This is a genomic window from Brucella intermedia LMG 3301 (assembly GCF_000182645.1).
Taxonomy (GTDB): domain Bacteria; phylum Pseudomonadota; class Alphaproteobacteria; order Rhizobiales; family Rhizobiaceae; genus Brucella; species Brucella intermedia.
Map to the genome: position 1 here is coordinate 2,163,725 of NZ_ACQA01000001.1, position 57,131 is coordinate 2,220,855.

Genomic DNA, 57,131 nt, shown 5'->3' on the forward strand with positions numbered 1-57,131 from the left:
CTTTGCCAAAGGCGCCAAGGCAGAAGGTTTCAAGGTCGTCATCGCGGGCGCAGGCGGCGCAGCCCATCTGCCGGGCATGGCGGCAGCCATGACGCCGCTTCCCGTCTTCGGCGTTCCGGTCCAGTCCAAGGCGCTTTCAGGCCAGGACTCGCTTCTCTCCATCGTCCAGATGCCGGCCGGCATCCCTGTCGGTACGCTGGCGATCGGCCGCGCCGGTGCGGTCAATGCCGCACTGCTCGCAGCAGCCGTCCTGGCGCTTTACGATGAGGCGCTCGCAGCCCGTCTTGACGAGTGGCGCGCGGCGCAGACGGAAAGCGTGGCGGAACGTCCTTCAAACGAGGCCTGATATGAACACTTCTGTACTGAAGCCCGGTGCAACCATCGGCATCATCGGCGGCGGGCAGCTCGGCAGGATGCTTGCCATGGCCGCAGCGCGGCTCGGCTTCCAAACCGTGATACTGGAGCCGCAGGCCGATTGCCCGGCAGCACAGGTCGCCAATCGCCAGATCGTCGCGGCCTATGACGATCCGAAGGCGCTTGCGGAACTTGCCGCAGCTTCCGATGTCATTACCTACGAATTCGAGAACGTGCCGGTGAGCGCCGCCGACCGGCTGGCAGAAACCGCTCTGGTCCTGCCGCCGCCCGCAGCGCTTGAAGTCTCGCAGGATCGCTTTGCCGAAAAGCAGTTCCTCAATGAAAGCGATATCGAGACGGCTCCCTGGCGCCTCGTGGACGATGAAGAATCCCTGATCGCGGCCCTGGGAGCGCTTGGCGAGCGCGGCATCCTCAAGACGCGACGTCTGGGCTATGACGGCAAGGGACAGGTCCGCCTGACCTCGCTCGACGAGAGCGAAGCCCACAAGGCGATTCTTGCCATCAATCGCGCCCCGGCGATCCTCGAAGGCTTCGTCGATTTCGAACGCGAAGTCTCGGTGATTGCAGCGCGCGACCGGTCTGGAAACGTCGCAATCTTCGATATTGCCGACAACGTGCACAAGGACGGCATCCTTGCCACCTCGACCGTTCCGGCTGCGATTTCCGAGAACACAGCGGAAGCTGCCCGCAAAGCCGCTACAAAGCTTTTGAATGCGCTTGATTACATCGGCGTGCTGGGGCTCGAATTCTTCGTCCTGAAGGACGGAACGCTGCTGGCAAACGAGTTTGCCCCGCGTGTCCATAATTCCGGCCACTGGACGGAAGCAGCCTGTGCCATTTCGCAGTTCGAACAGCATATCCGCGCCGTTGCCGGATTGCCTCTCGGCAGCACCGAACGCCATTCCGATTGCGTAATGGAAAACCTGATCGGCGACGACGTCGACAAGGTTCCAGCGATTCTCTCCGAAAACGATGCCGTGCTGCACCTTTACGGTAAAAAGGAAGCACGTCCGGGCCGCAAAATGGGCCATGTGACGCGCATCCAGCCTCGCAGGAAATGATGTTCATCGGGAATCCCGTCGATTCCCGATGAATCTTTTGCCGCCTGCCAAGAATTTCAGCTCCTGCACCCTGAATCTGCGGCTCAGGAGTTGACATTTGCCTGAAACCTTGTGTATTTCGGCCAACCCTTCGGGCATCTAACAGTGCCTGTAACCAATTGGCGCCTCGGGCGCCTGTTTTTATGAAGCCCCGCGGCATCTGCACGTCAACGGGCCAACAAGACCGGTGATTGACATGAAGATCAAGAACTCGCTTAAAGCGCTTAAGGCCCGTCATCGGGACTGCCAGCTGGTCCGCCGCAAGGGCCGCGTATACATCATCAATAAGACCGCCCCGCGCTACAAGGCTCGCCAGGGCTAATCTTATTTCTGATTTTGCATTTGACGTTTCGCTGCGCATGATAAAATCTATGCGTATGCGGAACGTTTTTGCTTGTCTGGTTTCTTTTTCTGTGCTCGCATCGCTGGGTGCAACGGTGCTGTCGGCTTATGCCGAAGTCGCGCCCGGCAAGGTGCCGCTTACCGCACCGCTGACGCCCGTTCAGACCGGCCCCGACAGCGAACAGAAACCGACCCCGGAAAAACCTGCGCCGGATGCAGCCCAAACGCCTGAAGAGCGCCTCGACAAGCTCTTTGCTGATCTTCGCCGTACAACCGATGAAGCCAGGGCGCGGCGCATTGCTTCGCAGATCAATACGCTGTGGTCGCAATCGGGCAGCGCAACAGTCGATCTCCTCATGCAATGGGCGAACGCGGCGATGCTGGAGCAGCGCTATCCTTCGGCCATCGACTTCCTGAACGAAGCGATCGCGCTCGACCCGGAATATGCGGAAGCATGGAATCGCCGCGCGACGGTCTATTTCCTTAAAAAAGATTATGCCCATGCCATGTACGACATCAATCGTACGCTGGAACTGGAACCGCGCCATTATGGCGCCCTGACCGGCATGGCGACCATATTGCGCCTGCGCGGCCTCAAGGAACAGGCGCTGAAAGCCTATGAACAGGCCCTGATCGTTTATCCGATGATGCGCGACGCACAGAAGAACTTCAATGATCTGGCTGACGAACTGACCGACACTCGGACTTAGAGCGTCCCTGCCTCCTCCAATTCATCTCTGCTCAAAGAAAAACGCGCTCTCAAAGAGCGCGTTTCTTTGGATGGCGTCTGCCACGACTGGATGAGATTCCGGCTGTGGCGAGCCGAAAATGGTGGAGTTTGAGAACCGGTGCGGAATGTACTTCCACGCATAGTCCCGAAAAGTTGCAGACTTTTCGGATTAGACTTTGCGTCAAAGAACGCACATGAGCACCGGAAGCGCAAAACGACGCCATTTGCAGGCCGTCACGGCCGGAATATCGCCAGTCTAGATGCCCGATTTTCCATCTGGCCCTATATAGGCGATGCGCAGCATGTTGGTCGCGCCCGGGGTTCCGAACGGGACACCGGCGGTGATGATGACGCGGTCGCCTGCCTTGCCGAACTCTTCGTGGAAGACGATTTCGCAAGCATGGTTGACCATGTCTTCAAGGTCGTGCGCATCATCGGTAACAACGCAATGCAGGCCCCAGACGAGCGACAGCTTGCGGGCGGTATCGACAACCGGCGACAGAGCGATAATCGGCGTGCGCGGCCGCTCGCGGGCAGCGCGCAGGCCGGTCGTGCCGGACGCGGTATAGGTGACAATGGCCGAAAGCTTCAGCGTTTCCGCGATCTGGCGTGCAGCGAGCGAGATTGCGTCGGCACCAGTCGGCTCCGGTGCTGCGCGCTGCGCATCGATGATGGTCGAATAGGTCGGTTCCTTTTCCACCTGCTCCGCAATGCGGTTCATGGTGGCGACAGCTTCGACCGGATACTGGCCGGAGGCGGATTCAGCCGAAAGCATGATCGCATCCGCACCTTCAAACACCGCGGTCGCAACGTCGGAAACTTCGGCGCGGGTCGGGACCGGAGCAGTGATCATCGATTCCAACATCTGCGTGGCGACCACGACCGGCTTGCCGGCGCGGCGTGCCTTGCGGGTGATCTGCTTCTGGATGCCCGGAACGCTTTCAAGCGGCATTTCAACACCGAGATCGCCACGCGCAACCATCAATGCGTCAGAAAGCTCGATGATTTCATCAAGACGCGTCACGGCCTGCGGCTTCTCGATCTTCGACATCAGGCCGACCTTGCCGCGCGAAACCTTGCGCACCTCGGCTAGGTCTTCCGGACGCTGGATGAAGGAAAGCGCAACCCAGTCGATTTCTTCCTTCAGAACGGCATCGAGGTCCTTGCGGTCCTTTTCCGTCAGCGCGCCGACGCCCAGCGTCGTATCCGGGAGGCTGACGCCCTTGCGATCCGAAATGCGCGTTCCGGAGATCACCTTGCAGCGGATCGACTTGCCGTCGCTTGCCTCGGCAACGAGGTGTAGCTTGCCATCGTCGATCAGCAGGCGATGACCCGGCTCGACAGCTTCAAGAATTTCCGGGTGCGGAAGATAGACGCGGGTTTCATCGCCGGGCGCTTCGTTATTGTCGAGGGTGAAGGTCTGGCCGGGAACGAGATCGACCTTACCGTCCTTGAACTTGCCGACGCGCAGCTTCGGACCCTGAAGATCGGCCAGAATGCCGATCGGACGGCCCAGTTCCTTTTCCACATTGCGAATGCGCTTGACGAGGGTGCGCATCAGATCATGGTCGGCGTGACTCATGTTGATGCGGAACACATCCGCGCCTGCCTCAAACAGCTTGCGGATGACGGCTTCCTCGCCTGACGCCGGACCTAGCGTGGCGAGAATCTTGACCTTGCGGTTGCGCTTCATTGACTATTCGTTCCTGTAACAGTGGGGTTTTCTGTCGGCGTTTCATCGGTGAGCTGAACCATCCAGCTCGATTGTTCCCCGGTGTCGTATTCCTGGAAGCCGTTGCGCTGGAAACCGCGCGCGAAGCAATCCTGGACGCCAGTAATACGGAATTCTTTTTCGGCCACGCACATGTTGACCTTGCCCTCCCAGCGCCCGCCGCCCTGGGCGTCTTCGGCGTAGAGGTAGTAGTAGCGGGATGAAAGCGGGCCTTCGAGCAGCGTCTTGCAGGCAGCGCCTTCAATATGCCACCAGCCTTCGGTCACCCAGCCGGTCTTGGCGCGGTAGCCGATGGCGACGCCGACCAGGTTCTGGGTTGCGTTACATACGCGGAAATCCGCCCTGGCCTCTATGGATGTCATGCCCAGCGCAGTTATCAGCACACCGGCAAACAAAACTAGAGATCGTGGAAGTCGCATACGCAGAACCCCTTCAGCCCGCTATCGGTTTTATCGAACAATTTATATTGCACAAGGAGATCCATCTCGGGGACATCCCGTTTCGGGTCGCTCTCTTTTCGGCAGTTTCGCCTTTGATGTCAACGCAATCCCATTGATTACAGGTACTCTCGATCGAAGAATGATCGTTGCAATCCCGGCTTTCTCATGACAGACCTGAAACAGCTTCCCGCACAACACAGAAATAATCTCAAAGTTCAGCCTCGGATTCCGCCCTATGCCGCTTCAATCCGGATCAATCGCTTCGACGCAATTCTCACCGGTATACAGTGTCGACGGAGATTTCAGCCTCGGCCTGCTCCTGACCGCCGACCATGCACGGCGCGATGTTCCAGCCGAATATGGCACACTTGGTTTGCAGAAAAGTGAATTCGACCGTCATATCGCCTATGATATCGGCGTCGAGAACTTGACGCGCAGGCTCGCCAGCCGCCTGAACGCGCCGGCGGTCCTCGGTGGTTTTTCGCGCCTCCTGATCGATCCCAATCGCGGGGAGGACGATCCGACGCTGATCATGCAGCTGTCCGACGGGGCGGTCATCTCCGGCAACTATCCGATGTCCGCAGGCGAGCGTGAGGAACGCCTCCAACGCTTCTACCGCCCCTATCACGACGCGGTTGCCCGGGCGAGCGAACACGTGGCGGCCGAAAGCCGGGCTGCGCCATTCATCGTTTCGATCCATTCCTTTACACCGCGCTGGAAGCACAAGGCCCGTCCCTGGCAGATCGGCCTTCTCTGGGACAAGGACGACCGCGCCGTAAAGCCGCTTCTGTCGCTGCTGCGTGAAAACCCTGACCTTACGGTCGGCGATAACGAACCTTATGACGGCGCGCTCAAGAACGACGCCATGTACCGGCATGCGACCGCGAAGGGCTTCGCCCATGTCCTGATCGAAGTGCGGCAGGACCTGATTGCCGATGACAAGGGAGCGGCTGAATGGGCCGACCGGCTTGCCCCCATGATCGCGCATATCAATACACTTCCCGACATCCACACTGTCCGGCATTTCGGCTCGCGCGCTGATCGCATCGGATAACGGACCTGTCAGGAGAGGCTTTGCCCGCTATCCACAGGGCTTGACCCGCCAAATCGGGTCGTGCATCGAAAAAGGCTCTTAATTTTGCCTGCGACTCGCGGGAAAAACGGTCCAGACTTTCGAGAAGCGGTTTCGCGCCATGCGCGACCGCATCATCATTGAATTTGAATTGGAGAACTCCTCGTGAGCGACGACATTACCAGCGAAGCCCAAACGATTGCTGTCGGCCAGTTGCGTGCTTTCATCGAGCGCATCGAGCGGCTTGAAGAAGAAAAAAAGACAATCGGCGACGATATCAAGGAAGTTTACGCGGAATTGAAGGGTTCGGGGTTTGACAGCAAGGTCGTGAGGACCATTATTCGTCTGCGTAAAAAAGAAGACCATGAACGTCAGGAAGAAGAAGCCATGCTGCAGCTCTATATGGATGCACTTGGCATGAGCTGATTTCGGCTCTTCCCGGAGCCTCTCCTCTTCCTGAAATCGAAACCCGACGGATCATTCGCGATCCGTATTCAGTGTCTGAGAAAAAGCGCCATTGCAGCAAGGCATGGCGGTTTTTGAATCGGACGCCCAGAGGAAGGGGACAGGATCTATGGAGTTCAGAAAGCTCGGACGTACCGAACTTAATGTTTCGCCGCTCTGCTTCGGTGGCAATGTATTTGGATGGACGGTCGACGAAGCGACATCGTTCTCGCTTCTCGACCGTTTTGTCGATGCCGGTTTCAATTTCATCGACACAGCCGATGTCTATTCCGCCTGGGCGCCCGGCAATGTGGGCGGCGAATCCGAAACCATTATCGGCAACTGGCTGAAATCCCGCGGCCTGCGCGACAAGGTGGTCATCGCCACCAAGGTCGGTGGCGAATTGGGCCCTGACGAAAAGGGCCTTTCCCCGGCCTATATCCGCAAGGCGGTCGATGCTTCCCTCAAGCGACTGCAGACGGATTACATCGATCTCTATCAATCGCACTGGGATGACCCGGAAACACCGTTCGAAGATGTGCTCGGCACCTATAAGGAGCTGATTGAGGCCGGCAAGGTGCGGGCCATCGGTGCGTCCAATCTTACGCCGGAGCGACTGACCGAGGCGCTGAACGTCGCCCATTCACATGACCTGCCGCGCTACGAAAGCCTGCAACCGCTTTATAATCTTTATGATCGCGGGGATTTCGAAAACGGGCTGGCAAAAATCTGTCGTGACAACGAGATCGGCGTGATTTCCTATTATTCGCTGGCTGCGGGATTCCTGACCGGAAAATACCGTTCCGCTGACGATCTCGGGCAAAGCGCGCGTGGAAAATCAGTCGAAAAATATCTGACGGATCGCGGGTCGCGGATCATTGCGGCACTTGATGACGTGGCCCGCAATCTCGATGTCACGCCTGCTCAGGTTGCGATCGCCTGGCTCATCGCCCAGCCGTCAGTCACAGCCCCCATTGCCAGCGCCACACGCTCGGCCCAGCTGGGCGAACTGATCGCCGCAGCCGAACTGAAACTCAGCGAGGATGAAATCGCCTTGCTGAACGAAGCAAGCCGTTAAACTTCAGAGCATCCATCGAAGGGTAGTCCTACCCTTCGATTTCCTCTCGCAGCATTTCCAGCTCCAGCCATTCTTCCTCCATGGCTGCATTTTCGGAGCGCTTCTTCTCAAGCAAATCGGCGGTCTTGGCGAAAAGCGTCGGGTCCTTGGCATAAAGCTGCGGATCGGCGAGCTTGCCTTCCAGCACGGCGATTTCCTTTGCAAGAGCGTCCATCTTGCCCGGCAGCGTTTCCAGCGCAAATTTCTGCTTGTAGGAAAGCTTGCGCTTTTCCTCACGCTTGGGTTGCGGTGCGTCCTCTTCCGGCTTCTCGTCACTTTTGCCGCCAGACGCCTTGACCGAGCGCCGGTTCAAGGCCTGCTCCTTGCGCTGCGCCATCATGTCCGCATAGCCGCCCGCATATTCGAGCCAGCGCCCGTCACCTTCCGGTGCAATGACCGATGTAACGGTGCGATCCAGAAAATCGCGGTCGTGGCTGACCAGAATGACCGTGCCGGGAAAACCTGCAACCAGCTCCTGCAGCAGATCGAGTGTTTCCATGTCGAGATCGTTGGTCGGCTCATCAAGGATCAGCAGGTTGGCGGGACGCGCCAGAACGCGGGCCAGCATGAGGCGCGCGCGTTCGCCGCCGGACAGCTCGCGAATGGGTGTGCGTGCCTGTTCCGGCTGGAACAGAAAGTCCTTCATATAGGACACAACATGCCGCTGCTCGCCGTTGACAACGAGGCTTTCGCCGCGCCCGTCCGTCAGATAATGGGCCAGCGTCTCGTCCAGATTGAGGCTTTCGCGCTTCTGGTCCAGTTCCGCCATTTCGAGATTGACGCCAAGCCGCAAGGTTCCCGAATCCGGTTCAAGCTTGCCGGTCAGAAGCGACAGAAGCGTCGTCTTTCCCGCACCATTGGGACCAACAAGACCGATGCGGTCGCCGCGCTGCACGCGGATCGAAAAATCCTTGACCAGCACGCGCTCGCCATAGGCCTTGCCCAGCCCCTTGGCTTCGATCACCAGCTTGCCGGATTCCTTCGCGTCGCTTGCGGCCAGAACTGCCGTCCCTTGCGCCTTGCGATGATTGCGAAAATCGGCGCGCATGGAATGCAATTCACCCAGACGGCGCATGTTGCGCTTGCGGCGCGCCGTGACGCCGTAACGCAGCCAGTGTTCCTCACGCGCGATCTGGCGCCCGAGCTTGTGATGATCGCGCTCTTCTTCTTCGAGCACCTTGTCACGCCATTCCTCGAAATGGCCAAAACCCTGCTCCAGACGGCGCGTTATGCCGCGATCGAGCCAGACGGTCGCCCGGCTGACATTTTCCAAAAAGCGCCGGTCATGCGAGATCAGGACTATGGCCGAGCGTATCTGGCGCAACTCGCCTTCCAGCCATTCGATGGTGGTCAGATCCAGATGGTTGGTCGGCTCGTCGAGCAGAAGCACATCGGGCTGCGGCGCGATCACACGCGCAAGGGCAGCACGCCGCGCCTCGCCGCCGGAAAGATGATCCGGCTTCTCTTCGCCGGTTAGCCCCAGATGTTCGAGAAGATAGGTGACGCGATGCGGGTCGTCGGTAGGCCCCAGCCCTGCTTCCACATAGGCGCGCACATTGGCGAAGCCGTCCATGTCCGGCACCTGTGGCAGATAGCGAACAGTTGCACCGGGATGTTTGAAAACCTCGCCCGATGTCGCTTCCACCATACCGGCAGCAATCTTGAGCAGGGTCGATTTACCCGAACCATTACGCCCGACCAGCGCGATGCGGTCGCCCTCGCTCACCGAAAGGCTTGCATCCTCCAGAAGCGGCGTGCCCCCGAAGGTGAGCTTGATCTGGTCGAGGCGAAGGAGTGGTGGTGCCATGGTTCTCTACGATAAACAGGATTGAAAATTCCGCCCTGCTTGTCCGCGACAAAAGCCGTTCTGTCAAATGGAACGGCACCAAAAGACCCGTGAAAAACAAACAGGCCGGGTTTCCCCGGCCTGTCCGCAAAACTTATTTATCCAGCAATTACTGGCAAGGCGCTTCGTACACGCGGCCATACGGATCGCGGTAACGGCAATACTGCACGCCATTGCGGGTCTGGGCTGCACCAAGCAGCGTACCGGCAACCGCACCGATCGCAGCACCCGTGAGTGCACCGCGGCCATTGCCGCCGATTGCGCCACCGGCGAGAGCACCGATTGCCGCGCCACCAACACCGTAGCCGGCCGTGCGCTGTTCATTCGTCGTGCATGCAGCCGTCGAGAACGCGAGCACGCCAGCAACAGCAATCATCGTAAGACGTGACTTCATTGAAACATCTCCTACAAGAGTTGAACTAATCACCGACTTTGCGTCCCCAATTTCGGCGTAAAGCAGATGACACCCGCTTGACCCATTTACAATACGTTTCAATTGTCAGCGTCAAGCTCTTTCGATTGATAAGGTTAGCAGCCTCAGTGCGGTTGATCCTCCATCGCCAGATTGGCGATAAGTATCGCTAGTCCAGAATGCGCAGTAACGCGAAGCGTTCCACGAACGACGTTGGAAACTGTCCAGGAAGAGCCGAACGGCAGTGTAACATTATCTAACGGCCACTCCGCATTTGTGATCGAAAGACCTTCTACAGTGTTGAAATTGATAACACTGAACGGCGTCCCGTCCGGAAAATCATAAACATAATCACCGGGTGGCAGAGGCCAGGCCTCCTCCGACCCGCTGGACAGAAGCACGTCGCGCCCTTTTGCAGCCTGCGCTGTCGCCATGGTCAGGTGCAGGAGCGTGTGGTCGGTACGCTGCCCGCCGAACGCGCCGCAAAGGATCACGCGATCCGCGCCCCGCGCATAAGCCTCCTCGACGGCCAGTTCACCATCCGTCATATCCTTGGCGGACGGAAACGTCTTCTGCGGCACGTGACCATATTGCGCGCGCAGCTCGGCAGAGGTCGAATCGAAATCGCCAAGCCAGAGTTCCGGTTCAAAACCGAGAGCGGCAGCGTGGCGAATCCCGCTATCGGCAGCGAGAATACGCGCACCTGCAATTTGGCGTTTCAGGCGATCGGTCACGACCAGATCGCCGCCAAGAAGAATGACGAATGTGCTCATAAGCCGCTCATAACACGGGTAAATCCGGGCCGGAAGCCTGCATTCGCTGCCGTTGCCATTCCTCGCCTGAAAGATTATTGTCGCAATCGCTCTAACGGGGTGCCATCTGCTTTCGCGGACGGCTGAGAGGTCCAAAGAGCATTTCCAGCAAAAGTGTAAAACGGTTTTGCGCCCGGAAATGCTGAATAAAACGGCCAACCCGCTGAACCTGATCCGGTTTGCACCGGCGGAGGGATTAGATGCTCCATAAACGGCGCTCAATCCTCTTGTATAGAAAGAAAGGAAGTGCCGTGATGCGGCTTTTGTCTTTGCTGGCTTTTTCATTTTCCGCAGCCGTCGCCTTTGCGCCTTCGGCTGAGGCGAAAGACAAGCTCACCGTCTATACTTATGACAGCTTCGTTTCCGAATGGGGTCCGGGGCCGAAGGTCAAGGAAAACTTCGAAAAGGAATGCGATTGCGAAGTCGACTGGATTGCTTCCGCCGACGGCGTTGCCCTGCTCAATCGCCTCAAGCTTGAGGGCAGCAATACCAAAGCCGACATCGTGCTTGGTCTCGATACCAACCTGACGACCGAAGCGCGAGCCACCGGTTTTTTTGCTCCAAGCGGCATCGACCAGAGCAATGTAAACGTTCCGGGCGGCTTCAGGGACGATATCTTCGTTCCCTATGATTATGGCTATTTCGCCGTGGTCTACGATTCCGAAAAGCTGCCCAATCCTCCCAAGAGCCTGAAGGAACTGGTCGAAGGCGATCCTTCCCAGAAGATCGTGCTGCAGGACCCGCGTACCTCGACGCCGGGGCTTGGCATGCTGCTCTGGATGAAATCGGTCTATGGAGACGAAGCGGAAGCGGCCTGGCAGAAACTGCAAAAGCGCATTCTCACCGTCACGCCCGGCTGGTCGGAGGCCTATGGTCTCTTCACCAAGGGCGAGGCCCCGATGGTGCTGTCCTATACGACGTCTCCCGCCTATCACATGATCGCGGAAAAGACGGATCGCTATAAGGCCCTCGCCTATCCAGAGGGCAATTATCTCCAGATCGAACTGGCCGCCCAGACCACCACCGGCGCGAAGAATCCTCTGGCGCAAAAGTTTCTGGCTTTCATGACCGGTCCCGGCTTTCAGGACGCCATCCCCGAAACCAACTGGATGTACCCGGCAGGCAAGACCTCCGCTCGGCTTCCAGCGGCTTTCGATGCGATGCCGAAGCCGGAAAAAACGCTTCTCATTCCGTCGGACGAAGTGGCCAGGAACCGCAAGGCGTGGGTCGATGAATGGCTGGCCGCGACCAGCAAATGACGGCATTTCCGGCACAGCAGCGCTCGAAAGACATATTCGCCGCCAGACCGGTCGCGGGCATGGTGGCGCTTTGCCTTCTGGTGGTGCTTGCCGGTGGCGCGCTTGTGGCGCTTGCATTCGAAGCGGGCCGCGGCGGCTTCGATGCCGCGGCCAATTTCGACGCCTATCTGTGGCGGGTTGCGCGCTTCACGATCCTGCAGGCAATCGCTTCGAGCTTGCTATCCGTGCTGTTTGCTGTGCCCGTCGCCCGTGCACTTTATGCCGAAGCAAGTTTTCCGGGGCGCGGGCTGATCCTGCGCCTGTTTGCCCTGCCGCTTGCTCTGCCAGCCCTTGTCGCCGTGCTGGGCGTCACCAGCATCTATGGCCGCAACGGGTTCATTGCCCATCTGTCAGAAGCTGCGGGTCATCCGTTCCAGCCGGACATCTACGGCATCACCGGTATCCTCATCGCCCATATTTTCTTCAACATGCCGCTCGCAGTCCGTCTCATTCTGGCTGGTTACGAATCGATACCAACCGATTACTGGAAGCTTGCCGCGCAGCTTGGCATGGGCAATCGGGCCCGCTTCCGGCTCATCGAATGGCCGGTGATCCGCCGCAACCTGCCGGGCATGATCGGCCTCATCTTCATGCTCTGCGTGACGAGCTTCACGACCGTGCTGACGCTCGGCGGCGGCCCCCGCGCCACCACGCTGGAAGTTGCGATCTATCAAAGCCTGCATTTCGATTTCGATCCGAGCCGCGCCGTCGCGCTCACCTTCACGCAGCTTGCGCTGACATTGCTCGTGCTTCTGGCCCTCCGCTTCACCGGAAGCCCGTCCGAAGAAGGCTTTACCCATGCGGCAACGCCGCGACGCTACGGTATGGCCCTTCCGGCTGAACGCGCCGTCAACATCATCGTCATCGGGATAGGCTTTCTCTATGTCACGCTGCCGATCACGGGCGTTGTCGTCTCCGGCCTCGCCGCCGATCTGGTGCGGCTCTTGACCGAGAAAACGGTCTGGCGCGCCATCGGCACCAGCCTTGCCCTCGGTTTTTCAGCGGCACTGCTATCGGTCATTCTGTCGCTCGCGCTCGTGTCGGCACGGGAAGCGGTGAAGAAACGTAAACTCGCCAACATCTTCGATACCGGCGCGAGCCTGATCCTCGTCATGCCGCCCATCGTGATCGGCGCGGGCTGGTTCATCCTGCTTCGCCATTTCACCAATCCTTTCGCAATGGCGCCTTTCATGGTCGTCACCGTCAATGCCGCCATGGCCATGCCCTTCGCCGTGCGTCTCCTGCGCCCGGCATGGGACACGGCAGCAAGCCGCCACAACCGTCTTTGTGCACAGTTGGGCATTCATGGCCTCAATCGTTTCCGGCTCATCGACTGGCCTTCGATCCGCAAGCCCCTCGGCATGGCCTTTGCTTTCGCCATGGCGCTTTCCCTTGGCGACCTTGGCACGATTGCCCTGTTCGGCAGCGACGCGCTTTTGACCCTCCCCTATCTTCTCTTGCAGCGCATGGGCAGCTATCGCACATTCGATGCGGCGGGCCTGGCGCTCATTCTCGGCTTGCTGTGCCTCGCACTGATGATGATCGCGGATCGCGCATCCCGAAAGGAAACGCCTTCTCTATGAATGCCCCGATGAACCCGGCTACCGAAATCCGCCTCGATAACGTTCGGTTCAGCTATGGCGAAACCGCCATGCATTTCGATGCGACGATAAAAGGCGGCGTCATTGCCGCGATTGTCGGGCCAAGCGGTTCGGGCAAATCGACGCTTCTCAACCTGATTGCCGGCTTTGAATTTCCGCAATCCGGCCGCATTCTGATCGGTGGCAACGACGTCAGCGAATTCTCACCGGCGGATCGGCCCGTTTCGATGGTGTTTCAGGAAAACAACCTGTTCGCCCATCTAAGCGTCGAGCAGAATGTCGGCCTCGGGCGCTCGCCGAACCTGAAACTCTCCGCAAAGGATCGTGCCGACATCGCGGAATCTCTGTCGCGCGTCGGCCTTGCGGGCAAGGAACAGCGCAAGCCCGAAGCGCTTTCCGGCGGCGAACGGCAGCGCGTGGCGATTGCCCGCGCCCTCATACGCCAGCGCCCTGTTCTGCTCCTTGACGAAGCCTTTGCCTCGCTTGGCCCCGCGCTGCGGCATCAGATGCTGGATCTGGTCAGGGAGCTTCAGCTCGAAACGGGCATGACGGTGCTGATGGTCACCCACACGCCGGAAGATGCAATCTACCTCGACGCAGTGTTGCTTTTTCTCGACACTGGCCGCATTTCCGCGATGGGGCCTGCTGTTGAACTGCTTTCCCCGACTGGACCGGAGGCCCTGCGGCGCTATATCGGCGAAAAGCGGAATTCGGGCTGAACCTCAAATAGAGTTACGGTTGCGGACATATTTTGTTCGCAATCTGCCGGAAGAACCGCTGCAGATTTCTTGTACTGCTTGTATGCGTTCTGGTCTGTGACTAGATTTGGCCACGGATCAAGCAATCTGATTCAGAAGCGAGGATAAAATACTGTTCCGTCAATCGACCCGTTCCCGGGCCTTCCTGTGTCTACCCATCTCCCTGCCAGAATGGACGCAGCAAAATTGGCGGAAACCAGCCATCGGTCTTGGCTTGCTTGCGGTCGCCCTGATTTCCGGTTGCCAGTCGATCAATTCCAGCAAGGATCTGGGACTGCAGCCGTCCGACAATCCCGTGACGGTCGACAATGTGACGCGCAACGATCGGCTCGCGCAGCTCGGCGCCCAGCAGCATCCGCGCATTCTCGCGACCTACGGCGGTGAGTACAAGGACCAGAAGCTTGAGCGCATGGTGGCCAAGATCGTCGGCAAGCTGACGACGGTTACCGACAAGCCGGACCAGACCTATCGCATCACCATTCTCGATAGCCCCAACATCAACGCCTTCGCATTGCCGGGCGGCTATCTCTATGTCACGCGCGGCCTGCTCGCGCTCGCCAACGACTCCTCCGAAGTTGCGGCCGTGATCGCCCATGAAATGGGCCATGTCATCGCCAATCATGGCATTTTGCGCCAGGAGAAGGAGGCGGAGACGGCCATTGCCGGTCGTGTTGCCAGCGAAGTGCTGCATAATGAATCCGCCAGCCGTGAAGAAGAGCTGCGCGGCAAGCTGCGGCTTGCCCAGTTCTCACGTAATCAGGAATTGCAGGCGGATGCCATCGGGATCAAGATGATCGGTGAAGCCGGTTACGATCCGTTCGCTTCGGCCCGTTTCCTGCAGTCGATGGAAGCCTATCAGAGCTTCCGTTCGGTTTCCGGCGCGACCGATGCAAGCCTCGACTTTCTCGCAAGCCACCCGGCAACGCCACAACGCATCCAGCTTGCGCTTGGCCATGCACGTCGCATCGGCGCACCGGGCGTCGGCACGACCGATCGCGATTCCTTCCTCGACGGCATTGATGGTCTTCTTTACGGCGACTCGCCCAGTGAGGGTTATGTCCGCGAACAGACCTTCATCCACCCGAAGCTCGGCGTCACCTTCCGCGCGCCGGATGGTTTCAGCATCGACAATTCGGCCAATGCGGTCATGGCCAGCGGCCCCGGCGAAGTGGCCATCCGTTTCGATGGCGCATCTCTTCCAGCGGGATCGAACCTAGCCGATTATATTCGCTCCGGCTGGGTGACCGGTCTCGACGACAGTTCGATCCAGACCACCACCATCAATGGTTTGCCCGCCGCGACCGCGCGTGCCAGCGCCGACCGTTGGCAATTCGACATTGTGGTCATCGGCGCCAACAACAAGGTCTATCGCTTCCTGACAGCGGCACCGAAAGGCAGCAATGCCCTTCTGCCCGCCTCACAAACTGTCACGCAATCGTTCCGCCTGCTGTCGCCTGCCGAACAGAACTCCATCAAGCCGCTTCGCATCCGCGTCGTAACGGTGAAGCCCGGCGACACGCTGGCCAGTCTGTCGGCCCGCATGCAGGGTACGACACGCAAGCTGGAACTATTCCGCCTTCTCAATGCCATGTCTGCGGGGGCGACGGTCTCGGTCGGCGACCGCGTGAAGCTGATAAGCGAGTAAGACAGAATGACGGAAACACTTGTCCACTCAGTGCTGGCCGGAAAAGTCGCCCCTCTCGGGAGCCGTGGCGTCCCAAGCGGCATCGACAAGCAGCCGGTATCCGGCAAGGTTCGTGTGACATTCGAAGGGCTGGACTGCGACGCGCAGGGTGACCGAAAGGTGCATGGCGGGCCGGAAAAGGCGCTCCACCATTATCCGCATGACCATTACGCCCTCTGGCGCGAAGAAATCGGTGACAATGCGCGTCTCGGCGCAAGGGGCGCCTTTGGCGAGAACATCTCGACCTCCGGTCTCGATGAGCGCAATGTCGCCGTGGGAGACCGGTTTCGCCTTGGCAGTGCGCTTGTGGAAGTATCGCAGGGACGCCAGCCTTGCTGGAAACTGAACGAGCGTTTTGCAACAGCGGATATGGCGGTCCGCGTCCAGAAGACGGGACGGACGGGCTGGTACTATCGCGTTCTGGAAGAAGGTCATGTGGAAGCCGGCGATTCGCTGACGCTTGTCGACCGCCCTTCACCGGAATGGACGCTGCATCGCGTCTGGCATCTGCTTTATGTCGATACGCTGAACTATGACGAACTGGCCTTGATGGCCGGGCTTTCGCACCTCGCCGACAGCTGGAAGCGCTATGCCGTGCGCCGTCTTGAAAATCGCAAGGTCGAGGACTGGTCCTCCAGGCTCGAAGGCAGGACAACCGAACCACAAAACTAAGGAGGAGCCGCCTGGCCCCTCTTCTTGATTTCCCGACCTTCGCAAACTATGCCTGATAGGCCGCCAGTTCGTGCTGGCTCAACAAGGCGATCTTCAGCTTCTCCATCGCACGGCTTTCGATCTGCCGTACACGCTCCTTGGAAATGCCGAGCTTTTCACCCAGAGCCTCCAGCGTCACCCCGTCGTCATCGAGGCGGCGTTCACGGATAATGTGCAGTTCGCGCTCGTTCAGCGTGTCGAGCGCCACATTGAGCCACTGGTTACGGCGCTCCATATCGATGGAGCTTTCGGCGATTTCGTCCTGCAAGGGATGGTCGTCCACCAGAAAATCCATGCGGCGCGACGCGCCCGATTCTTCACTGTTCACAGGTGCCGAAAGCGAACTATCCGGCCCGGACAGCCGGCTGTCCATGATCTCGACGTCGCTCGTCGAAACACCCAGTTGATCGGAAATTTCCCGGTAAATCTCGGCCTTGCTCATGGTATCGTCGGATTGGGCCAATTTCGAACGTAGACGGCGCAGGTTGAAGAACAGCGCCTTCTGTGCCGAACTGGTGCCTCCGCGCACAATGGACCAGTTGCGCAGGATATAATCCTGCATGGAGGCGCGAATCCACCAGGACGCATATGTGGAGAAACGCACTTCCCGCTCGGGGTCGAAGCGGGCTGCAGCTTCCAGAAGGCCGACATAACCCTCCTGGATGAGATCGTTCATTGGCAGCTTGAACTTGCGAAAGCGGCCCGCCATCGAAATAACCAGACGCATATGTGCGGATGTGATGCGGTGAAGGGCTTCCTGATCCTTCAGTTCCCGCCAGCGAATGGCGAGATCGCGTTCCTCTTCGCGCTCCAGATAGGGAGCCGACATCGCGCTGCGGATCATGGATTGGGAAGAGGCTGCTGTCGCCGGGAGACTGCGTGCAACCATAGGCATGCGATTGGCCGGAACTGTGGAAGAACTGCTCATGGATGACTGCTTCATCTGGTTCTCCTGTTCTGAACTCACGCCCGTCGGGCGTTCAGTGGAAGGATATGCCAGTCCCACAAAGACTCATTGGACGAGCTAGCGAATTCGCCCAAAACTCCCCGCCAGGCCCATTCTTTGGCCAACATGATTACGCCGCAAAACAAACCCGTTTACGAACTGGTGTCTGGGAGAACGCACCAGCGGCGATCAGGTTCCCTATCGATCAGGATAATTCTCGGACCAAGCGGGATAATGTCCGGAAAGGTTAAGGAGCGGTTGCAAAGATCGATAGAACTTTAACCAGAACGATATTGCGGGCAGCCTCATGGGGAACGAGGCCGACCCGGCTTTTCTTGACTGAGGCAAATAAAAAGCCCGGCTAAAGCCGGGCCTTTTAAAAAAGAAGGGAAGTGAAGCTTATGCGGCTTCAACTTCATCGTCGTCAAGATCGGCCTCGGCATCGGCCTTGCCGCGCTTCGGTCCCTTGGCGAGATTGGCTTCGATAAGACGAACAGCTTCGGTTTCCGAAAGCTTGTTCACGGCAGCAATTTCGCGCGCCATGCGATCGAGGGCAGCTTCGTAAAGCTGGCGTTCCGAATAGGACTGTTCCGGCTGGTTTTCAGCACGGAAAAGATCGCGAACGACTTCCGAGATTGAGATCAGATCGCCGGAATTGATCTTTGCATCATATTCCTGCGCGCGGCGCGACCACATGGTGCGCTTCACACGTGCGCGGCCCTGAACGACCTTCAATGCACGTTCAACATAATCGGTCTCCGACAGCTTGCGCATGCCGATGGAGGCGGCCTTGGCGACCGGCACCTTCAGGCGCATCTTGTCTTTTTCGAAATCGATCACGAAGAGTTCGAGCTTGTGACCTGCCACTTCCTGCTCTTCGATCGTTACGATCTGGCCGACGCCATGAGCCGGATATACGATGGCCTCACCGGCCTTGAAACCGCCACGCGCTACTGGAGACTTTTTCTGCTGGGATGACATACGCTTCATTACTCCCTGTTGTGCCCGGCGCGACCCGCCGGTTGACACATGATGGTCGACCGCGCTCCGGAGAAATGAAGCACGGACGTTGCTTGTCGGTTTGCAACTGAAAACGTGTCTGACGGCAAATCTAACCGACCGGGTGTACGGTGAGGGGGACGACGCCAGATCGCAATCATCTTCCCCGGTGCCATTCAGCCCGGTACTAAAGATCAGCCCTTTCAGAGATTAACGCATAGCGCCACGACTTGACGTCCAGTCACCGAAATTATTGTGACAACCTAACACAATTTCGCGCAAGAATCAACAAATTGCCGGATATGCCGTATCCGGCAACGCAACACACCTAAAAGATGGGCGTTTTCCCGTGATTTCATTCGTCTTTTGCCGGTGCATCGCAGAAAATGCAAGTGATAAATCCTGCTTTTCCGTAATGCCGGTTACCCTGTCAGTCTTAACAGGATAACCTATGGTGTTCCAGAAGTGCGAAGTCTTCGGAAACAACGGGATACTTATATAATACCGTCATGCTTGCAGCAGCCTGAAAGCCGGGACTGCAATACCATGCCGGTATTAGTCACCGCTGCCCGGCTCGGCAGAGAAATACTTCTCCAGCTTGCCAGCCACGCCATCCATCTCCTTGGCTTCGGGAAGGGCGTCCTTCTTCGCGGTAATATTGGGCCATTTTGCCGCATATTCCGTATTCAGTTCCAGCCACTTGTCGAGGCCCGGCTCGGTGTCGGGGCTGATCGCCTCGGCAGGGCATTCCGGTTCACATACGCCGCAGTCGATGCACTCATCAGGATTGATGACGAGCATGTTTTCGCCTTCGTAGAAGCAATCGACCGGGCAGACCTCGACGCAGTCCGTATATTTGCAGCGAATGCAATTATCGGTCACGACATACGTCATCGTCGAACTCCTGTTGCCGCCCGAATTACTGAACAGGCAGCTTATCTATCCTAAAGCTTTGCGCCGATACTCCGACAAGCCGACAATCGGCCAGCGACCGGCCAGCGACCGGCCAGCAACCGGCTTGAGGCTTTGGAATATCTCGCCACGAAGTCACTGTGCACGGAAATGGTTGCGGGTATCAGCCCATGCCCTTTTATGACAATGCGTGAGGTAACGATTTTATCCCGTCATGACAAGGGTGCAAACGCCGCAATGTCACGAAGTCACTCACGTCTGAAACAGCATTTCGTTTGAGAGCTTTTGCTTGGAAAAGGCTTTCGCCAGAACGGTTCGGTGAGCAATTTCCATCACCGCCGCAAGAGGCCTGCGGCAACGCGTCCATGTCAGTTTCCGCGCAAACGATCCGTTTCGCGCCGCTCCTTCTTGGTCGGCCTTCCCGCGCCGCTCTCGCGCTGCGGCGTTGCGGCCTCCGGCACGACCGCCGAAGCTGGCGCCGACGGCGGCGAAAGATCTTCATAGAGAAGCTGGGCTTCCGGCGCCGGGCCGCGACGCTCTCCGGGAGCCAGTATCTTGTAGACGAGGATGCGCCGGTCCAGCGTAATGGTCAGTACGTCGCCAACCTTCACCTGATGGGCAGCCTGCTCGATCTTGTCGCGATTGACCCGGACCTTGCCGCCGACGGCGAGTTTCGCCGCCAGCGATCTTGATTTGACCACGCGCGCGAAGAACAGCCACTTGTCGATTCGCTGTCTTGCGCCCGCTTCTGCCGTCATCTCACTTCTTCATCTGCTCTTTCAGAGCCAGAAGCTTGGCGAAAGGCGAGTCGGGGTCGATGCGTGCAGGACGCTCCTGCTCCACGCGCTTTCCAGCCGGATGACCGTGATCGCGCTTCTGCTGACGCTGATTGCCGCCGCGGAAGTCACCCTTGTTGGAACCTTCGCGCTTGCCCTCGCCGTCATGACGCTTTGGCTTATCGAAGCGCTTGCCGCCGCGATCGTTGCGAGCCTGCTGCTCTGCGCCGTCGGACTTGCGTGCCTCGCCACCCTGGTCGCGGTTCTGATGACCGCGATTCTGGTTGCCGCGATTTTGGCGCTGACGGTTCTGGTCCTGGTTACGGTTACGACCCTCGAAGCGACCCTGACGCCAGAGAAGGACAGGCTTTGGCTCTTCAGCCGCAGCTTCTGCCGTTTCAGCGGCGGGGGCCGATTCTTCCGCCGCAGGAGCCGCTTCGTCCGCCTTCGCTTCGACCTCTTCCTCGGCAACCACGACCGGTGCTGGCACGGGTTCAGCCGCCGGGACAGCAGGCTTTTCGGCTTCCGCGACCGGAGAAACGCCAGCTTCCTTGGCGGCGGCTTCAGCTGCAAAAGCGTCAAGCTCGGCAAGCTTCGCCGTCACGGCAGCAGCTTCCATCGCCTCGTGGCGATAACCAAGGCTGCGCAGAATTTCTTCCATGTCCTCGGTTGTCGCACCCAGAATGGACATCATGGCAGGCGTGACGATGAAGCGTCCGCCGTCATAAGCGCCATCCGGACGCGCACCGGAACCCGGACGCCAGGCAAGCGCCGGGCGAATGAGATCGGCAAGGCGTTCCAGAATATCGATGCGCACGGCACGACGGCCCAGCACGCGATAGCCTGCCAGACGATAGAACTGATGGTCAAAAGCCGGATCGACCACGACCGAGGTGCGGCCAGCGGCCAGCACATTCACGACATCGCCGTAACCGGCGCGTTCGCGGCCATCATTCTTAAGCGCCCACAGCAGCGTGATGAGGCCAGCCGGGGCTGGCTTCAGCAGCATGGGCATGAAGACGTGATAGGCGCCGAAACGCACACCGAGACGGCGAAGCGCCGCGCGCGAATCCTGATCGAGACCGCGCACTTCCTCCGCCACATCGCGGCGTGGAAGAATGCCCAGGTTCTCGACGATCTGGAATGCGAGGCCGCGTGTCATGCCGGTCAGGGCATCGGCGGCGGCCAGATCGGTAAGCGGCTTCAGAACGGTTTCGATATGATGCGCGACGAAACGGTCGATGCGCGCGGCAACCTTGTCACGCGCTGCTCCCGTAAGCTGTTCGTCGGCGAGGATCACCGCACGCGGCTTCAGCAGGTCATCGCCCGCAACCAGCGTTGCGACCGTTGCGCCAACCCAGCGCATGACGCCATCCGAGCCCAGCGCGAAATCGCCGTTCGGCGCAGCAGCAAAGCGCTCCGCGCGACGTTCGAACTCGGCGGCCAGCGCCTTTTGTGCAGCCGACTTCACCGCCTTGGCGTCAGGCCCCTCGGCCTGAACGTCAGCGGTAAAACGGAATCCTTCCAGTTGCCCGACATTGTGGCCTTCGACAATCACGTCTCCGGCAGGGCTGATTTCTGCTTCAAGCATGGCATTCTCTCTCAGGCGCCTCATAAGCACGCTTGTCCTGCGGTCTACAAAGCGTTTCGTCAACCTTTCATGCAGCGCGTCGGACAATCTGTCCTCAATTTCGCGCGTCTTTTCCTGCCAGTGTGTCGGATCGGCAAGCCATCCCGGCCTGTGCGACACGAAAGTCCAGGTGCGGATTTGCGCCACGCGATGCGACAGGGTGTCGATTTCCCCCTCTGTGCTGTCGGCGCGGCGCACCTGTTCGCTCATATAATCTTCATCGACGCTCCCTCGGCGGACAAGATCCTGGTAGATGGTTGCAATGATATCGGCATGCTGCGCCGGCGCGATCTTGCGATAGTCGGGCAGCGCGCAGGCGTCCCATAAAAGCTCGATCCGCGCCGGTGTCGTCGCAAGCCGCACAATCTCTTCGTCTTTCGACAAATTTTCAAGCGCTTGTTGATCGACCGCGGGCAAAGCCTTGGCGAGCCCCTCGACGGGCGCGGGTGTTTCCAGAGAATATCGCAGGGAATCGAGCGACGAAAAGTCGAAACGCGCCGTGCGCCATTGCAGGACTTTCACCGGATCGAAATTATGCGCCTCCACCCGTTCGACCAGTTCCTCGTCGAAAGGATGCACCTGCCCCGTCACACCGAATGTGCCGTCACGCAGATGCCGGCCCGCGCGTCCTGCGATCTGACCCACTTCGGCCGGGGTCAGGTCGCGGAACTGATAGCCATCGAACTTGCGGTTCTGCGCGAAGGCGACATGATCCACATCCAGGTTGAGCCCCATGCCGATGGCATCGGTCGCCACCAGGAAATCCACGTCGCCGGACTGGTAAAGCTCCACCTGCGCATTGCGCGTGCGCGGGCTGAGCGCGCCCATGACCACTGCCGCCCCGCCGCGCTGACGGCGGATCAGTTCGGCAATCGCGTAAACCTCGTCGGCGGAAAAGGCGACGATGGCGGAACGGTTCGGCAGGCGGGTAATCTTCTTGGAACCGGCATAGGCCAGATGCGACAGGCGCGGACGCGTAACCACATTGATGCCGCGCAGAAGCTTTTCCAGAATCCCGCGCATGGTTCCGGCACCGAGCAGCAGCGTCTCCTGCCGCCCCCGCAAATGCAGGATGCGGTCGGTGAAGATATGGCCGCGCTCAAGATCGCCAGCAAGTTGCACTTCATCGATGGCCACGAAAGCGGCATCGGTACGGCGCGGCATGGCCTCGACCGTGCAGACGGAATAGCGTGCGCCGGGCGGCACGATCTTTTCCTCGCCCGTCACCAGCGCAACATTGGCCGCACCAACCCGTTCCACGACGCGGTTATAGACCTCGCGCGCCAGAAGGCGCAGCGGCAGGCCGATCATGCCGCTTCCATGCGACAGCATGCGTTCAATGGCGAGATGCGTCTTGCCGGTGTTGGTCGGCCCAAGCACGGCTGTCACATCGCGGCCACTCAGGGTCAGCGGCAAATCATGGGCAGGGAGTTGGTTCATGCCAATAATCGGATTCCCGGTACAAGCGCCCTTCACGGGCTGGATGCTGGTTCTGCGATAGCACTATACGACCCGCACCGAAAGCGCTCCTGTTAAGTTTAAGTATGGGCCAATTGCCGATATGTCGACGACCGATGTAAAGCCGGTCAATAACTTGTCGATTAACAATTGGAACGACTCTGGAACGAATCGGCGACGAATCGCTGACTCCGACAGCTTCGCTATTTGTTCACGGCAACATATAGTAAGCCTAGCACAAATGCCCACAACATGATGAATCAAATGTTCCGCTTGTTGCTGCTCTCCGGACGCAAGACGGCGGTGATCGTTAACCTTTGGCAAAACCTGTCAACCGACTGATCCACGGCAACGCTGTTTCTCAGGAAATCTTAATGATTACTGATACTTCGTTAACGTCGGAACGCGTAAAAGCCCGTTTTTCATTAACCTTCAGGCCAAAGCCGGAACGAATCGGCGACGAATCGCTGATCCTCAAAGTTTCCTTGTTTGTTCTCACAACATCTGGTGGTCGATGCTCCCGGCAGGCGCTAGAAAACCCGACATGAACCGGCATCGATGCCACTTCCACCGGCTTTCCGTTAACTTTTACGGCAAATCCATCAATACGACGCACCGATTTCAAACGTCTCATTGCGGAAACAAAAAGGCGGCCGGAGCTAATTCTCCGCCCGCCCCTGTTTCAATGACGCAGAAAGTCAGTCGCGCTCGACGCACAAGGCAACGCCCATGCCCCCACCGATGCAAAGCGTCGCCAGACCGCGCCTGACGTTGCGGCGCTGCATTTCATAGAGCAGCGTTGTGAGCACGCGCGCGCCCGAAGCACCGATCGGATGGCCGATCGCGATTGCCCCGCCATTGACGTTGACGATATCCGGATCAAGACCGAGATCGCGCACGACGGCGCATGACTGCGCTGCAAAGGCTTCATTGGCCTCGACCAGATCGAGATCGCCGACGCTCCAGCCTGCCTTTTCCAGCGCCTTCTTCGTGGCCGGAATTGGACCTGTTCCCATGATCGCCGGATCGACACCGGCCGTTGCCCATGAAACGATGCGCGCCAGCGGCTTCACACCGCGTTTGGCTGCTTCGTCCGCGTCCATCAGAACAACCGCTGCCGCGCCATCGTTGATGCCGGATGCGTTGCCAGCGGTAACCGTTCCTTCCTTGTCGAAGGCCGGCTTCAGCTTGGCCAAGGCCTCCATCGTCGTGCCGGGGCGGATGTATTCATCCGCTGAGACAACCACATCGCCTTTGCGGCCTTTCACGGTCACCGGAACGATTTCATCCTCGAACCTTCCGGCGTTCTGTGCGGCTTCCGCCTTCTGCTGCGAGGCCAAAGCGAATTCATCCTGATCGGCACGGGTCAATTGCCACTGGCGGGCGATGTTTTCAGCGGTGATCCCCATGGGATAGCCATTGAACGCATCGGTCAGGCCGTCTTTCAGCATGGTGTCGACCATCTTGAAGTCGCCCATCTTCACGCCCGAACGCAGATGCGCGCAATGCGGCGCCATCGACATGGACTCCTGACCGCCCGCCACGATGATTTTCGCATCGCCCGAAAGAATCTGCTGCATGCCGAGCGCAACCGCCCGCAAGCCGGAGCCGCAAAGCTGATTGATGGAAAACGCTGTCGTTTCCTTCGGGCAACCGGCATCCATCGCCGCCTGTCGTGCGGGGTTCTGCCCCTCGCCCGCCGTCAGCACCTGTCCGAGAATAACCTCGTCCACATCCGTCGCGTCGACACCGGCGCGTTCCAGCGCGCCCTTGATGACTGTCGCGCCCAGTTCATGCGCCGGGATAGTGGCAAACGCACCGTTGAAAGCGCCCACCGCGGTACGGGCCGCGCTGGCGATGACGATGGCTTTCGGTTCGGACATTCTTTCCTCCATAAAATGTTGCGCAACACAAAGACCAAATTTTTGCCCTTGGCAAGCTTTGCTGCATCGCTCCAGCCGTCTTCATGAAAATCGATAAAGTGTTTTGCCCGCCGATGGCAGCATTGGAGTGTGCATCAGCAGTCATGATCGCTAGACTACATTCAGCTATATATCAGGAGATACCCATGCCTTCACTGTCGCTCGAACGAGCCAATACGATCATCGCCGGTGCCTTTGCCAAGGCAGCAGAACTGAAACTGAAGCCGCTGGCCGTCTCGGTCTTTGACGCAGGCGGAAACCTGAAAGCGTTCCAGCGGCAGGACGGAACCTCGATCCTGCGCTTCGAGATTGCCTCGGGCAAGGCTTTCGGTGCGCTGGCGGTCGGGACAGGTTCGCGCTGGCTGCATAATCAGGCGAAGGACCGTCCGCATTTCCTGGAAGGACTGTCAGGCGTGTCGGGCGGCAAGATCGTGCCCGTTCCGGGCGGTGTCCTGATCAAGGACGCAGCCGGCGAGATTCTCGGCGCAGTCGGCATTTCCGGCGACACATCGGACAATGACGAAATTGCAGCCATCGCCGGCATCGAAGGTGCTGGCTTTGCCTCGGACGCAGGCTGACCTTGAACCAACCACGCGATCAAGGCTGCTTCATGCAGCCTTTTTCATGTGCCTTACACAAGACCCACAAAGAAAACGCCGCTCCCGACAGGCGGAAACGGCGTTTTTGAAAACCATCTTTCGGCTGCAATGCAGCGTCAGACTTATTCCTTGGCTTCGAGGACCTGACGGCCGCGATACATACCGCTCTTCAGATCGATATGATGCGGACGACGAAGTTCGCCCGAGTTCTTGTCCTCGACATAGGTCGGGGCCTTGAGAGCGTCAGCCGAACGGCGCATGCCGCGCTTCGACGGAGACGTTTTTCGTTTTGGTACTGCCATGGATCCAGCTCCACTGATCGGTCAATAAACGTCCGGCACGGCCCCGAAGAGCCTGTCACATCGGACAAAATTCCGGAAAGTCACGTGCCTATACACGCTCTCACGGCGTTTGACCAGCGGGAGTCTTATCTTTTTTTCGTATCATCGATTTATTGCACGCAAACCACATAGGGCCCCGACCGCGCCGCGCGTCCGGCCACGATGCGGGCAATGCGCTGCATGTTGCGTGTCGGTTTGGCGGGATTGCGCAGTGCCGGGTTGGGCAGAGCGACGGCAAGCAACGCGGCTTGCTGGGCGTTGAGCTTTGCCGCCGGGCGATTGAAATAATGCTGGGCGGCGGCCTCGATCCCGTAAATGCCCGGCCCCCACTCGGCGATGTTGAGATAGATCTCCATTATGCGCTTTTTGGACAGAAGCCCATCGGCTGCCAGCGCCAGCGGGAATTCAAGCCCCTTGCGAACATAGGAACGCCCGTTCCAGAGGAAGAGGTTCTTCATCGTCTGCATGGTTATGGTGGAGGCCCCACGGCTCGGACCGCCCTCGCCCGCATCGTCCAGGACCAGCCCCAGCTGGTGCCAGTCCACGCCGCCATGGCTGCAGAACTGGCCGTCCTCGGCCATCATCACGGAATTGACCAGAACCGGCGCGATATCATCGATACTGACCCACCGGCGATCGACGTCCTGCAGCAGAACATAGTCCTTGACCATCAAGGTCGAGATCGGGCGGACGAACGGCAGTGAATAGACCAGCAGCAGGAAAATCGGCAGAACAGCCAGAATCACCAGAATCTTGAGCGCCAGAGCAACCCGGGCACCCCAGACGGGATCTGCCAGATAATTGCGTCCATCCTTGCTCTTGATGATGATTTTTGCCACTGCCACCGCCTGCTACCTTCCTCAAGCGACATAAACCATTCCTTAATAAGTTTGAACCGGATTCCATAATCGGACCGGGGAAACAAGTCGAAACGCGCCGTTTCATGACGTTCAAATGAAAAAGCCTGTGCTGATCGACGTGGCCAGTTGACCAATCCGGCGCTTTCGTCCATCCCCTTTGCCATGGAAAAGCTGTCGACCGATTTCACCGCCGCTCTCAACCTTCGCGCCATGGAAGTGGAAATGGCACTGACGGGCCTTCTGGACCAGCGCCTGCGGACGGGAGAAATCGCCCGGCCGGAAAGGCTGCTCGCCGCCATGCGCCATGGTGTCCTGAACGGCGGAAAGCGCCTCCGGCCATTTCTGGTCGTCGAAAGTGCTGCCCTCTTCGGCAAGGGCGGGGATGCCGTTCTGCGCGTTGCCGCCGCACTCGAATGCATTCACTGCTATTCGCTTGTCCATGACGACCTGCCGGCCATGGACGACGACGACCTGCGGCGCGGCCAGCCGACCGTGCACAAGGCATTCGATGAAGCAGCCGCCATTCTGGCTGGCGATAGCCTGCTGACCTACGCTTTCGATATCGTCTCGTCGGATGAAACCGATCTCGATCCGGCAATCCGCGTGCGGCTGGTTTCTGCACTTGCCCGCGCATCGGGCCTCGGTGGCATGGCAGGCGGACAGGCGCTCGATCTGATGGCCGAAACCAGCAAGCCCGACGAAGCCGGTATCATCACGCTGCAGGCGATGAAGACCGGAGCGCTGATCCGCTTTGCCTGCGAGGCGGGAGCCATCATCGCCAACGCCTCCACCGAAGATCGCGAACGCATGGCCGAATTCGGCTCGGCCATCGGCCTCGCCTTCCAGTTGGCGGACGATCTTCTGGACGTGACCGCAGATGCTGAAGCAATGGGCAAGGCGACCGGCAAGGATGCCGCTGCCGGAAAAGCCACGCTTGTTTCACTTCATGGCGTCGACTGGACGCGCAAGCAACTGTCCGGCCTCGTTGCCCAAGCAGAAAGCCTGCTGGCGCCTTTCGGCAAGGACGCCGATATTCTGAAGCAGGCCGCCCGCTTCATTGCCGAACGCCAGAGCTAGAGGAAGTCGCCCGAAAAGCGGAAACCGGTTCGGGATAAGACATGCGGAAAACAATCCGCTAAAGATCGTCCTCGCGAACCTTGATGATGACGACATCATCCGAGGAAAGCCTGCGCCCATCCCGGGCGCGCACCTCAAGCAGAGCCACATCCTCGCCCGAAACGCTATCGACGAGGCGTGAATGCGTCTCGCCCGGCGCAAAAAGATGCTTTTCGCCCCATTGCCGGAGCGACACGACGACAGGCAGCAGATCGCGTCCCTTTGCCGTCAGCCGATATTCCTGATGCGCGCCTCCGTTGGGGTCCGGCACGGATTCCATGATTTCCTCGCCTGTCAGCTTGCGCAGACGGTCCGAAAGAATATTGCGGGCGATCCCCAGATTCTTCTGAAAGGCGCTGAAACGGGTCACGCCATCAAAAGCCTCGCGAACGATCAGCAGCGACCACCAGTCGCCGATGACGTCAAGCGCCCGGGCACTGGGGCAATAGTCGCCTTTCAGGCTTTTCTTTCGAACCATGTTCACTCCACAAATTGCAATCTGGTTGCAATATAAAACCTTTTTCGCTACAAGCAAAATGGTTTCATTTTAAAACCATTTTGTAGGAGCACAACCATGCACCCCTCAACCGACGCGGCAGCAGCGCTGTCCGCGAACCCTGATGCACGTCCGCTTTCTTCGGCTACCCTTCTTTTGTTCGCCACCGCAAGCGGGCTGGCGGTGGCCAATGTCTATTTCGCTCACCCGCTTCTCGATGTGATGGCAGACGATCTCGGCCTCAAGCGATCGACAGCGGGCCTTATCGTCGCCGCCAGCCAGATCGGTTATGCGCTTGGCCTGATCTTCCTGGTTCCGCTCGGCGACCTGTTCAACCGGCGCAAGCTCATCATCGCCCATTTCCTGCTCTCGGTCCTGTCGCTGATCGCAATCGGCTTTGCAGCCGATGCCACAGTGCTTCTGGTTGCCATGGCCATCATGGGCCTGCTCGCCGTCGTCACACAGGCGCTCGTCGCCTATGCAGCCAGCCTGGCGGAACCAGCGCGGCGCGGCCATGTGGTCGGCATCGTGACGAGCGGCATCGTGCTGGGCATTTTGCTGGCGCGCGCCATCGCGGGCGCCCTTACCGATATTGGCGGCTGGCGCAGCGTCTATTTCGTTTCCGCCGTTCTCACCCTTTCGATCGCGCTCCTGCTCTGGCGCAGCCTGCCCGACCAGAAGCGGCAGCCGACCAGCGTCCGCTATCCCGCACTCATTCTGTCGCTCGTAACGCTGTTTCGCTCCGAGCCGGTGCTGCGCATTCGCGCCATCATCGCCATGCTGATCTTCGCCAATATCACCACTTTGCTCGCACCACTGGTCATGCCGCTCAGCGCCCCGCCGTTTGAACTGAGCCATGCCCAGATCGGGCTGTTCGGTCTTGCGGGCGCAGCAGGAGCCCTCGCCGCCTCCCGCGCCGGAAGCGCCGCCGATCGCGGCCATGCCCAGCGCATGACGGGCTTCGCCCTGATGCTGATGCTCGTCTCGTGGGGATTGATAGCCCTGCTTGGACACTCGCTGCTCTGGCTGATCGCGGGCGTGCTTGTAATCGACTTCGGCCTTCAGGCCGTGCACGTGACCAATCAGGCGATGATCTACCGCGTGCGCCCGGATGCGCAGAACAGGCTCACCGCCGCCTATATGGTCTTCTATTCCATCGGCAGCGCCAGCGGTTCGGCGATTTCAACCTGGATCTATGCGCATTCGGGCTGGAACGGTGTCTGCCTGCTTGGCGCAGGCATCAGCCTCGTCACGCTCGTCTTCTGGGCGGCGACACTGAAAACCACGCCGGAAGCCGCGACACGCGCGGTCATCCGTACGGCTTAGTTCTGGCCGGATGCCACCTTCTGCTCAAGCCCAAAGCGGTTTTCGATGTAATCGGCAACCATCTTCTGGAATTCTTCGGCGATGGCAGGACCGCGTAGCGTCGTGACCTTCTTGCCATCGACAAAGACCGGTGCGGACGGCGTTTCGCCCGTGCCGGGAAGCGAAATCCCGATATCGGCATGTTTGGATTCGCCCGGTCCGTTGACGATGCAGCCCATGACCGCAACCGAGAGCGCTTCCACGCCGGGATATTTCTCGCGCCAGACCGGCATGTTGCGGCGGATGTCGTCCTGAATGGTCTGCGCCAGTTCCTGAAACACGGTCGAGGTCGTGCGGCCGCAACCGGGGCAGGCTGCAACGATAGGAATGAACTGGCGGAAACCCATGGTCTGCAGCAATTCCTGCGCCACTTGCACCTCGCGGGTGCGGTCGCCGCCCGGCTCCGGGGTCAGCGAAATGCGGATCGTGTCGCCGATGCCCTGCTGCAGCAGAATGCCCATGGCAGCGGAGGAGGCAACGATACCCTTGGTGCCCATGCCGGCTTCGGTAAGTCCGAGATGCAGCGCATGGTCGGAACGCTGCGCCAGCATCGTATAGACCGCAATCAGGTCCTGAACCTGACTGACCTTGGCCGACAGAATGATCTTGTCGCGGCCAAGCCCGATCTCTTCGGCCAAATTGGCCGATATGAGCGCCGACTGCACAATGGCTTCGCGCATGACCTCCTGCGCGGAAAGCGGTGCGCCTTCGGCCTGATTGCGATCCATCAGCGTGGTCAGGAGTTCCTGATCGAGCGAACCCCAGTTCACGCCAATGCGTACCGGCTTGTCATAGCGGATAGCCATTTCGACGATATCCGCGAACTGCTTGTCCTTCTTGTCCTTGAAGCCGACATTGCCCGGATTGATGCGGTATTTTGCAAGCGCCTCCGCACAGGCCGGATGATCGGCGAGCAGCTTGTGGCCGATATAATGGAAATCGCCGACCAGCGGCACGTCATGACCAAGACGCTCCAGCCGTTCGCGGATTTTCGGCACGGCGGCAGCCGATTCATCGCGATCCACCGTAATGCGCACGATTTCCGAACCGGCGCGATGCAGTGCCGCCACCTGCGCCACCGTGGAGTCCACATCCGCCGTGTCCGTATTGGTCATGGACTGCACGACAACGGGTGCACTGCCGCCGACGATAACGCCACCGACACTGACACCAACCGATTGGCGGCGGGGAAATGGATGCGAAAAATAGCTGACGGTCTCGGAAGACATTTTGCTCTGTTCTTAACTGTACCTGTTTTCAGGTGGCGCAGCGCGACGCGAATGTCAACGTCTGCATTTCCACGGGCCTGCGTATATCCGGCTTTCGCTTTATATAATCGCTTGCCGAGGCAATGTCGCCCTCTCATTATGTCGTGACGACAAGGAGGAGTCTGCCAATGACCGATGCATCTGCCCGCAAGACCGCAATCATCACCGGATCGAATTCCGGGATCGGCCTCGGTATAGCCCATGCGCTGGCGGCGGCGGGACACAACGTCGTGATCAACTCCTTCACCGACCGTGACGAGGATCACGCGCTGGCGCGGAAACTCGGTGAAGAGCACGGCGTGAGCGTGGTCTATATCGCAGCCGACATGTCGAAGGCCGACCACTGCCGGGAACTCATCGCGGCCACCGTGAAACAGTTCGGCAGCGTGGACATTCTCGTCAACAATGCCGGTATCCAGCATGTATCACCGGTGGAAGAGTTCCCGCCCGAGCAATGGGACCGCATCATCGCGATCAACCTGACTTCGGCGTTCCACACATCCGCGGCCGCGATCCCGCATATGCGCAACTCAGGCTGGGGCCGCATCATCAACATCGCCTCCGCGCACGGCCTCGTGGCATCGCCGTTCAAATCGGCTTATGTCGCCGCCAAGCACGGCATCGTCGGCTTCACCAAGACCCTGGCGCTGGAGCTTGCGACCGCAAAGATCACCGCCAATTCCATCTGCCCCGGCTATGTGCTGACCCCGCTCGTCGAGGCGCAGATCCCGGACCAGATGAAGGCCTATCATATGGATCGCGAAACCGTGATCCGCGAAGTGATGCTCGACAAGCAGCCGACCAAGGAATTCGTCACCACTGCGCAGATCGGCGCCGTCGCCGCTTTCCTCGCAAGCGATGCGGCAGCGCAGATCAACGGCGCCGCCATTCCTGTCGATGGCGGCTGGACGGCCGAATAGCGCATCCCGAAAAGTGGGAACCGGTTTTCGGATAAGATGCGCGGCATCAGAAGCTTAATGCTTTTGGTCGGCGTATCGGGCCAGGCTTGAGAAGGCCAGCACGACCAGAAGCAAAACCGGAAGTGCCAGAAACACCACGCCGAAACCACTATGCTTGGCGACAAAACCGATCAGTGACGGTGCCACCAGCATTCCCGAATAGCCAAGCGTCGTCGCGATGGACAGGCCGACGCTCGGATTGACGCCCGGCATGTTGCCTGCCATCGAGAAGGCTATCGGCACCATGTTGGAAATGCCGATCCCACAGATAGCGAAGCCGATGATCGCCGTTGTGGAACTGTTTCCGAGGCCGACGATCAACATGCCGATAATGGCGATGGTCGTACAGGCGCGCAGGGTTTTGACCGCGCCGAACCGGTCGCGGACCAGATCGCCCGCAAAGCGCATGATGGCCATGGCCCCCGAAAACGCCGCGAAGCCGAAGCCTGCCACCGTGACCGAAGCGCCCAAATCCTGACGCATATGGTAAGCGCCCCAATCGATAATCGCGCCTTCCGGCACCATTGAAAACAGCGCCATGACGCCGACAAGCCATGGCAGGGGATTGCGCGGCAGGGTGAGCTTCTGCTTTTCAGCCCCCGAATGATGATGCACCGTGTCCGCGATGATTGAAGGCCATGCAACCGCAATCAGGATGGCGGCGACAACCGTCGTCACCAGCGCATGAACGGTCGATCCAAATTGCGCAATGAGAAAGCCCCCGCTTGCAGCGCCAATCAGGCCGCCAAGGCTCCAGAAGGCGTGGCAGGACGACATGATCGCCCGGCGCATCTTTTTCTCGACCGCGACCGCATTGGCATTCATCGACACGTCCATCGCGGCCATGGTCCCGCCGAAATAGAACATCACGATCACAGCCGTGACCACGTTGGGAACCACTGCGATGATGAGCAGCGCCGGAATGAAGGCGAGCGCAAACATGCGCACCACAATGCCCGAGCCGCGATGCGCCGAAAGAGCACCCGCGACCGGCATCATGGCCAGGGAACCGAGACCGAAGACAAGGATCATCAGCCCCATACCGGCGCTGTCGAGACCCAGACGCGCGGCGAATTCCGGGATTTTCGGAGCCCACCCGCCGAAAACATACCCGTTCATCAGGAAGAGGAGCGCCACGGCGATCCGCTCTCTGGTTACAATCGGCGCACGCGTGGGCGCCGCATCTTCGCGTCCGGAAACCTGTTCCATCTGTCCCTCAGTTGCGGTCCGCTGCCGCACGTAAAATCTTCATACCCGATGCCGCATAGGGCGCAAGCGCCGCTTCATCCGCATCGTATTCGACAGCCATGACGCCGACATCGTTCAAGTGAACGACATCATGGGCGGCAACCGTGCCGAGCTTGTCGCTCGTAATGGCAAGCGCCACCATCCGGCTGCGTCCGGCAATCACCCTCTTGAACTCCGCATCGTCGAGATGCAGCGCGGTCACGCCGATTTCGGCGGCGATACCGCATGCCCCCAGGACGCAAAGATCGGGCCGCAGCAATTCTGCGTCGCGCAAGGCGCGCGCGCCGACTGCGGCACTCACGCGCCGGTCGATGGGCCCGCCGATCATGATAAGCTCGATCTCGGGCGAACCCATGAGAATCGCAGCGATGGACGGCGTATTGGTGACGACGGTAATGGCTTCGCCATGCTCGACCATAAGCCGCGCCAGCGCCGTATTGACCGAAGAAGCGTCGAGAAACACCGTCATGCCGGGTTCCACCAGCCGCGCCAGCGCTGCGGCGAGCGCAGCCTTCGCCTGCGGTCGTTCGCAATCCCGTTCGGCAAGCGGCGAAGGTTCCGGCACGGCCCGCAGCGCACCGCCATAGACGCGCTTGCAAAGCCCGGCTGCCGCCATCTCACGCAGATCGCGCCGGATCGTATCCTCCGACACGCCGAAACTTTCCGCCAGTTCAGCCGCCAGCACACGCCCCGACTGCTGCAGCAGTTGCTGGATGCGTGCCTGTCTTTCGTGAAGCAGAAGCTCTGTCGCCATTATCCCTCAACATGCACAACCATGCACAAATAGGCATAAACATGCATATCAGATTTGGCCTCCCGCGCAACCGCAAAGAAATACCGCGGCGTTTGACAGCCGCGGCGTTTGCGTTTCTGACGCTTTTAAAGCGACAGTTTTGGTCTGATGGGCCGCTACGCTTCTCCCTCATCCTGAGCCTGTCGAAGGACGAGGTCAGGCGTTGTGCATTTCCCTCGCCCTTCGAGACGCCGTTTTCAACGGCTCCTCAGGATGAGGGAAAGGGAGATCTGGAGCGCGATCCGAAAATCGATCAACCTCGGCTGAAGCCCATAACTGTTACGAGTAGACGATCAGCAAATCCTTGGCATCGATCTGCTCGCCCGGGCGCACCAGCACTTCCGCGATAGTGCCATCGCGTTCGGCATGGATGGCGGTTTCCATCTTCATCGCTTCGATGGAGAGTAGCACGTCGCCCTGAGAAACCGTCTGTCCGGCGGCGACGGCAACGGTGGAAACGACACCCGGCATCGGCGCACCGACCTGCTTGTCATTCCCCGCTTCCACCTTGCGGCGGACACCGCCAGAAGCACCCTTGGCGCGGTTCAGCACCTTGATGCGGCGCGGCTGGCCGTTCAGCTCGAAGAACACCGTCACCATGCCCTTCTCGTCCGTCTCGCTCATCGCCTGATTGACGATCACCAGCGTCTTGCCGCGTTCCAGATCGACAAAAACCTCTTCTTCCGGCTTGAGGCCGTAGAAATAGACCGGTGTCGGCAGAACGCTCGTCGGGCCATAGGTTTCCTGCGCCGCTGCATAATCGGTGAACACCTTCGGATACATCAGCGCCGATGCAAATTCCTGATCGGAAATCTTGTGTCCGACCGCCTGCTCGAACCCCTCACGCTCGGCATTGAGATCGGCAGGCTCCAGCAGAGCGCCGGGACGCACGGTAAACGGCTCCTCGCCCTTGAGAATCTTCTTCTGCAGCGCCTTCGGCCAACCCGATGGCGGCTGGCCGAGATCGCCCCGCATCATCGACACAACCGAATCCGGGAAAGCAATGTCCTTGGCCGGATTTTCGACATCGGCAACGGTCAGGTCCTGACTGACCATCATCAGCGCCATGTCGCCGACAACCTTCGAGGACGGCGTCACCTTGACGATATCGCCGAACATGCGGTTCACATCGGCATAGGCCTGCGCCACTTCGTGCCACCGGGTTTCAAGTCCAAGCGAACGCGCCTGTTCCTTCAGGTTCGTGAACTGGCCGCCCGGCATTTCATGCAGGTAGACTTCCGAAGCCGGTCCCTTGAGGTCGCTTTCAAAGGCCGCATACTGGTTGCGCACCGCTTCCCAATAGAAGGAAATGCGACGGATCGAATCCGGGTCGAGCCCCGGATCACGCTCGGAACCGTGCAGGGCTTCGACGATGGAACCAAGGCAAGGCTGCGATGTGTTGCCGGACAGCGCATCCATCGCAGCGTCAACGACATCGACGCCCGCATCGATTGCGGCAAGCACGGTCGCCGCCGAAATGCCCGACGTATCATGCGTATGGAAATGGATCGGCAGGTCGGTTTCCTCGCGCAGCGCCTTGAACAGAACGCGGGCGGCGGCAGGCTTCAGGAGGCCCGCCATATCCTTCACCGCGATGATATGCGCACCAGCCTTTTCAACTTCCTTCGCCAGATCGACATAATATTTAAGATCGTACTTGGCGCGTTCCGGATTGAGAATATCGCCGGTGTAGCAGATCGCCGCTTCGCAGAGCTTGTTTTCCTCCAGCACAGCATCCATCGACACGCGCATGTTCTCGACCCAGTTGAGACTGTCGAAAACGCGGAACAGATCGATGCCGCCTCTGGCTGCCTCGCGCACGAAATATTTCACGACATTGTCGGGATAGGATTTGTAGCCAACCCCGTTCGCACCGCGCAGAAGCATCTGCAGAAGAAGGTTCGGGGCGCCTTCACGCACCAGCGCCAGACGCTCCCACGGGTCTTCCGTGAGGAAGCGCATCGAGACGTCGAACGTCGCGCCGCCCCAGCATTCCAGAGAGAACAGGTTCGGCAGGGCCTGCGCATAGGAATTGGCAATGCGGGCAATGTCATAGGTTCGCACGCGGGTGGCAAGCAGTGACTGGTGCCCGTCGCGCATGGTGGTATCGGTAATCAGCGCCCGCTTTTCATTGCGCACCCATTCGGCGAATTTTTTCGGTCCAAGCTGGTCCAGACGCTGCTTGGTGCCATCCACCACTGGCTTATCGCCGAACCACGGCACGCGCGGCCTGGCGGCATCCTTGGCCGGCTTTGCCCGGCCTTTGGTCTCCGGGTGACCGTTGACCGTCACATCGGCTATATAGGTCAGGAGCTTGGTGGCGCGATCCTGACGCTTCACCTGCTCGAACAGTTCCGGCGTGGTGTCGATGAAGCGCGTAGTGTAGTCGTTCGCCTGAAACTTCGGATGATTGATGATCGCTTCGAGGAAGGTCAGGTTCGTCGCCACGCCGCGAATGCGGAATTCGCGGAGCGCCCGGTCCATGCGGCGAATGGCTTCAAGAGGCGTTGCGCCCGAAGCCGTCACCTTGACGAGCAGCGGATCGTAATAGCGGGTGATGAACGCGCCCGAATAGGCCGTGCCCCCATCGAGGCGAATGCCGAAGCCCGACGCCGAGCGATAGGCCTGAATGCGCCCGTAATCGGGGATGAAATTCTGTTCCGGGTCTTCCGTGGTGATGCGGCACTGAAGCGCATGGCCGTTGAGACGAATGTCCTCCTGACGCGGCACGCCCGATTCCGGCGTTCCGATGGCAAAGCCTTCGAGAATATGAATCTGCGCCTTGACGATATCGATGCCAGTCACCTGCTCGGTGACGGTATGCTCAACCTGAATACGCGGGTTGACCTCGATGAAATAGAACTTGCCCGTATCGGCATCCATGAGGAACTCGACAGTACCGGCGCCGATATAATCGGTGGCATGGGCGATCTTCAGGCCATAGCTTGCCAGTTCCTGGCGTTGCGCATCGCTGAGGTAGGGCGCTGGCGCCCGCTCCACGACCTTCTGGTTGCGGCGCTGGATCGAGCAGTCGCGCTCGAAAAGATGGACCGCATTGCCGTGGGTATCGCCCAATATCTGCACTTCGACATGGCGCGCGCGTTCGATCAGCTTTTCGAGATAGACCTCGTCCTTGCCGAAAGCTGCCTTGGCCTCGCGCTTGGCTTCCGTCACCTCGCGCGCGAGATCGGCTTCGGCGCGGATCGCGCGCATGCCCCCGACCGCCGCCGCCCCAGCTCGCCTTCAGCATCAGCGGATAGCCGATCTGGCTCGCCAGCTTCTTCACTTCCTCCATGTCGTCGGGAAGCGGATCGGTGGCCGGAACCACCGGCACGCCGATTTCGATGGCGAGATTGCGCGCGGCAACCTTGTTGCCGAGGCGGCGCATGGTCTCCGGCTTCGGACCGATGAAGATGATGCCGTTTTCGGCGCAGGCTTCAGCAAATTCCGGGCTTTCGGACAGCAGGCCGTAGCCCGGATGGATCGCATCGGCACCCGAAAGCCGGGCAACGCGAATGATTTCATCAATGGAAAGATAGCTTTCAATCGGACCTAGATCGCGACCCAGATGCGGCCCGCGACCGACCTGATAGCTTTCATCGGCCTTGAAGCGATGCAGGGAAAGTTTGTCTTCCTCGGCCCATATGGCCACCGTTTTGAGTCCCAGCTCATTGGCGGCGCGGAATACGCGGATTGCAATTTCAGATCGGTTGGCGACCAGAATTTTCCGGATAGGCTTTTGGGCGAAAGACAAGGCAGATCTCCCTAACTGCAATGACAAAGGCGCCATTGCTTAACCTGCAATAGACACGAGCGCAAACAAACTGTGCAACCGGGAGATAAAAACAAAATGCCCGACCAAAAGCCGGGCAGATTGATGAATTTTGCAGCATATTATGCTAATATATCAGGCACAAGTGCGGCTTCCCATTACGAAGCAATCATCAGAACCGCTCTAAGCCTCTGTGTTCTTCCGACGCAAAACCGCTTCGCGCTTTTGCAGGAAATGCTCCATTACTTCTGGAAGTAATTATACTTGCCGTCTTCGCCCTTGCGCCATTCAAACATCACATAGGGCGAAAGGCTGGGATCGCCCTTTGCGTCGAAGGTGATGTCGCCCAGCACGGTCTTGAACGGTCCCTTTTCCTTCATCGCGGTCGCAACTTCCTGCGGATCGTTGCTTCCGGCTGCATTGGCGGCATTGACCAGCGACTGCACGCCCGCATAGGCGTAGAAAGTATAGGCTTCCGGCTCGAAGCCCTTGTCGCGGAAAGACTTGATCAGATCGGCATTCGACTTGTCGTCGCGCGGATCGGGACCGAAGGTGTTCATCACGCCAGCCACCGCATCACCGGCAATCGAGGCGAGTTCGTTGGACACGATGCCGTCGCCGGAAATGAACTGGGCCTTGAGGCCCTGATCAGCCATCTGGCGAATGAGCAGGCCGGCTTCCGGGTGCATGCCACCCCAGTAAACTGCGGTGATTCCGGCAGCCTTCATCTTGGAGATGAGCGCCGAGAAATCCTTGTCGCCCTGGTTCACGCCTTCATAGAGCGTTTCCTTCATGCCGCTTTCGTTAAGCGACTTCTTGGTCTCGTCGGCAAGGCCCTGACCATAAGGCGTCTTGTCGTGAAGGATCGCGACTTTGCCGTCCTTGTAATTCTCGGCCATGTACTTGCCGGCAACAATTCCCTGCTTGTCATCGCGACGGCAGGTGCGGAACGTGTTCCACAATTCGCGCTCGGTGAAGGTCGGGTTGGTGGTGCCGGGTGCAATCATCAGCACGCCATTTTCGGCATAGATGTCCGAAGTCGGAATGCTGACGCCGGAATTGAAGTGACCGATGACGAACTGGACGCCGTCACCGACGAACTTGTTGGCAACCGAAATGCCCTGCTTCGGATCGGCAGCGTCGTCGCCGTAGACGATCGTGATCTGCTCGCCATTCATGCCGCCCTTGGCATTGGCTTCTGCGACTGCCGCTTCGACACCGCGCTTGATCTGCTCGCCGAAAGCCGCCTGGCTGCCGGTCAGCGGTGCGCCGACGCCGAGCTGGATATCGGCAAACGATACACCGCCCATTGCAACCAGTGCCGAGAGGCAGACGCCGCAGAATAAGGATTTCTTCATTTCAGTTGCTCCCACTAAACGCATCCCGGAAATTTGACCCATTCCCGGAACGCGCATCAAAATAGTCATTCAGAGCGGCGTTCCGATCCGATCGGACGACCGCCGTTTTTGCAGGCCTGCGCAGCCACAGCGAAGCACCGCGCACAACCCGATATTCGAATGGGAGACCGACATCAGCCTTTGGAACGCTATCTGGGCTTCGAAATGCCCGCGTCGAAACTGGTCCTCCCACCAGATTGCAAGACCAGACATAGAGAATCGCCCTACATCTGGATGCAATTGTAGATAGATTCCCTTTCAAGCTGAAAGTAAAGTAATGATTTCGTCTATATTCTGCGTTTCACGCATGACTTTATGCGGAACAGAGCACCGCAAACGAAAATGCCCGGCATAAAGCCGGGCACTTCCACTGATCGGGAAAGAATATAAGGGTAACTTACTGCTGAACGTAAGTATATTTTCCGTCAGCGCCCTTTTCCCACTTGTACATGACGTAACCTGGGAGCTTCGGATCGCCCTTTTCGTCATAGGAAAGATCGCCGAGCACGGTCTTGAACGGACCCTTTTCCTTCAGCGCCTTGGCGATTTCCTGCGGGTCGTTGCTGCCGGCAGCCTTTGCGGCCTGCGCCAGCGACTGAACAGCCGCATAGGAATAGAGCGTATAGGCTTCAGGCTCGAAACCGGCGTCGCGGAACTTCTTCACCAGTTCGGCATTGTTCGGGTTGTTGCGCGGATCGGGACCGAAGGTGTTGAGCGTGCCTTCGACAGCCGGACCGGCAATCGAAGCCAGTTCGTTGGAAACGATACCGTCGCCCGAGATGAACTGGGCCTTCACGCCCTGATCGGCCATCTGGCGGATGATGAGACCGGCTTCCGGATGCAGGCCGCCCCAGTAAACCACCGTCACGCCTGCCTGCTTGAGTTTGGCGATCAGAGCGGAGAAGTCCTTTTCACCAACATTGACGCCTTCATAGAGGGCTTCCTTGGTGCCAAGCTCGTTGAGCTTCTTCTTGGTTTCGTCGGCAAGGCCCTGACCGTATGGGGTCTTGTCGTGAATGACGGCGATCTTCGCATCCTTGAAATGGTCGAAGATGTACTGGCCAGCCACGATGCCCTGCTGGTCGTCACGGCCGCAGGTGCGGAACGTGTTCCACAGCTGACGCTCGGTATAGACCGGATTGGTCGCGGCAGGCGAGATTTCGAGAATGCCGTTTTCGGCATAGACTTCCGAAGCCGGGATCGAAACGCCCGAGTTGAAGTGACCGATGACATATTTCACGCCGTCGGCTGCGAACTTGTTGGCAACCGAAATGCCCTGCTTCGGATCCGAAACGTCATCGCCGAGCGAGATCGTTATTTTCTCGCCATTGATGCCGCCCGCATCGTTGACTTCCTTGATGGCGGCTTCCGCCCCCTTCTGGATCTGTGCGCCATAAACGGCGTTCGGGCCGGTCAAGGGTGCACCGATACCCAGAATTACATCAGCCCAAGCCGAGCCCCCGAAAGACATTACTGCTGCAAGAGCAACACCTGCCAAAAGTGATTTCTTCATTGTTGGAACTCCCATCATTGTATTTACCCCGAACGATGTTTTGCATCGCCTTATTTTCTTGCTGATTACTCAGCAATATCTACGCTGAATCTTATTACTGTCAACGTGATCTTGTAAAAAAGCTTCGCCGCATGGCGGCGAAGCTTTGAAATTATTTTGCCTTCCAGCTTAGCGGCGAAGCTTTCTCATAAAGCCAGCCATACTGCCGCACCATTTGTTTGGTGCGGGTGTAGCGAAAGCCGACCGTGCCGATAATCATCAGGACGATCGTGTCCACCAGATAGTAGTGGAACGAAAGAAGCGTCCCCTCGAACAGCGCGAAGTGGATGAAACGCACCGCAGCGCCGAGCGGGATCAGGTAGATCAGCAGCTGCGGATAGGTGCGCCAGGTCGAAGCACAGGCACGCCCCGTCATCCAGGCAGCCCAGCCGCCAAGCAGACAGGTGATGAGGAAAAACAACCAGAATGACGGTTCTTCGTAGAGAATACCTTGCATGATTTCCTCCTAGTGCCTTCCGCCTTCGAGATAGGCGGCACGGACTTCCGGATCGGCCAGCAGTTCGCGGCCTGCGCCGCTCATGGTGATCGAGCCGTTGACCATCACATAACCGCGGTCTGCGAGCTTCAGTGCACCGAATGCGTTCTGCTCGACGAGGAATACCGTCAGCCCCTGCGTGCGGTTCAGTTCCTTGATCGCCTCGAAAATCTGCTTGACGATCAGCGGTGCCAGACCGAGCGACGGTTCGTCCAGAAGCAGGAGCTTCGGACGCGCCATCAGTGCGCGGGCGATCGCCAGCATCTGCTGTTCACCGCCCGAAAGCGTGCCGCCACGCTGGTTGATACGCTCCTTCAGCCGTGGGAACAGGTCGAACATCAGCTTTACGTCTTCATCGAAATATTGCTGATTGTCGAGGCTTGCGCCCATCTGAAGGTTTTCCAGAACAGTCATGCGCGGGAAGATGCGACGGCCTTCCGGCGACTGCGCGATGCGCAGCTTGGCGATCTCGTGCGGCGGCATGGACGTGATATCCTTGCCATTGAACAGGATGCGGCCGGTACGCGCCTTCGGCGAGCCGAAGATCGTCATCATCAGCGTCGATTTGCCGGCGCCGTTTGCGCCGATCAGCGCCACGATCTCGCCCTCGTCGACAGTCAGGTCGATGCCCTTCAAGGCGCAAATATTGCCGTAATAGGTTTCAACCTTCTCGACGGCCAGAAGCGGTTGCTTTTTCTGCATGGTTTCAGCCTGCATCATTCGCCTCCCTTCCTGGGCTTGCCCGGAGTTTTTGTTGGGGCTTTTGCCGGGGCTTTGGCGCGTTTCGCACCACCCTTGGCAGCCTCACCCTGGGCAGCCTTCGCGGGAGCAGTCTTGTCGCCGGTCGGATCATCGGTTGCGTCAACGCCTGCGGAAGGCGTTTCGCCCTTCTCTTCGGCAATTTCCTCCTCGATGGCTTCCTCGGCAAGCTGGGCGGCGACCAGATGCGCCGGATCGACAACACCAGGCTTGTCCGCCTCTTCGATGAGTTCGGCGATTTCCTCGTCATCGACGCCGAGATAGGCGGCGATAACACGCGGATCGTTCTTGACCTCTTCCGGCGCGCCATCGGAAATCTTGGTGCCGTATTCCAGCACGATCACATGATCGGAGATTTCCATGACGACCGACATGTCGTGTTCGATCAGCAGGATCGACGTGCCGGTTTCCTTGCGGATATCAAGGAGAAGCTTGTTGAGCTCCGCCGATTCGCGCGGATTGAGACCGGCGGCAGGTTCATCGAGGCACAGGATTTCCGGCTCGGTGCACATGGCGCGGGCGATTTCCAGACGGCGCTGATCGCCATAGGGCAGATCGCCTGCCGGATCGTCCGCACGGTCGATCAGGTTGATCTTTTCCAGCCAGTAACGCGCCTTTTCAACCGCTTCCTTCGCCGCCGACTTGTAGCCCGGCAGCCCCAGCAGGCCGAGGATCGTATAGCCGGAAGAGCGCATCAGCGTGTTGTGTTGCGCAACGAGCAGGTTTTCCAGAACGGTGAGACCCGAGAAAAGGCGGATGTTCTGGAACGTGCGCGCGACCTTGGCTTGCTTGGTGATCTGGAAGTCGGGCAGGCGTTCCAGCAGGAACTTGTCGCCCGTCTTCCGGTTCATCGTCAGCATCCCGCCCGTGGGCTTGTAGAAGCCGGTGATGCAGTTGAAGACCGTGGTCTTGCCTGCACCGTTGGGGCCGATGATCGCCGTAATATCCCCGCGCTTCACATTGAAGCTCAGATCGTTGATGGCGACGAGGCCGCCGAAGCGCATCGAGAGATGCTCGACCTGAAGGATGGTGTCTTTCTGAGTGTTGCCGGACATAGTGCCAGACATAGTGTTTATCTCCGCCATCAGCCGTGCCCTTCCTTGGTAAAGGCACCCGACACCATCTTCTTCTCATGCAGGAATGCACTCGGTTCTCGACTTCCGACGAAACCGCGCGGCTTCCAGACCATGACTACGACCATGGCAAGACCGAAGATGAGCATGCGGTAGAGTTCCGGCGTGAAATCCGGTCCGAAGACAGCTTTCAGGAAGCCCATTTCACGCAGGATTTCCGTGCCGCCGATCATGACGATCGCCGCAATGGCAATACCGACCAGCGAGCCCATGCCGCCTAGAACGACAATGGCCAGAATGACGGCGGATTCAAGGAACACGAAGGATTCCGGGCTGACGAAGCCCTGGCGTGCCGCAAAGAAGGAACCGGCGAAACCACCGAACATCGCGCCCGTGGCAAAGGCCGTGAGCTTGGTCGTGGTGGTGTTGATACCGAGCGAACGGCAGGCGATTTCGTCTTCGCGCAGCGCTTCCCACGCACGGCCAACCGGCATACGGCGCAGGCGGATGGTGACCCAGGCCGTCAGAAGCGCCAGCAGAAGGATGACGTAATAGAGGAAGAACTTGTAGTGCGCGGCCGAGAAGGTGAGGCCGAAATAGGCTGCAAAACCGTCCTTGCTGGCATTGAAAGGCAGGCCGAAGAAGGTGGCCTTGGCAATGCCGGAAACGCCGAAGGTGCCGCGAGTAACATCCGTCCAGTTGATGAGCACCAGACGGATGATTTCACCGAATGCCAGCGTCACGATGGCGAGATAGTCACCGCGAAGGCGCAGAACCGGGAAGCCAAGGATGACGCCCCATGTCGCCGCCAGAATGCCCGCTATCGGCAGCAGCATCCAGAAGGACAGGCCGAAATAGGATGACAGCAGAGCGTAGGAATAAGCGCCCACTGCATAGAAGGCCACGTAACCCAGATCGAGAAGACCGGCGAGGCCCACCACGATGTTGAGGCCCCAGGCCAGCATCACATAGATGAGGATCTGGACGCCGAAATTGTCGACCCATTTGAGCGATCCCTGCCAGCCGAGGAAGGCGACGATCAGGATCGGATAGACAAAAAGGAAGGCGACGCCGAGACGCGAGAAGTGGCGGCGCACGAAAGATGGGCTTTCGACCGCAAGGGCAGGCTGCTGCTTGCTCTTGGCAAGCTTGCGCGCCTCCAGCCAGGGCTGGGTAAAGGCAACGAACAGGAAACGGCCAATGGCGGCCAGCACGACGATGACGGCCAGCGCACCCCAGCGCTGTTGCAGCACCAGTTCATTGTTGATGTTCTGATCGGTCTTGAAACCGATGATGAGGCAGAAGAGGCCCAGCGCCAGAAGACCGGCGAAGAACCCTTCACGAATGGCCCGGCCAAAAAGGGAATCCGGGCGTGAACTCGACTGTGCAGCCATGATTATACCTTTTCGACTTCAGGACGGCCAAGAATGCCGGACGGCATGAAGATCAGCACGATGGCGAGGATCGAGAACGCGGCAACGTCCTTGTAATCGATCGAGAAATAAGCCGACCACAACGCTTCGATGAGACCGATGAGCAGGCCACCGACCACAGCGCCAGGAAGCGATCCGATACCACCCAGAACCGCTGCCGTGAACGCCTTGACGCCGGGGATGAAGCCGTCGGCAAAGGAAATCACACCATAGAAGGAGAGGTAGAGCGTACCGGCCACTGCCGCGAGCATGGCACCCATCACGAAGGTGAGCGAAATGACGCGATCGACATTGATGCCGAGAAGCGCGGCCATCTTCCGGTCCTGCTCGCAGGCGCGCTGCGCACGGCCGAGCGAGGTGCGATTGACGATATACCAGAAGATCGTCAGCAGCACCGCGGTTACCACGATGACAACGATCTGCTTCAGCGAAATCGTCACATTCGTACCGAAGAGATTGAAGGAGCCGTTCAGAAGCTGAGGCACCGGCTTGTTACGCGGGCCTTGCGTAACCTGAACGAAATTCGACAAGGCAATCGACATGCCGATAGCCGTGATCAACGGCGCGAGGCGGAACGAACCGCGCAACGGCCGATAGGCCACGCGTTCGATCGTCCAGCTCCACAAGCCTGTCAGCAGCATGGCGACGATCATCATCAGAAGAAGCATCAGCGCAATCGGCAGGGCACCGATGAATGTTGTGATGATGAGAAAAACAATCAGCGCCATGAAGGCGCCGAGCATGAAGACATCGCCATGAGCAAAGTTGATCATGCCGATAATGCCATAGACCATCGTGTAGCCGATGGCGATCAGGCCATAGATCGAGCCGAGCGCGAGCCCGTTGATCACCTGCTGGAAGAAATATTCCATCGAGAAGCCACCCATTTTACCGTCCGGGGTTTTTTTGACGCATCTTTATTTCGTGCGCCTTCATTTTATTCCCGGCTATTTACACCTAACGGCTGTATAGAGGAATGCAAGCCCCTTTTGTCTCCGACAAAAGACTAAGGGCATCATCCTTCCACAAACTAGTTATGTCCCCTAACAAACGTCCTGTATATGTTTTTTTCTCCTACCCGGGGCGCCTTATTCCACATTTTTTGCACGACCGGAAAGCCAAAAAATAGGGAGGCCGTTAAGAAAATTACCGACCGTACCCACTTTATGGTCTTTGGGACGCCAGCCTGCAAGCGCGGCTGAGGCGGATTTGGTTTCCGAACCGGAGAATTTTCACCCATACCTAGCGCCAAAACCTGTTTCCCCAATAGACCCTACGCGACTGTGAACCCGTGTGCAAAGGGATCGCGATCATCGATGAAGATCGTGTTGTAGCCGGTCATGCGCGCCCAACCTGCGATTGACGGCACGATTGCAGGACGCCCGGCGACTTCCGCAGCGCGCTCCACGCGGCCATGGAAGAGCGATCCGATGATGGATTCATGCACGAACTCGTCGCCCGGCTTCAGCTTGCCCTTGGCTGCCAGCTGCGCCATGCGCGCAGACGTACCGGTACCGCAGGGCGAACGGTCGATTGCCTTGTCGCCATAAAAGACCGCATTGCGGGCATGCGCTTCCGGATGCTTGGCCTTGCCGGTCCATAGAATATGGCTCAGACGGTTGATGTCAGGCAGCAGCGGATGCTGGAACTTGTACTTCTCGTTCAGCCGCTGGCGCAGGACGGGACTCCAGGCGATCAGCTGCAACGCGGAATAATCTTCCATGTCCGTGTAATTTTCTTGCGGCTCGACAATGGCGTAGAAATTGCCGCCATAAGCCACGTCGACCTTGAGGCTTCCAAGGTCGGGACATTCGACTTCAAGCCCCTCGGCATAAAGGAAGGCCGGGACATTGGTGAGGCGAACACGGTCGACATACTGGCCGTTCTGCTCATACTCGATGGCCACCAGACCGGCAGGCGTATCGAGATTGAGCTTGCCCGGCGTCTTCGGCGTCACCAGCCCCTGCTCTATCGCCATCGTGACGGTGCCGATGGTGCCGTGGCCGCACATCGGCAGGCAGCCGGACGTTTCGATGAAAAGCACCGCCACATCGCAATCAGGCCGCGTGGGCGGGTAGAGAATGGAGCCGGACATCATGTCGTGGCCGCGCGGCTCGAACATAAGCCCCGTGCGAATCCAGTCATATTCCGCCAGAAAATGCGCGCGCTTTTCCATCATGGTCGAACCTTCGAGGTTCGGCCCGCCGCCGGCCACCAGACGCACCGGATTGCCGCAGGTATGCCCGTCGACGCAGAAGAAGGAATGTCTTGCCATGATGGTCAGTTCCGAAAACGTTGTGGCTTGAAAGGTTCGATGTCGATTGCCGGCGCGGCACCCGTGATGAGATCGCGGATAAGCCGCCCGGTCGCCGCCGACTGCGTGAGGCCAAGATGGCCATGGCCGAAGCCGTAATAGATGTTGCCGCCCGCCGAGGCCCGGCCGATGACCGGAACGGAGTCCGGCATGGATGGCCGATAGCCCATCCATTGCCGCCCGCCTTCCGTGCGCAGGCCCGGCAGAAACATGGAAGCCTTCTTTAGCATGGCTTCGGACCGCGCGAAATTGGGCGGCAGGTCCAGCCCGCCGAACTCGACAGCGCCGCCGACGCGCAGGCCCGTTTCCATCGGCGTGATGACGAAACCGTGGCCGGGAAAAGTCAGCTGGCGCTTCACATCGAAACTGCCGACCGGCAGGGTCGTATTGTAACCGCGTTCCGTGTCGAGCGGCACTGCATCGCCAAAGCCTTTGGCGAGATCACGCGACCAGGCGCCGGCCATCAGGACAAGGTGCGCCGCCCGGATTTCGGTCCCATCATCGAGACGAACGCTCGCCCCGCCATTGACTGGCCTTGCATTCGTGACCTTTGCCTGAAGGAAGCGTGCGCCCCTGCTTTCCGCATAGGCCCAGATCGCCTTGCCGAACAGCTTCGGATCGCTGACATTCTTCCAGCCCGGAACGAAAGTTCCGGCTACGAAACGCGGGCTCAGGCCCGGCTGCAATTCGGCAAGCCGATCACCGCGCACGTGTTCATAGGTAATTCCGGCATTTTCCCGAACATCCCAGCCGGGCTGCGAGGCCGCAAGCTCGGCTTCGCTCTCATAAAGTTCCAGATTGCCGTTTTCGCGCAAGCGATCGCGCAGGCCCGCCCTGTCGATCAGGCCCATCATCTCGCTGCCGGCAAGCCGCATGATGTCGGCCTGCGCAATCGCGGTTTTTGCCAAAGCATCCGCGCTGCTGGCCCGCCAGAACCGGTAAAGCCAGGGCACCATTTTTGGAAAATAGGAAGGACGGATCGTAAACGGCCCGAGCGGGTCCATCAGCCAGCCCGGCACCTTGCGCATGACACCCTTGGAGGCGAGCGGAAGAATGTCGGAAAAAGCAAGCGCCGCGGCATTGCCCGAGCTGGTTTCCTCGCAAATGCCGGTTCTGTCGATAACCAGAACCTGACGCCCCGCCTCGGCAAGCAAGGCCGCAGTGGCGACGCCGACGATACCGCCGCCGATAATCAGAACATCCTGCTGACCCTGCGGATCAGATTTCATCGTATACGGCTCCCCACCGGATTCAATTTTGCCTTGTGCCTCGCCGAAAAACCGGCAGAGACCATTGCTTCGGCCAATCGGCAATCGCCATGTTCAACGCCAGCACGCGATTTCTGTCCATCGATTTTTTGGAATGACGCTGTGCTGAAAGTTTGCCATCGCTTGAAAAAGCCACAAAGGCCAAGTTAGGGATCGACAATGCAAATCGCCTCTTATTGATATATCAGAGATATATCTATAGGATTGAACTATGTCAATCGTCGTAACCACAAGGCATGGACGGCATGGAAGAAACGAACGTTCGAGACAGGCTGACGCGGAGCCCGGCAAACATGCCGCTGGCCACCATGGACAGCTGGGGTAGCGAAAGCCTCGCCGAGCAGGCCTATCGCATTCTGGAACGGTCTATCGTCACGCTGGAACTGGAACCGGGGACGGTCGTCAACGAGCGCACGCTGATCGAGCTGACCGGCATGGGCCGCACGCCCATGCGCGAGGCCATTCAACGGCTCGCGTGGGAGGGCCTTGTGGAAGTGCGCCCGCGTTCAGGCATTGCCATCGCGGCAATCGACCCGAAGGATTTCATCAAGGTGCTGGATGCGCGCGAAGGCGTCGAGCGCGTTCTGGCGCGCGATGCGGCACGCTTCGGCAGCCCGCGCGACTATGAACGGCTCGAAGCGGCGGCAGCAGCCATGCGGCAGGCAATTCCCGATGAGGACGTGGCGCTGTTTCTGGATGCCGACAAGGCATTCGACATCGTTCTGGGTGCGGCTGCGAGCAACCCCTACGCAGCGCGTATCGCCGCTCCCTTGCAGAGCCACAGCCGCCGCTTCTGGTTCCGGCTCCGCCCATCGAGCGGCATAGCCGGTTCGGCCAATGCCCACGCAACATTGATTGAAGCGATCGTTTCCCGCCAGCCGGAACGGGCAAGCGATACGGCCAGCGAACTCATGGCCTATCTGCGGACGCTCGCGCCCTGATTTCCGGCACCCGGGGTTCAGCGCGCCCGCGAAGACCGGCGAGACCGCTCATTGCTCCGCACATCCACGGCAGCAGCTGAAGCAGTATCAAAGATCAGCCCGTCATCGGTATTCACGTCATTCAAAGCTTGAGCATAGCCATGCCGTGTCCCGCGCGCCATATCCTTTGCCTGCACCGCCGCGACCGCAAGCACCGCACACAAACCCACGACAGCCTGAGATGAATGACGCATCTCGAACGCTCCCATCACACTTCCACGCTCGTCACACTTTCCACGATTGACCGCGACCAGTGGACCGTGCGGCTGCGACGGAAAGATGGCGCGGCAGGTTCAATTTCGAGACGCCAGCTCACGAAATCGTAATCAGCCAAAGAAAAAACCCGAAGCTGTCGCTTCGGCTTCTGGTCGTTGTTGAAACTGGCAACATCAATGGGATTTGTTCATCGAATCCGACATCTTGCGAAGCACGTTGAGCGCGATGTTCAGCTCCTCGTCGCTAACGCCTTCGAGAAGGTCTTCGCGCACGTCTCCGGCGAGCTTCACGACCTGCTCGGCCAGAATCTTGCCTTCTGCCGTCATGACGACGCGCTTGGCGCGGCGGTCGCCCTGGACCGTCTGCCGTTCGATGAAAGACTGCCGCTCCAGCCCATCGAGCAGGCGAACCATGGTCGCATTCTCGATTTCCAGCGCTTCCGCCAGTTCCTTCTGGTAAAGACCTTCCTGTTCCATCAGCGCAAGCAGGGTGCGCGCACGGGCCAATGTCAGGCCCCGCTCCTTCACCCGGGCGTCGAAGACAGTGCGAAGCCTGCGATTAACCTTCGCCATGGCATCAATCATTTCAGCTCTTAGGTCCGCCGTATCCATGCCAATCGCCTTATATATTAGTAAACTAATGATTGCGAACTTGGATAGATCGCTGCCGAACCATTTTCAAGCGAACTTCCTGAACTCACGCAAGCGTGATGGGATTTAACGCCAATATGACAGTTCTGCGAACAAATTCACTGCCGGGCCGGTGATCTGAAAAAGAAAAAGCGGGCACAAGCCCGCTTTCACGAAAACGACAGGATTGCAGCCGATCAGGCCGGCATGATCGTTCCCTGCAGCGTCATCAGCTGGTGCAGGAAGATTTCCGCCTTGGTGCGATGCTCGTTGGTCGAGGCATCTTCCAGATGCTTGCGGGCTTCCTCGATGCGGCGCTGGATGTCTGCCGGATTGATATCGTCCACATGGGTGGCCGATTCAGCCAGAACGGTGCAGCTCTGCGGGGTGATATCAGCGAAACCGCCGAAGACCACGTAGGAGTCGGATTTGCCGTCGGCAAGCTTCACCGAAACGACACCCGGCATGATCGTCGTCATCAGCGGCGAATGACCGGCGAGAGCCGTCAGATAGCCTTCGCTACCCGGAATGACGACTTCCGTCACCTGCGCGGAAAGCAGGAGCCGTTCAGGCGACACGAGTTCGAATTGGAAAGCTTGAGCCATGGTTCTCACTTGAATTCAAAAGCACGGTTCCGAAAATTAAACCGGTTTTCGGAAAGGTCATGCTTAAACAAAATGATTGGCTTTCACGGCGGGCCTTGCGGCCCACCGGGAAATTCAATTCATCAAGCAGCTTCTGCTGCCAGCTTCTTGGCCTTCTCGAGAGCTTCCTCGATGCTGCCGACCATGTAGAAGGCAGCTTCCGGAAGATGATCGTAATCGCCAGCGCAAAGGCCCTTGAAGCCCTTGATGGTGTCGGCGAGATCGACCAGCTTGCCCGGCGAACCGGTGAAGACTTCGGCCACGAAGAACGGCTGCGAGAGGAAGCGTTCGATCTTGCGGGCGCGGGCGACGGTGAGCTTGTCTTCTTCAGACAGTTCGTCCATGCCCAGGATCGCGATGATGTCCTGAAGGGCCTTGTAGCGCTGCAGGATCGACTGAACCTGACGGGCGACGGCGTAGTGTTCGTCACCAACGACTTTCGGGTCGAGCATGCGCGACGTGGAGTCGAGCGGGTCAACAGCCGGGTAGATACCCTTTTCAGCGATCGAGCGCGACAGAACGGTCGTTGCGTCCAGGTGGGCGAACGAGGTGGCTGGCGCCGGGTCGGTCAAGTCGTCGGCAGGGACGTAAATCGCCTGAACCGAGGTGATCGAACCCTTGGTCGTGGTGGTGATGCGTTCCTGCATGGCGCCCATGTCGGTTGCCAGCGTCGGCTGATAGCCCACAGCGGAAGGAATACGACCGAGAAGAGCCGACACTTCCGAACCTGCCTGCGTGAAGCGGAAGATGTTGTCCACGAAAAACAGAACGTCCTGACCCTGGTCGCGGAAGTTTTCAGCAACCGTCAGACCGGAAAGGGCAACACGAGCGCGGGCACCCGGGGGTTCGTTCATCTGACCGTAAACGAGGGCTGCCTTGGAGCCTTCGCCGCCGCCGAGCTTGTTAACGCCCGACTCGATCATTTCATGGTAAAGGTCGTTACCTTCACGGGTACGCTCACCGACGCCTGCGAACACGGAGTAACCGCCGTGCGCCTTGGCGACGTTGTTGATGAGTTCCATGATGAGAACGGTCTTGCCAACGCCTGCACCGCCGAAGAGGCCGATCTTGCCGCCCTTGGCGTAAGGAGCGAGAAGGTCAACGACCTTGATGCCCGTGACCAGAATTTCGGCTTCGGTCGACTGCTCGATATATTCCGGAGCGCTCTGGTGGATGGCGCGGGTTGCCGTGGTCTTGATCGGACCGGCTTCGTCGACCGGCTCACCGATGACGTTCATGATGCGGCCAAGCGTTTCGACGCCGACCGGAACCATGATCGGCTCGCCGGTGTCGCGTGCTTCCTGACCGCGAACCAGACCTTCGGTCGCATCCATGGCGATGGTGCGCACGGTGTCTTCGCCGAGGTGCTGGGCGACTTCGAGAACCAGGCGGTTGCCCTGGTTGTCGACTTCAAGCGCGTTCAGGATCAGCGGCAGCTGGCCTTCCGGGAACTTGACGTCGACGACAGCGCCGATGACCTGCGTAATGTGGCCGACTGTGCCAGTGGCCGCAGTCTTGGGAGCGGCAGACTTGGCTGCTGCGGTGGTCTTGGGCGCCGCTTTCTTGGCAGGCGCCTTCGCCGCTGGCTTTGCTTCGGCCGCGGCGGTAGTTTTCGGGGTCGCTGCTTTTGCCATCGATCCTTACCTTCCGTTAGCATGATCCCGAAAAGTTGCAGACTTTCCGGGAAATCATGCGGTAAACCAAACTCTAGAGCGCTTCCGCGCCCGAAATGATTTCGATCAGTTCCTTGGTGATCTGCGCCTGACGCTGGCGGTTGTACGTGATCGACAGCTTGTTGATCATGTCGCCCGCATTGCGCGTCGCATTGTCCATCGCGCTCATCTTCGCGCCCATCTCGCCCGCGACATTTTCCAGCAGAGCACGGAAAATCTGGACCGAGATATTGCGCGGGATCAGCGTCGACAGGATCGCCGCGGGATCAGGTTCGTATTCGTAGATCGCATCGCCTGCGGTCTCGCCGCCCGCACTGTCGCCAGCCGAAGCCGGGATCAGCTGCTGTGCGGTCGGAACCTGGGAGATCACCGACTTGAATTCGGAATAGAACAGCGTGCAGACGTCGAAAGCGCCTTCCTCGAACAGCTTGATGATCTTGTGGCCGATCTGGTCGGCGTGCACAAAAGCGAGCTGCTTGACTTCGCGCAGATCGACATGATCGACCAGCAGGCTGGCAAATTCGCGACGCAGAATATCCGCGCCCTTCTTGCCGACCGTGATGATCTTGACCGTCTTGCCTTCAGCGAGGAGCTTGCGGGCATGATCGCGCGCAAGACGCGCGATCTGGCTGTTGAAACCGCCGCAAAGGCCACGTTCTGCGGTGCAGACGACGAGCAGATGCACGTCGTCCTTGCCCGTACCGGCCATCAGGGCCGGCGCATCTTCGCCGGTGACGTTCTGCGCGATATTCGCGAGAACGGCGCCCATGCGCTGCGAGTAAGGCCTTGCGGCTTCCGCAGCTTCCTGGGCACGGCGCAGCTTCGCCGCGGCGACCATTTGCATCGCCTTGGTGATTTTCTGCGTCGCCTTGACCGAGGCGATACGGTTTCTCAGATCCTTTAGTGAAGGCATCCGTTCATCCCGTCACAAGTTTCAGGCAAAGGACTTGGCGAAAGCGTCGATCGCTGCCTTGAGCTTGGCCTTGAGGTCATCGGTAATGGCTTTCTCGTTGCGGATGCCATCGAGCACATCCTTGTGCTCGGTGCGCAGCGAAGCGAGAAGACCTTCTTCGAACTTGCCAACCTGGCTGACGGCAAGCTTGTCGAGATAGCCGTTAACACCGGCGAAAATCACGGCAACCTGCTCTTCCGTCTTCAGCGGCGAGAACTGCGGCTGCTTCAGGAGTTCGGTCAGGCGCGCACCGCGGTTCAGAAGGCGCTGCGTTGCAGCGTCAAGGTCGGAACCGAACTGTGCGAAGGCAGCCATTTCACGATACTGGGCGAGCTCGCCCTTGATCGAACCGGCAACCTGCTTCATGGCCTTGATCTGGGCCGAGGAACCAACGCGCGAAACCGACAGACCGACGTTAACAGCCGGACGGATACCCTGATAGAACAGGTTGGTTTCAAGGAAGATCTGGCCGTCGGTGATCGAGATCACGTTGGTCGGAATGAAGGCGGAAACGTCGTTGCCCTGCGTTTCGATGACCGGCAGAGCCGTCAGCGAGCCAGCGCCGTTTTCGTCGTTGAGCTTTGCAGCGCGTTCGAGAAGACGGGAGTGCAGGTAGAAAACGTCGCCCGGATAAGCTTCGCGGCCCGGAGGACGACGCAGCAGAAGCGACATCTGACGATAAGCAACGGCCTGCTTGGACAGATCGTCATAGCCGATGAGGGCGTGCTGGCCGTTGTCACGGAAATATTCGCCCATCGCGCAGCCCGCAAACGGTGCGAGATACTGCATCGGAGCCGGATCGGAAGCGGTAGCCGCGATAACGATCGAATATTCCAGAGCGCCGCGTTCTTCGAGAACCTTGACGAACTGGGCAACGGTCGAACGCTTCTGGCCGACGGCGACGTAGACGCAGTACAGCTTGTCCTTGTCCGGGCCGTTATCGTGGATCGGCTTCTGGTTCAGGAAGGTGTCGAGGATGATGGCGGTCTTGCCGGTCTGACGGTCACCGATGACCAGCTCGCGCTGGCCGCGGCCAACCGGGATCAGAGCGTCGATGGCCTTGAGACCCGTCGACATCGGCTCGTGAACCGACTTGCGCGGGATGATGCCAGGCGCCTTGACGTCGACGCGGCGACGTTCCTTGGCCTTGATCGGACCCTTGCCGTCGATCGGATTGCCGAGAGCATCGACAACGCGGCCGAGCAGTTCCGGACCGACCGGAACGTCCACGATTGCGCCGGTACGCTTGACGACGTCGCCTTCCTTGATGTCACGGTCGGCACCGAAGATAACGACGCCGACATTGTCGCTTTCAAGGTTCAGCGCCATGCCGCGAATGCCACCGGGGAATTCGACCATTTCACCGGCCTGAACATTGTCCAGACCATAGACGCGGGCGATACCGTCGCCAACGGACAGAACCTGACCGACCTCGGAGACCTCAGCCTCCTTGCCGAAGTTCTTGATTTGCTCTTTCAGGATAGCGGAAATTTCCGCGGCGCGGATGTCCATCAGCCGACCTCTTTCAGTGCAAGCTTGAGAGAAGAAAGTTTAGTGCGAAGGGACGTGTCGATCTGACGCGAACCCATCTTGACGATAAGACCGCCGAGGATCGACGGATCGACGGTGACATTGATCGTCACGTCCTTGCCGGCCACGCCCTTCAGCGTTGCCTTCAATTCGTTCTGCTGCGCTGCGCTCAATTCGTGCGCGGAGACGACATCGGCGGAGATTTCGCCACGATGCTCGGCAGCAATCTTGCGGAAAGCGGCAATGATGCCCGGCAGGGCGAAAAGACGGCGGTTCCGCGCGACGACGCGCAGGAAATTTCCGACCAGACCCTTGATGCCCGCCTTGTCGGCGAGAGCGCCGATGGCGTGAAGCTGATCTTCCGAGGAAAATACCGGACTGGAGATCAGCCGCTTGAGGTCTTCGCTTCCGCTCAGAAGCCCCTCGAAACGGTCAAGATCTTTTTCCACAGCTGCAACGGATTTCGCGTCGAGCGCGAGCTCGAAAAGAGATCCGGCGTAACGCTGTGCGACACCTGAAATGAGCGAAGACGTTTCAGCCACGAACAACCTGCTCTCTACGTTGAAACCATCCTTTTGGGGTCCAATCTTGCTCAGGACGCCAAGCCGATGATTTTATTGAATGTTTCCGGAAAACCACTGACGCGCGAGCACATCAACACCGAAATGTGATTGCCGTCTAGCATAGACGAACAGGACTCGCAACACGCGAATCCGGCACTTTTGTGTAAGATTTGCCGCCTTTCGCGGTCAAAAAAGTCGCATCTGCTTGGGCGATGCACTCTTCCCTCACACAGCCTGCACGCCTGACGTGCAAAACCCGTCCGGTTCCGCTCAGGAAATGAAGCCGAATGCGTAGAGCAGCGGACCGGCGGCCAGCACGAATTCGACCAGTGCCGCCAGGCTGCCATAGAAGCGCCCGCCGGTCGGTCCGCCCCTGCGCCCGCCCGCATCCGACATCATCGAAATGAAGCGCCCGAACAGAGCGAATCCCCACACGGCGCCCAGAACGACCCAAAGAAACGGCTGCGCGAAGATGAGGCATCCGAGCCCCACGCCAAGATAAGGACCGGCGAGCGTCGCGCGGATGGAACCGTAACCTTCGGGACGGCCATTGATCGGCTGAAGCCGCAGCAGCTTCATGGTTATGCCGGGCGCAAAAAGCATGACAAGGCCGGCCAGCGCAGTCAGGGCCGCGGAGCCCCAGGCGAGCCATTCTCCGGTCGTGGCAGGAAGATAGAATTCCATCGCATTTCCCCTTTCGGCACCCTCGTCGTTTCAGGCCATATAACGGAATTTGGCGTCACGTTCCATCCTGTGCAGGCTGTTCGGATGCTGGCCAGAGCATGTCCTGTTTTTCATGAATCGTTGGAAATGCTCTATCTGTTTGTTTATCGCGCATCCTACTCGAGAACCGGTTCCCACTTTTCGGGATGCGCTCTACAGGAAGCTTTGCGGATCGATATCCACCTGCACCCTGATCGAGCCTTTTTCCTTCGGCCCGTTGGCGAGCAAGGCACGGATAAATCCTTGAATATCCGCGCGTTTTGTCCCGTGCACCAGAATGCGGAAACGGTGCCTCCCGCGCACTAGCGCAAGCGGCGCTTCGGCAGGCCCCAGCACTGAAACCTCCGGGGAGGAAGGTGCGGCGCGGCGCAGCGCCCGCGCATGGTTTTCGGCGTCGGGCCGGTTGTCGGCGGAAATGATCAGCGCCGCAAGCCGTCCGTAGGGCGGCAGCGCGCTACGCTCGCGTTCCTCGATTTCGCGGGCGTAGAACGCCTCCGCGTCGCCGCTGACTATGGCCCGCATCACCGGGTGGTCAGGTTGATAGGTCTGGAGAAGGCCAAGGCTCTTGCGCCCGGTTCGCCCGGCGCGGCCCGTCACCTGATTGAGCAGCTGGAAGGTGCGCTCGGCGGCGCGCGGATCGCCATTGGCGAGCCCCAGATCGGCGTCCACCACCCCAACCAGCGTCATGTTGGGAAAATTGTGCCCCTTGGCGACAAGCTGGGTGCCGATCACGATATCCGCCTCGCCTTTTGCGATAGCATCGAGTTCCAGCCTGAGCCGCTTCACGCCCCCCGCCATATCAGACGAAAGAACGATGATTCGCGCCTTGTCGAAGGTCGCTGCCACTTCCTCGGCGATGCGCTCCACACCGGGCCCGCAGGCCACCAGATGATCGAGCGTGCCGCATTCGGGACAGGCCTGCGGAACCGGCTCGTGATAGCCGCACTGGTGACACATGAGCTGCCCGCGAAAGCGGTGCTCCACCAGCCAGCTCG

General features: G+C 59.1%; 54 protein-coding genes, 1 pseudogene and 1 riboswitch (2 of these 56 running past the window's edge). Of the genes and pseudogenes, 17 read left to right on the top strand and 38 right to left on the bottom strand.

The annotated features are described in order from the left end of the window. From purE to OINT_RS10415, 4 genes are all read left to right on the top strand, one after another. Positions 1–346, top strand: the 3' portion of a protein-coding gene (purE, locus tag OINT_RS10400) for a 5-(carboxyamino)imidazole ribonucleotide mutase (RefSeq protein WP_006467764.1). It extends 149 nt beyond the left edge of the window; only the last 346 of its 495 coding nucleotides appear in the window; its start codon lies beyond the left edge, outside the window; it ends in the stop codon at positions 344–346. Position 347: 1 nt separating this feature from the next. Then, a complete protein-coding gene (locus OINT_RS10405; protein ID WP_006467765.1) occupies positions 348–1,436 on the top strand; it encodes a 5-(carboxyamino)imidazole ribonucleotide synthase in 1,089 nt (362 codons plus the stop codon). A 235-nt stretch (positions 1,437–1,671) separates the two neighbouring features. Next, positions 1,672–1,797, top strand: a complete 126-nt coding sequence (gene ykgO / locus OINT_RS10410) for a type B 50S ribosomal protein L36 (RefSeq protein ID WP_006467766.1) — start codon at positions 1,672–1,674, stop codon at positions 1,795–1,797. 37 nt (positions 1,798–1,834) lie between these two features. Beyond that, positions 1,835–2,527 carry a tetratricopeptide repeat protein gene (locus OINT_RS10415; protein ID WP_006467767.1) on the top strand — a complete coding sequence of 231 codons (693 nt, stop codon included), beginning with the start codon at positions 1,835–1,837 and terminating at the stop codon, positions 2,525–2,527. Positions 2,528–2,803: 276 nt separating this feature from the next. Here the strand turns inward: OINT_RS10415 and pyk are convergent, their stop codons facing one another. Together pyk and OINT_RS10425 are read right to left on the bottom strand one after the other, a co-directional pair. Beyond that, positions 2,804–4,240 (bottom strand): pyruvate kinase, encoded by a 1,437-nt coding sequence (pyk, locus tag OINT_RS10420; protein ID WP_006467768.1) that lies wholly within the window; start codon positions 4,238–4,240, stop codon positions 2,804–2,806. Beyond that, positions 4,237–4,698 carry a DUF1036 domain-containing protein gene (locus tag OINT_RS10425; RefSeq protein WP_006467769.1) on the bottom strand — a complete coding sequence of 154 codons (462 nt, stop codon included), beginning with the start codon at positions 4,696–4,698 and terminating at the stop codon, positions 4,237–4,239. Before OINT_RS10425 ends, pyk begins: the two co-directional genes overlap by 4 nt. Before the next feature lie 256 nt (positions 4,699–4,954). Here OINT_RS10425 and OINT_RS10430 point away from each other — a divergent pair, with 256 nt between their 5' ends. The 3 genes from OINT_RS10430 (at position 4,955) to OINT_RS10440 (ending at position 7,313) form a co-directional block, all read left to right on the top strand. Next, on the top strand, positions 4,955–5,773 hold the full coding sequence (locus OINT_RS10430; protein ID WP_006467770.1) for an N-formylglutamate amidohydrolase: 819 nt from the start codon (positions 4,955–4,957) through the stop codon (positions 5,771–5,773). A gap of 183 nt (positions 5,774–5,956) precedes the next feature. Beyond that, the gene (locus OINT_RS10435; protein WP_002964837.1) at positions 5,957–6,217 is read left to right on the top strand and encodes a DUF2312 domain-containing protein; all 261 of its coding nucleotides are present in this window, start codon (positions 5,957–5,959) and stop codon (positions 6,215–6,217) included. A gap of 148 nt (positions 6,218–6,365) precedes the next feature. Continuing rightward, a complete protein-coding gene (locus tag OINT_RS10440; RefSeq protein ID WP_006471280.1) occupies positions 6,366–7,313 on the top strand; it encodes an aldo/keto reductase in 948 nt (315 codons plus the stop codon). A 28-nt stretch (positions 7,314–7,341) separates the two neighbouring features. Here OINT_RS10440 and OINT_RS10445 read toward each other — a convergent pair whose 3' ends face one another. From OINT_RS10445 to OINT_RS10455, 3 genes are all read right to left on the bottom strand, one after another. Then, entirely contained in the window at positions 7,342–9,159 is a 1,818-nt protein-coding gene (locus tag OINT_RS10445) for an ABC-F family ATP-binding cassette domain-containing protein (protein WP_006467772.1), read from the bottom strand. Positions 9,160–9,307: 148 nt separating this feature from the next. Further along, positions 9,308–9,592 (bottom strand): glycine zipper domain-containing protein, encoded by a 285-nt coding sequence (locus OINT_RS10450; protein WP_006471279.1) that lies wholly within the window; start codon positions 9,590–9,592, stop codon positions 9,308–9,310. A 143-nt stretch (positions 9,593–9,735) separates the two neighbouring features. Beyond that, positions 9,736–10,383 (bottom strand): thiamine diphosphokinase, encoded by a 648-nt coding sequence (locus OINT_RS10455; protein WP_006471278.1) that lies wholly within the window; start codon positions 10,381–10,383, stop codon positions 9,736–9,738. Positions 10,384–10,468: 85 nt separating this feature from the next. Further along, positions 10,469–10,635, top strand: a riboswitch (TPP riboswitch). Positions 10,636–10,676: 41 nt separating this feature from the next. Between OINT_RS10455 and thiB the strand changes: the two genes are divergently transcribed. The 5 genes from thiB (at position 10,677) to OINT_RS10480 (ending at position 16,435) form a co-directional block, all read left to right on the top strand. Continuing rightward, positions 10,677–11,681: a thiamine ABC transporter substrate binding subunit gene (gene thiB, locus OINT_RS10460; protein ID WP_006471277.1), complete on the top strand. Its 1,005-nt coding sequence runs from the start codon at positions 10,677–10,679 to the stop codon at positions 11,679–11,681. Beyond that, the gene (gene thiP / locus OINT_RS10465) at positions 11,678–13,303 is read left to right on the top strand and encodes a thiamine/thiamine pyrophosphate ABC transporter permease ThiP (protein ID WP_006471276.1); all 1,626 of its coding nucleotides are present in this window, start codon (positions 11,678–11,680) and stop codon (positions 13,301–13,303) included. Before thiB ends, thiP begins: the two co-directional genes overlap by 4 nt. Positions 13,304–13,311: 8 nt before the next feature. Then, entirely contained in the window at positions 13,312–14,040 is a 729-nt protein-coding gene (gene thiQ, locus OINT_RS10470; RefSeq protein WP_006471275.1) for a thiamine ABC transporter ATP-binding protein, read from the top strand. 202 nt (positions 14,041–14,242) lie between these two features. Continuing rightward, the gene (cdlP, locus tag OINT_RS10475; protein ID WP_031347282.1) at positions 14,243–15,724 is read left to right on the top strand and encodes a cell division protease CdlP; all 1,482 of its coding nucleotides are present in this window, start codon (positions 14,243–14,245) and stop codon (positions 15,722–15,724) included. A 6-nt stretch (positions 15,725–15,730) separates the two neighbouring features. Then, on the top strand, positions 15,731–16,435 hold the full coding sequence (locus tag OINT_RS10480; protein ID WP_006467778.1) for an MOSC domain-containing protein: 705 nt from the start codon (positions 15,731–15,733) through the stop codon (positions 16,433–16,435). Positions 16,436–16,481: 46 nt separating this feature from the next. Here the strand turns inward: OINT_RS10480 and OINT_RS10485 are convergent, their stop codons facing one another. From OINT_RS10485 to OINT_RS10510, 7 genes are all read right to left on the bottom strand, one after another. Then, the gene (locus tag OINT_RS10485; RefSeq protein ID WP_006471274.1) at positions 16,482–17,417 is read right to left on the bottom strand and encodes an RNA polymerase factor sigma-32; all 936 of its coding nucleotides are present in this window, start codon (positions 17,415–17,417) and stop codon (positions 16,482–16,484) included. A gap of 402 nt (positions 17,418–17,819) precedes the next feature. Next, on the bottom strand, positions 17,820–18,401 hold the full coding sequence (locus OINT_RS10490; RefSeq protein WP_006471273.1) for a CarD family transcriptional regulator: 582 nt from the start codon (positions 18,399–18,401) through the stop codon (positions 17,820–17,822). Between the two features lie 573 nt (positions 18,402–18,974). Next, complete coding sequence (gene fdxA, locus OINT_RS10495) at positions 18,975–19,313, bottom strand: ferredoxin FdxA (protein WP_006467781.1); 339 nt, start codon at positions 19,311–19,313, stop codon at positions 18,975–18,977. 386 nt (positions 19,314–19,699) lie between these two features. Next, entirely contained in the window at positions 19,700–20,089 is a 390-nt protein-coding gene (locus OINT_RS10500; RefSeq protein ID WP_006467782.1) for an RNA-binding S4 domain-containing protein, read from the bottom strand. A gap of 1 nt (position 20,090) precedes the next feature. Next, entirely contained in the window at positions 20,091–23,177 is a 3,087-nt protein-coding gene (locus OINT_RS10505) for a helicase-related protein (RefSeq protein ID WP_006471272.1), read from the bottom strand. 379 nt (positions 23,178–23,556) lie between these two features. After that, entirely contained in the window at positions 23,557–23,829 is a 273-nt protein-coding gene (locus tag OINT_RS22970) for a hypothetical protein (protein WP_085979540.1), read from the bottom strand. Between the two features lie 64 nt (positions 23,830–23,893). Beyond that, complete coding sequence (locus OINT_RS10510) at positions 23,894–25,078, bottom strand: acetyl-CoA C-acetyltransferase (protein ID WP_006471271.1); 1,185 nt, start codon at positions 25,076–25,078, stop codon at positions 23,894–23,896. Between the two features lie 185 nt (positions 25,079–25,263). Between OINT_RS10510 and OINT_RS10515 the strand changes: the two genes are divergently transcribed. Continuing rightward, complete coding sequence (locus OINT_RS10515; protein WP_006471270.1) at positions 25,264–25,695, top strand: GlcG/HbpS family heme-binding protein; 432 nt, start codon at positions 25,264–25,266, stop codon at positions 25,693–25,695. Positions 25,696–25,838: 143 nt separating this feature from the next. Here the strand turns inward: OINT_RS10515 and rpmF are convergent, their stop codons facing one another. Together rpmF and mtgA are read right to left on the bottom strand one after the other, a co-directional pair. Further along, positions 25,839–26,018, bottom strand: a complete 180-nt coding sequence (gene rpmF / locus OINT_RS10520) for a 50S ribosomal protein L32 (protein WP_006467787.1) — start codon at positions 26,016–26,018, stop codon at positions 25,839–25,841. A gap of 149 nt (positions 26,019–26,167) precedes the next feature. Next, on the bottom strand, positions 26,168–26,896 hold the full coding sequence (mtgA, locus tag OINT_RS10525; protein WP_172491110.1) for a monofunctional biosynthetic peptidoglycan transglycosylase: 729 nt from the start codon (positions 26,894–26,896) through the stop codon (positions 26,168–26,170). A gap of 183 nt (positions 26,897–27,079) precedes the next feature. Between mtgA and OINT_RS10530 the strand changes: the two genes are divergently transcribed. After that, positions 27,080–27,994: a polyprenyl synthetase family protein gene (locus OINT_RS10530; RefSeq protein ID WP_006471267.1), complete on the top strand. Its 915-nt coding sequence runs from the start codon at positions 27,080–27,082 to the stop codon at positions 27,992–27,994. Between the two features lie 58 nt (positions 27,995–28,052). On the opposite strand, the gene OINT_RS10535 is transcribed toward OINT_RS10530, so the two are convergent. Continuing rightward, entirely contained in the window at positions 28,053–28,511 is a 459-nt protein-coding gene (locus OINT_RS10535; protein ID WP_006471266.1) for a winged helix-turn-helix transcriptional regulator, read from the bottom strand. Positions 28,512–28,607: 96 nt separating this feature from the next. On the opposite strand from OINT_RS10535, the gene OINT_RS10540 reads away from it, so the two are divergent. After that, on the top strand, positions 28,608–29,855 hold the full coding sequence (locus OINT_RS10540) for an MFS transporter (RefSeq protein WP_006467791.1): 1,248 nt from the start codon (positions 28,608–28,610) through the stop codon (positions 29,853–29,855). Here the strand turns inward: OINT_RS10540 and ispG are convergent. Beyond that, a complete protein-coding gene (ispG, locus tag OINT_RS10545) occupies positions 29,852–31,123 on the bottom strand; it encodes a flavodoxin-dependent (E)-4-hydroxy-3-methylbut-2-enyl-diphosphate synthase (protein ID WP_006467792.1) in 1,272 nt (423 codons plus the stop codon). The genes OINT_RS10540 and ispG overlap by 4 nt on opposite strands. A gap of 167 nt (positions 31,124–31,290) precedes the next feature. Here ispG and OINT_RS10550 point away from each other — a divergent pair, with 167 nt between their 5' ends. After that, the gene (locus OINT_RS10550) at positions 31,291–32,082 is read left to right on the top strand and encodes a 3-hydroxybutyrate dehydrogenase (protein WP_006471265.1); all 792 of its coding nucleotides are present in this window, start codon (positions 31,291–31,293) and stop codon (positions 32,080–32,082) included. Between the two features lie 54 nt (positions 32,083–32,136). Here the strand turns inward: OINT_RS10550 and OINT_RS10555 are convergent, their stop codons facing one another. The 12 genes and pseudogenes from OINT_RS10555 to OINT_RS10615 all read right to left on the bottom strand — a co-directional run bounded on the left by OINT_RS10555 (position 32,137) and on the right by OINT_RS10615 (position 48,187). Further along, complete coding sequence (locus OINT_RS10555; RefSeq protein WP_006471264.1) at positions 32,137–33,330, bottom strand: MFS transporter; 1,194 nt, start codon at positions 33,328–33,330, stop codon at positions 32,137–32,139. Between the two features lie 7 nt (positions 33,331–33,337). Next, the gene (locus OINT_RS10560) at positions 33,338–34,123 is read right to left on the bottom strand and encodes a DeoR/GlpR family DNA-binding transcription regulator (RefSeq protein WP_006467795.1); all 786 of its coding nucleotides are present in this window, start codon (positions 34,121–34,123) and stop codon (positions 33,338–33,340) included. A 318-nt stretch (positions 34,124–34,441) separates the two neighbouring features. After that, positions 34,442–37,916: pseudogene (gene pyc, locus OINT_RS10565) on the bottom strand (pyruvate carboxylase). Positions 37,917–38,176: 260 nt separating this feature from the next. Then, positions 38,177–39,292, bottom strand: a complete 1,116-nt coding sequence (locus tag OINT_RS10575) for a branched-chain amino acid ABC transporter substrate-binding protein (protein WP_006471262.1) — start codon at positions 39,290–39,292, stop codon at positions 38,177–38,179. A gap of 436 nt (positions 39,293–39,728) precedes the next feature. Next, positions 39,729–40,844: a branched-chain amino acid ABC transporter substrate-binding protein gene (locus OINT_RS10580; RefSeq protein ID WP_006471261.1), complete on the bottom strand. Its 1,116-nt coding sequence runs from the start codon at positions 40,842–40,844 to the stop codon at positions 39,729–39,731. Positions 40,845–40,995: 151 nt separating this feature from the next. Further along, a complete protein-coding gene (locus OINT_RS10585) occupies positions 40,996–41,340 on the bottom strand; it encodes a DUF6867 family protein (RefSeq protein WP_006467798.1) in 345 nt (114 codons plus the stop codon). 9 nt (positions 41,341–41,349) lie between these two features. Next, positions 41,350–42,096, bottom strand: a complete 747-nt coding sequence (locus OINT_RS10590) for an ABC transporter ATP-binding protein (RefSeq protein WP_031347285.1) — start codon at positions 42,094–42,096, stop codon at positions 41,350–41,352. Continuing rightward, positions 42,096–43,193: an ABC transporter ATP-binding protein gene (locus tag OINT_RS10595; protein ID WP_006471259.1), complete on the bottom strand. Its 1,098-nt coding sequence runs from the start codon at positions 43,191–43,193 to the stop codon at positions 42,096–42,098. Before OINT_RS10595 ends, OINT_RS10590 begins: the two co-directional genes overlap by 1 nt. Positions 43,194–43,222: 29 nt before the next feature. Further along, positions 43,223–44,605: a high-affinity branched-chain amino acid ABC transporter permease LivM gene (livM, locus tag OINT_RS10600; RefSeq protein ID WP_006467801.1), complete on the bottom strand. Its 1,383-nt coding sequence runs from the start codon at positions 44,603–44,605 to the stop codon at positions 43,223–43,225. Positions 44,606–44,607: 2 nt separating this feature from the next. Continuing rightward, a complete protein-coding gene (locus OINT_RS10605) occupies positions 44,608–45,516 on the bottom strand; it encodes a branched-chain amino acid ABC transporter permease (RefSeq protein ID WP_006471258.1) in 909 nt (302 codons plus the stop codon). 401 nt (positions 45,517–45,917) lie between these two features. Beyond that, positions 45,918–46,919, bottom strand: coding sequence for a 4-hydroxyproline epimerase (locus tag OINT_RS10610; RefSeq protein WP_006467803.1), 1,002 nt, complete (start codon positions 46,917–46,919; stop codon positions 45,918–45,920). Positions 46,920–46,924: 5 nt separating this feature from the next. Next, on the bottom strand, positions 46,925–48,187 hold the full coding sequence (locus OINT_RS10615) for an NAD(P)/FAD-dependent oxidoreductase (protein WP_006471257.1): 1,263 nt from the start codon (positions 48,185–48,187) through the stop codon (positions 46,925–46,927). Between the two features lie 284 nt (positions 48,188–48,471). On the opposite strand from OINT_RS10615, the gene OINT_RS10620 reads away from it, so the two are divergent. Then, the gene (locus OINT_RS10620) at positions 48,472–49,167 is read left to right on the top strand and encodes a GntR family transcriptional regulator (protein WP_006471256.1); all 696 of its coding nucleotides are present in this window, start codon (positions 48,472–48,474) and stop codon (positions 49,165–49,167) included. A gap of 17 nt (positions 49,168–49,184) precedes the next feature. On the opposite strand, the gene OINT_RS10625 is transcribed toward OINT_RS10620, so the two are convergent. From OINT_RS10625 to OINT_RS10665, 10 genes are all read right to left on the bottom strand, one after another. Then, on the bottom strand, positions 49,185–49,400 hold the full coding sequence (locus OINT_RS10625) for a hypothetical protein (RefSeq protein WP_100229475.1): 216 nt from the start codon (positions 49,398–49,400) through the stop codon (positions 49,185–49,187). Positions 49,401–49,414: 14 nt separating this feature from the next. Continuing rightward, on the bottom strand, positions 49,415–49,540 hold the full coding sequence (locus OINT_RS24300; protein ID WP_268869077.1) for a hypothetical protein: 126 nt from the start codon (positions 49,538–49,540) through the stop codon (positions 49,415–49,417). A 55-nt stretch (positions 49,541–49,595) separates the two neighbouring features. Beyond that, positions 49,596–50,033: a MarR family winged helix-turn-helix transcriptional regulator gene (locus OINT_RS10630; protein ID WP_006467807.1), complete on the bottom strand. Its 438-nt coding sequence runs from the start codon at positions 50,031–50,033 to the stop codon at positions 49,596–49,598. A 215-nt stretch (positions 50,034–50,248) separates the two neighbouring features. After that, positions 50,249–50,656, bottom strand: a complete 408-nt coding sequence (locus tag OINT_RS10635; RefSeq protein WP_006471254.1) for a F0F1 ATP synthase subunit epsilon — start codon at positions 50,654–50,656, stop codon at positions 50,249–50,251. A gap of 122 nt (positions 50,657–50,778) precedes the next feature. Next, on the bottom strand, positions 50,779–52,329 hold the full coding sequence (gene atpD / locus OINT_RS10640) for a F0F1 ATP synthase subunit beta (protein ID WP_006467809.1): 1,551 nt from the start codon (positions 52,327–52,329) through the stop codon (positions 50,779–50,781). A 73-nt stretch (positions 52,330–52,402) separates the two neighbouring features. Further along, complete coding sequence (locus OINT_RS10645) at positions 52,403–53,281, bottom strand: F0F1 ATP synthase subunit gamma (RefSeq protein WP_006467810.1); 879 nt, start codon at positions 53,279–53,281, stop codon at positions 52,403–52,405. A gap of 21 nt (positions 53,282–53,302) precedes the next feature. Then, entirely contained in the window at positions 53,303–54,832 is a 1,530-nt protein-coding gene (gene atpA, locus OINT_RS10650) for a F0F1 ATP synthase subunit alpha (RefSeq protein WP_006467811.1), read from the bottom strand. Then, on the bottom strand, positions 54,832–55,392 hold the full coding sequence (locus OINT_RS10655) for a F0F1 ATP synthase subunit delta (RefSeq protein ID WP_006471253.1): 561 nt from the start codon (positions 55,390–55,392) through the stop codon (positions 54,832–54,834). Before OINT_RS10655 ends, atpA begins: the two co-directional genes overlap by 1 nt. A gap of 291 nt (positions 55,393–55,683) precedes the next feature. Continuing rightward, entirely contained in the window at positions 55,684–56,097 is a 414-nt protein-coding gene (locus OINT_RS10660; protein WP_006467814.1) for an AGROH133_08824 family phage infection protein, read from the bottom strand. 192 nt (positions 56,098–56,289) lie between these two features. Continuing rightward, on the bottom strand, positions 56,290–57,131 hold the end of the coding sequence (locus OINT_RS10665) for a primosomal protein N' (RefSeq protein WP_006467815.1). 1,381 nt of this gene lie beyond the right edge of the window; 842 of the gene's 2,223 nt are visible here — the last part of the coding sequence; its start codon lies beyond the right edge, outside the window — the gene reads right to left on this strand; the stop codon is at positions 56,290–56,292.

Bases quoted from the DNA above. Each gene is read 5' to 3' on its own strand.
- OINT_RS10405 (WP_006467765.1), top strand. From the start codon at position 348: ATGAACACTTCTGTACTGAAGCCCGGTGCAACCATCGGCATCATCGGC.
- ykgO (WP_006467766.1), top strand. From the start codon at position 1,672: ATGAAGATCAAGAACTCGCTTAAAGCGCTTAAGGCCCGTCATCGGGAC.
- OINT_RS10415 (WP_006467767.1), top strand. From the start codon at position 1,835: ATGATAAAATCTATGCGTATGCGGAACGTTTTTGCTTGTCTGGTTTCT.
- pyk (WP_006467768.1), bottom strand. From the start codon at position 4,240: ATGAAGCGCAACCGCAAGGTCAAGATTCTCGCCACGCTAGGTCCGGCG.
- OINT_RS10425 (WP_006467769.1), bottom strand. From the start codon at position 4,698: ATGCGACTTCCACGATCTCTAGTTTTGTTTGCCGGTGTGCTGATAACT.
- OINT_RS10430 (WP_006467770.1), top strand. From the start codon at position 4,955: ATGCCGCTTCAATCCGGATCAATCGCTTCGACGCAATTCTCACCGGTA.
- OINT_RS10440 (WP_006471280.1), top strand. From the start codon at position 6,366: ATGGAGTTCAGAAAGCTCGGACGTACCGAACTTAATGTTTCGCCGCTC.
- OINT_RS10445 (WP_006467772.1), bottom strand. From the start codon at position 9,159: ATGGCACCACCACTCCTTCGCCTCGACCAGATCAAGCTCACCTTCGGG.
- OINT_RS10450 (WP_006471279.1), bottom strand. From the start codon at position 9,592: ATGAAGTCACGTCTTACGATGATTGCTGTTGCTGGCGTGCTCGCGTTC.
- OINT_RS10455 (WP_006471278.1), bottom strand. From the start codon at position 10,383: ATGAGCACATTCGTCATTCTTCTTGGCGGCGATCTGGTCGTGACCGAT.
- thiB (WP_006471277.1), top strand. From the start codon at position 10,677: ATGCGGCTTTTGTCTTTGCTGGCTTTTTCATTTTCCGCAGCCGTCGCC.
- thiP (WP_006471276.1), top strand. From the start codon at position 11,678: ATGACGGCATTTCCGGCACAGCAGCGCTCGAAAGACATATTCGCCGCC.
- thiQ (WP_006471275.1), top strand. From the start codon at position 13,312: ATGAACCCGGCTACCGAAATCCGCCTCGATAACGTTCGGTTCAGCTAT.
- OINT_RS10480 (WP_006467778.1), top strand. From the start codon at position 15,731: ATGACGGAAACACTTGTCCACTCAGTGCTGGCCGGAAAAGTCGCCCCT.
- OINT_RS10485 (WP_006471274.1), bottom strand. From the start codon at position 17,417: ATGAAGCAGTCATCCATGAGCAGTTCTTCCACAGTTCCGGCCAATCGC.
- OINT_RS10490 (WP_006471273.1), bottom strand. From the start codon at position 18,401: ATGTCATCCCAGCAGAAAAAGTCTCCAGTAGCGCGTGGCGGTTTCAAG.
- fdxA (WP_006467781.1), bottom strand. From the start codon at position 19,313: ATGACGTATGTCGTGACCGATAATTGCATTCGCTGCAAATATACGGAC.
- OINT_RS10500 (WP_006467782.1), bottom strand. From the start codon at position 20,089: ATGACGGCAGAAGCGGGCGCAAGACAGCGAATCGACAAGTGGCTGTTC.
- OINT_RS10505 (WP_006471272.1), bottom strand. From the start codon at position 23,177: ATGAACCAACTCCCTGCCCATGATTTGCCGCTGACCCTGAGTGGCCGC.
- OINT_RS22970 (WP_085979540.1), bottom strand. From the start codon at position 23,829: ATGAGACGTTTGAAATCGGTGCGTCGTATTGATGGATTTGCCGTAAAA.
- OINT_RS10510 (WP_006471271.1), bottom strand. From the start codon at position 25,078: ATGTCCGAACCGAAAGCCATCGTCATCGCCAGCGCGGCCCGTACCGCG.
- OINT_RS10515 (WP_006471270.1), top strand. From the start codon at position 25,264: ATGCCTTCACTGTCGCTCGAACGAGCCAATACGATCATCGCCGGTGCC.
- rpmF (WP_006467787.1), bottom strand. From the start codon at position 26,018: ATGGCAGTACCAAAACGAAAAACGTCTCCGTCGAAGCGCGGCATGCGC.
- OINT_RS10530 (WP_006471267.1), top strand. From the start codon at position 27,080: ATGGAAAAGCTGTCGACCGATTTCACCGCCGCTCTCAACCTTCGCGCC.
- OINT_RS10535 (WP_006471266.1), bottom strand. From the start codon at position 28,511: ATGGTTCGAAAGAAAAGCCTGAAAGGCGACTATTGCCCCAGTGCCCGG.
- OINT_RS10540 (WP_006467791.1), top strand. From the start codon at position 28,608: ATGCACCCCTCAACCGACGCGGCAGCAGCGCTGTCCGCGAACCCTGAT.
- ispG (WP_006467792.1), bottom strand. From the start codon at position 31,123: ATGTCTTCCGAGACCGTCAGCTATTTTTCGCATCCATTTCCCCGCCGC.
- OINT_RS10550 (WP_006471265.1), top strand. From the start codon at position 31,291: ATGACCGATGCATCTGCCCGCAAGACCGCAATCATCACCGGATCGAAT.
- OINT_RS10555 (WP_006471264.1), bottom strand. From the start codon at position 33,330: ATGGAACAGGTTTCCGGACGCGAAGATGCGGCGCCCACGCGTGCGCCG.
- OINT_RS10560 (WP_006467795.1), bottom strand. From the start codon at position 34,123: ATGGCGACAGAGCTTCTGCTTCACGAAAGACAGGCACGCATCCAGCAA.
- OINT_RS10575 (WP_006471262.1), bottom strand. From the start codon at position 39,292: ATGAAGAAATCCTTATTCTGCGGCGTCTGCCTCTCGGCACTGGTTGCA.
- OINT_RS10580 (WP_006471261.1), bottom strand. From the start codon at position 40,844: ATGAAGAAATCACTTTTGGCAGGTGTTGCTCTTGCAGCAGTAATGTCT.
- OINT_RS10585 (WP_006467798.1), bottom strand. From the start codon at position 41,340: ATGCAAGGTATTCTCTACGAAGAACCGTCATTCTGGTTGTTTTTCCTC.
- OINT_RS10590 (WP_031347285.1), bottom strand. From the start codon at position 42,096: ATGCAGGCTGAAACCATGCAGAAAAAGCAACCGCTTCTGGCCGTCGAG.
- OINT_RS10595 (WP_006471259.1), bottom strand. From the start codon at position 43,193: ATGTCCGGCAACACTCAGAAAGACACCATCCTTCAGGTCGAGCATCTC.
- livM (WP_006467801.1), bottom strand. From the start codon at position 44,605: ATGGCTGCACAGTCGAGTTCACGCCCGGATTCCCTTTTTGGCCGGGCC.
- OINT_RS10605 (WP_006471258.1), bottom strand. From the start codon at position 45,516: ATGGAATATTTCTTCCAGCAGGTGATCAACGGGCTCGCGCTCGGCTCG.
- OINT_RS10610 (WP_006467803.1), bottom strand. From the start codon at position 46,919: ATGGCAAGACATTCCTTCTTCTGCGTCGACGGGCATACCTGCGGCAAT.
- OINT_RS10615 (WP_006471257.1), bottom strand. From the start codon at position 48,187: ATGAAATCTGATCCGCAGGGTCAGCAGGATGTTCTGATTATCGGCGGC.
- OINT_RS10620 (WP_006471256.1), top strand. From the start codon at position 48,472: ATGGAAGAAACGAACGTTCGAGACAGGCTGACGCGGAGCCCGGCAAAC.
- OINT_RS10625 (WP_100229475.1), bottom strand. From the start codon at position 49,400: ATGCGTCATTCATCTCAGGCTGTCGTGGGTTTGTGTGCGGTGCTTGCG.
- OINT_RS10630 (WP_006467807.1), bottom strand. From the start codon at position 50,033: ATGGATACGGCGGACCTAAGAGCTGAAATGATTGATGCCATGGCGAAG.
- OINT_RS10635 (WP_006471254.1), bottom strand. From the start codon at position 50,656: ATGGCTCAAGCTTTCCAATTCGAACTCGTGTCGCCTGAACGGCTCCTG.
- atpD (WP_006467809.1), bottom strand. From the start codon at position 52,329: ATGGCAAAAGCAGCGACCCCGAAAACTACCGCCGCGGCCGAAGCAAAG.
- OINT_RS10645 (WP_006467810.1), bottom strand. From the start codon at position 53,281: ATGCCTTCACTAAAGGATCTGAGAAACCGTATCGCCTCGGTCAAGGCG.
- atpA (WP_006467811.1), bottom strand. From the start codon at position 54,832: ATGGACATCCGCGCCGCGGAAATTTCCGCTATCCTGAAAGAGCAAATC.
- OINT_RS10660 (WP_006467814.1), bottom strand. From the start codon at position 56,097: ATGGAATTCTATCTTCCTGCCACGACCGGAGAATGGCTCGCCTGGGGC.